The 50,307-nt window shown below is 72.1% G+C and carries 37 protein-coding genes and 2 pseudogenes; 22 read left to right on the top strand and 17 right to left on the bottom strand.

Annotated elements, in window-relative coordinates; genetic code table 11:
• A partial coding sequence (locus tag V7E46_RS12085; RefSeq protein WP_333768420.1) for a phosphodiester glycosidase family protein occupies positions 1–837 on the top strand: 837 nt, incomplete at its 5' end.
• 84 nt (positions 838–921) lie between these two features.
• On the opposite strand, the gene V7E46_RS12080 is transcribed toward V7E46_RS12085, so the two are convergent.
• The gene (locus V7E46_RS12080) at positions 922–2,466 is read right to left on the bottom strand and encodes an ATP-dependent DNA ligase (RefSeq protein WP_333768419.1); all 1,545 of its coding nucleotides are present in this window, start codon (positions 2,464–2,466) and stop codon (positions 922–924) included.
• 91 nt (positions 2,467–2,557) lie between these two features.
• On the opposite strand from V7E46_RS12080, the gene V7E46_RS12075 reads away from it, so the two are divergent.
• The 3 genes from V7E46_RS12075 to V7E46_RS12065 all read left to right on the top strand — a co-directional run bounded on the left by V7E46_RS12075 (position 2,558) and on the right by V7E46_RS12065 (position 4,897).
• On the top strand, positions 2,558–3,181 hold the full coding sequence (locus tag V7E46_RS12075; RefSeq protein ID WP_333768418.1) for an alpha-ketoglutarate-dependent dioxygenase AlkB: 624 nt from the start codon (positions 2,558–2,560) through the stop codon (positions 3,179–3,181).
• A 536-nt stretch (positions 3,182–3,717) separates the two neighbouring features.
• Positions 3,718–4,251, top strand: a complete 534-nt coding sequence (locus tag V7E46_RS12070; protein WP_333768417.1) for a DUF5709 domain-containing protein — start codon at positions 3,718–3,720, stop codon at positions 4,249–4,251.
• Positions 4,252–4,336: 85 nt separating this feature from the next.
• Positions 4,337–4,897 carry a hypothetical protein gene (locus tag V7E46_RS12065; protein ID WP_333768416.1) on the top strand — a complete coding sequence of 187 codons (561 nt, stop codon included), beginning with the start codon at positions 4,337–4,339 and terminating at the stop codon, positions 4,895–4,897.
• 92 nt (positions 4,898–4,989) lie between these two features.
• Here the strand turns inward: V7E46_RS12065 and V7E46_RS12060 are convergent, their stop codons facing one another.
• Positions 4,990–5,367, bottom strand: coding sequence for a hypothetical protein (locus V7E46_RS12060; RefSeq protein WP_333768415.1), 378 nt, complete (start codon positions 5,365–5,367; stop codon positions 4,990–4,992).
• A 422-nt stretch (positions 5,368–5,789) separates the two neighbouring features.
• Here V7E46_RS12060 and V7E46_RS12055 point away from each other — a divergent pair, with 422 nt between their 5' ends.
• The gene (locus tag V7E46_RS12055; protein WP_333768414.1) at positions 5,790–7,214 is read left to right on the top strand and encodes a GH12 family glycosyl hydrolase domain-containing protein; all 1,425 of its coding nucleotides are present in this window, start codon (positions 5,790–5,792) and stop codon (positions 7,212–7,214) included.
• Between the two features lie 76 nt (positions 7,215–7,290).
• Positions 7,291–7,618: pseudogene (locus V7E46_RS12050) on the top strand (SAM-dependent methyltransferase); the annotation flags it as partial.
• 256 nt (positions 7,619–7,874) lie between these two features.
• On the opposite strand, the gene V7E46_RS12045 reads toward V7E46_RS12050, so the two are convergent.
• The 7 genes from V7E46_RS12045 to V7E46_RS12015 form a co-directional block, all read right to left on the bottom strand.
• Positions 7,875–10,505 (bottom strand): discoidin domain-containing protein, encoded by a 2,631-nt coding sequence (locus V7E46_RS12045; protein WP_443054132.1) that lies wholly within the window; start codon positions 10,503–10,505, stop codon positions 7,875–7,877.
• A gap of 432 nt (positions 10,506–10,937) precedes the next feature.
• On the bottom strand, positions 10,938–11,633 hold the full coding sequence (locus V7E46_RS12040) for a maleylpyruvate isomerase family mycothiol-dependent enzyme (protein WP_333768413.1): 696 nt from the start codon (positions 11,631–11,633) through the stop codon (positions 10,938–10,940).
• A 162-nt stretch (positions 11,634–11,795) separates the two neighbouring features.
• Positions 11,796–13,754 (bottom strand): phospholipase C, encoded by a 1,959-nt coding sequence (locus V7E46_RS12035; RefSeq protein ID WP_333768412.1) that lies wholly within the window; start codon positions 13,752–13,754, stop codon positions 11,796–11,798.
• Positions 13,755–13,937: 183 nt separating this feature from the next.
• Positions 13,938–15,191, bottom strand: a complete 1,254-nt coding sequence (gene efeB, locus V7E46_RS12030) for an iron uptake transporter deferrochelatase/peroxidase subunit (RefSeq protein WP_333768411.1) — start codon at positions 15,189–15,191, stop codon at positions 13,938–13,940.
• Positions 15,188–16,438: an EfeM/EfeO family lipoprotein gene (locus V7E46_RS12025; protein ID WP_443054133.1), complete on the bottom strand. Its 1,251-nt coding sequence runs from the start codon at positions 16,436–16,438 to the stop codon at positions 15,188–15,190. The genes efeB and V7E46_RS12025 overlap by 4 nt, the downstream gene beginning before the upstream one ends.
• Before the next feature lie 716 nt (positions 16,439–17,154).
• Complete coding sequence (locus V7E46_RS12020; RefSeq protein WP_333768409.1) at positions 17,155–17,382, bottom strand: hypothetical protein; 228 nt, start codon at positions 17,380–17,382, stop codon at positions 17,155–17,157.
• A gap of 128 nt (positions 17,383–17,510) precedes the next feature.
• Positions 17,511–18,629, bottom strand: a complete 1,119-nt coding sequence (locus V7E46_RS12015; RefSeq protein ID WP_333768408.1) for an FAD-dependent oxidoreductase — start codon at positions 18,627–18,629, stop codon at positions 17,511–17,513.
• Between the two features lie 54 nt (positions 18,630–18,683).
• On the opposite strand from V7E46_RS12015, the gene V7E46_RS12010 reads away from it, so the two are divergent.
• Together V7E46_RS12010 and V7E46_RS12005 are read left to right on the top strand one after the other, a co-directional pair.
• Entirely contained in the window at positions 18,684–19,376 is a 693-nt protein-coding gene (locus V7E46_RS12010) for a TetR/AcrR family transcriptional regulator (RefSeq protein ID WP_333768407.1), read from the top strand.
• Between the two features lie 121 nt (positions 19,377–19,497).
• A pseudogene (locus tag V7E46_RS12005) lies at positions 19,498–19,644 on the top strand (helix-turn-helix domain-containing protein); the annotation flags it as partial.
• A 12-nt stretch (positions 19,645–19,656) separates the two neighbouring features.
• Here the strand turns inward: V7E46_RS12005 and V7E46_RS12000 are convergent.
• The gene (locus V7E46_RS12000; protein WP_333768406.1) at positions 19,657–21,021 is read right to left on the bottom strand and encodes a glycoside hydrolase family 3 N-terminal domain-containing protein; all 1,365 of its coding nucleotides are present in this window, start codon (positions 21,019–21,021) and stop codon (positions 19,657–19,659) included.
• A gap of 368 nt (positions 21,022–21,389) precedes the next feature.
• Between V7E46_RS12000 and V7E46_RS11995 the strand changes: the two genes are divergently transcribed.
• Entirely contained in the window at positions 21,390–24,050 is a 2,661-nt protein-coding gene (locus tag V7E46_RS11995; RefSeq protein WP_333768405.1) for a glycoside hydrolase family 9 protein, read from the top strand.
• Between the two features lie 345 nt (positions 24,051–24,395).
• Here the strand turns inward: V7E46_RS11995 and V7E46_RS11990 are convergent, their stop codons facing one another.
• Both V7E46_RS11990 and V7E46_RS11985 read right to left on the bottom strand, forming a co-directional pair.
• Positions 24,396–25,634: an RNA polymerase sigma factor gene (locus tag V7E46_RS11990; protein WP_333768404.1), complete on the bottom strand. Its 1,239-nt coding sequence runs from the start codon at positions 25,632–25,634 to the stop codon at positions 24,396–24,398.
• 7 nt (positions 25,635–25,641) lie between these two features.
• Positions 25,642–25,977, bottom strand: coding sequence for a YciI family protein (locus tag V7E46_RS11985; protein WP_333768403.1), 336 nt, complete (start codon positions 25,975–25,977; stop codon positions 25,642–25,644).
• Positions 25,978–26,266: 289 nt separating this feature from the next.
• On the opposite strand from V7E46_RS11985, the gene V7E46_RS11980 reads away from it, so the two are divergent.
• From V7E46_RS11980 to V7E46_RS11950, 7 genes are all read left to right on the top strand, one after another.
• The gene (locus V7E46_RS11980; protein ID WP_333768402.1) at positions 26,267–27,766 is read left to right on the top strand and encodes an MFS transporter; all 1,500 of its coding nucleotides are present in this window, start codon (positions 26,267–26,269) and stop codon (positions 27,764–27,766) included.
• A 274-nt stretch (positions 27,767–28,040) separates the two neighbouring features.
• The gene (locus V7E46_RS11975) at positions 28,041–29,084 is read left to right on the top strand and encodes a LacI family DNA-binding transcriptional regulator (RefSeq protein ID WP_333768401.1); all 1,044 of its coding nucleotides are present in this window, start codon (positions 28,041–28,043) and stop codon (positions 29,082–29,084) included.
• Positions 29,085–29,252: 168 nt separating this feature from the next.
• The gene (locus V7E46_RS11970) at positions 29,253–30,515 is read left to right on the top strand and encodes an ABC transporter substrate-binding protein (protein WP_333768400.1); all 1,263 of its coding nucleotides are present in this window, start codon (positions 29,253–29,255) and stop codon (positions 30,513–30,515) included.
• Positions 30,516–30,558: 43 nt separating this feature from the next.
• Positions 30,559–31,521, top strand: a complete 963-nt coding sequence (locus V7E46_RS11965) for a carbohydrate ABC transporter permease (protein WP_333768399.1) — start codon at positions 30,559–30,561, stop codon at positions 31,519–31,521.
• A gap of 104 nt (positions 31,522–31,625) precedes the next feature.
• A complete protein-coding gene (locus tag V7E46_RS11960) occupies positions 31,626–32,387 on the top strand; it encodes a carbohydrate ABC transporter permease (protein ID WP_333768422.1) in 762 nt (253 codons plus the stop codon).
• Positions 32,388–32,444: 57 nt separating this feature from the next.
• Positions 32,445–34,454, top strand: coding sequence for a glycoside hydrolase family 31 protein (locus V7E46_RS11955; protein ID WP_333768398.1), 2,010 nt, complete (start codon positions 32,445–32,447; stop codon positions 34,452–34,454).
• A complete protein-coding gene (locus V7E46_RS11950; RefSeq protein ID WP_333768397.1) occupies positions 34,451–36,271 on the top strand; it encodes a beta-xylosidase in 1,821 nt (606 codons plus the stop codon). Before V7E46_RS11955 ends, V7E46_RS11950 begins: the two co-directional genes overlap by 4 nt.
• A gap of 252 nt (positions 36,272–36,523) precedes the next feature.
• Here V7E46_RS11950 and V7E46_RS11945 read toward each other — a convergent pair whose 3' ends face one another.
• The 3 genes from V7E46_RS11945 to V7E46_RS11935 all read right to left on the bottom strand — a co-directional run bounded on the left by V7E46_RS11945 (position 36,524) and on the right by V7E46_RS11935 (position 39,452).
• Positions 36,524–37,396: a SigB/SigF/SigG family RNA polymerase sigma factor gene (locus V7E46_RS11945; RefSeq protein ID WP_329171878.1), complete on the bottom strand. Its 873-nt coding sequence runs from the start codon at positions 37,394–37,396 to the stop codon at positions 36,524–36,526.
• 101 nt (positions 37,397–37,497) lie between these two features.
• Complete coding sequence (locus V7E46_RS11940) at positions 37,498–38,493, bottom strand: acetylxylan esterase (RefSeq protein WP_333768396.1); 996 nt, start codon at positions 38,491–38,493, stop codon at positions 37,498–37,500.
• Between the two features lie 395 nt (positions 38,494–38,888).
• Complete coding sequence (locus tag V7E46_RS11935) at positions 38,889–39,452, bottom strand: GNAT family N-acetyltransferase (RefSeq protein ID WP_333768395.1); 564 nt, start codon at positions 39,450–39,452, stop codon at positions 38,889–38,891.
• Between the two features lie 248 nt (positions 39,453–39,700).
• Between V7E46_RS11935 and V7E46_RS11930 the strand changes: the two genes are divergently transcribed.
• The 3 genes from V7E46_RS11930 (at position 39,701) to glgC (ending at position 42,696) form a co-directional block, all read left to right on the top strand.
• On the top strand, positions 39,701–40,126 hold the full coding sequence (locus tag V7E46_RS11930; protein ID WP_333768394.1) for a nitroreductase family deazaflavin-dependent oxidoreductase: 426 nt from the start codon (positions 39,701–39,703) through the stop codon (positions 40,124–40,126).
• Positions 40,127–40,187: 61 nt separating this feature from the next.
• Positions 40,188–41,354, top strand: coding sequence for a glycogen synthase (glgA, locus tag V7E46_RS11925; protein ID WP_333768421.1), 1,167 nt, complete (start codon positions 40,188–40,190; stop codon positions 41,352–41,354).
• Positions 41,355–41,478: 124 nt separating this feature from the next.
• Positions 41,479–42,696, top strand: coding sequence for a glucose-1-phosphate adenylyltransferase (glgC, locus tag V7E46_RS11920; RefSeq protein ID WP_333768393.1), 1,218 nt, complete (start codon positions 41,479–41,481; stop codon positions 42,694–42,696).
• Between the two features lie 32 nt (positions 42,697–42,728).
• Here the strand turns inward: glgC and V7E46_RS11915 are convergent, their stop codons facing one another.
• Positions 42,729–45,815, bottom strand: coding sequence for a GH92 family glycosyl hydrolase (locus V7E46_RS11915; RefSeq protein ID WP_333768392.1), 3,087 nt, complete (start codon positions 45,813–45,815; stop codon positions 42,729–42,731).
• Between the two features lie 314 nt (positions 45,816–46,129).
• On the opposite strand from V7E46_RS11915, the gene V7E46_RS11910 reads away from it, so the two are divergent.
• Entirely contained in the window at positions 46,130–46,708 is a 579-nt protein-coding gene (locus V7E46_RS11910) for an ATP-binding cassette domain-containing protein (RefSeq protein WP_333768391.1), read from the top strand.
• Positions 46,709–46,834: 126 nt separating this feature from the next.
• Entirely contained in the window at positions 46,835–47,842 is a 1,008-nt protein-coding gene (locus V7E46_RS11905; RefSeq protein ID WP_333768390.1) for a LacI family DNA-binding transcriptional regulator, read from the top strand.
• Positions 47,843–47,924: 82 nt separating this feature from the next.
• Here V7E46_RS11905 and V7E46_RS11900 read toward each other — a convergent pair whose 3' ends face one another.
• Entirely contained in the window at positions 47,925–48,761 is an 837-nt protein-coding gene (locus tag V7E46_RS11900; protein WP_333768389.1) for an aldo/keto reductase, read from the bottom strand.
• A gap of 391 nt (positions 48,762–49,152) precedes the next feature.
• Here V7E46_RS11900 and V7E46_RS11895 point away from each other — a divergent pair, with 391 nt between their 5' ends.
• Positions 49,153–50,199 carry a LacI family DNA-binding transcriptional regulator gene (locus tag V7E46_RS11895; protein WP_329171859.1) on the top strand — a complete coding sequence of 349 codons (1,047 nt, stop codon included), beginning with the start codon at positions 49,153–49,155 and terminating at the stop codon, positions 50,197–50,199.
• Positions 50,200–50,307 lie beyond the last annotated feature (108 nt).

Raw genomic sequence — 50,307 nt, 5'->3', positions numbered from 1 at the left:
GCCCAGCCCCTGGTCGCGCTGCGCGCCCCGATGCGTCCCCTGGTCAGCCCGGCACTCCCCGGCGAGGGCGTCTACCGCACCCTGGCCGCCGCCCACGGCCAGCCGATCGTCCAGGGCACCTACGTACGCCCCGACGGCGAACACACCTCCTACGAGGCCGCGGTCGCCTGGATCAGCGGAAAGTACTCCCGCTTCCAGCTGCACCCCGGCTTCCGTGAGCCCGGCGGCACCTTCGACGTCCCGCCCACCATCCCCGAGGGGCAGCGGACCGGCCTGGTCGCCACCTGGAACGGCGGCTTCCGCATCACCGACGGCGGCTCCCGCGGCGGCTTCTACCTCGACGGCCGCACGGCGGGCGAGCTGCGCGACGGCGCCGCCTCCGAGGTCTTCTACCGCGACGGCTCGCTGCGCATCGGCGTCTGGGGCCGCGACGTCCGCATGACCCCCGACGTCACCGGTGTGCGCCAGTGCCTTGAGCTGATGGTCGACGGCGGCCGGGTCGTCCCCGACATCGGCGACGACTCCAAGTGGGGCGTCAGCGACCAGAGCCGGATGTTCGTCCCGCGCTCAGGTGTCGGCGTCACCGCCGAGGGCGACATCGTCATGGCCGTCGGCCAGGGGCTGTCCGCGCAGACCCTCGCGCAGCTCATGCAGCGGGCCGGCGCGGTACGGGCGATGCCGCTCGACATGAACCGCGCGTGGCCGTCCTTCATGTCCTACGACGGCGCCCGCACCCCGGCGAACCCGGCGCCCACGAACATCCTCGATTTCGAGGACCCCCCGGACCGCTACTACACCCGGGCCACCCGCGACTTCGTCGCCGTCTACGCCCGCTGAGCCCGGCTCCCGGGCGCGCCGTGGCGCGGGAGCCCGCCAGGCGGTCCCCGCGTCGCCGACGCCCGGCTCCCGGGCGTCCCGCGGTCAGGCGGGCGGGTGCGCCTCGCGCACCGCGTCCACCGTGTCGGCCTCGGCCGCGGACTTGTCCTCGCGGTAGCGGACGACGCGCGCGAAGCGCAGGGTGAGGCCGGCCGGATAGCGCGCCGAGGTCTGGACGCCGTCGTAGGCGATCTCGACCACCAGCTCGGGCCTGACGGTCACCACATGGCCGTCGTCCCGTACGGCGAGGGCGAGCAGCCGCTCCGTCTGCCACGCGAGGACCGCGTCGGTGAGCCCCTTGAAGGTCTTGCCGAGCATGACGAAGGCGCCGTCCTCGCCCCGCGCCCCCAGGTGCAGGTTGGAGAGCCTGCCGGTGCGCCGCCCGTGGCCCCACTCGGCGGCGAGCACCACCAGGTCCAGGGTGTGGACGGGCTTGACCTTGATCCAGGACGCCCCGCGCCGCCCGGCAGCGTAGCGGCCGTCCTCCGCCTTGACGACGACGCCCTCGTGCCCTCGCGCCAGCGCCGCCGCCATGAAGTCCTCTGCCGTACGCAGCGCCGTCGGGTCCCCGGGGCCGGCGACGACGGCCCGCAGCACCCGGGCCTCCGCCGGAACCAGCGCGTCGAGGGCCGCGTGCCGCTCCGCGTACGGCAGGTCGAGCAGGTCGCGGCCGTCGGCGGACAGCACGTCGAAGAAGACCGCGCGCACCGGCAGCGCGCGGGCCGCCGCGGCGACATCGACCCGGGAGCCGACCCGGCCCGCGGTCTCCTGGAAGGGCCGGGGGCGCCCGTCGGCGTCGAAGGCCAGCACCTCCCCGTCGAGTACGAACCGCCGCCCGTCCAGCGCGCGTACCGTCGCGACGATCTCCGGCAGCCGGTCGGTGACGTCGTCCAGGGTGCGGGTGAACAGCCGTACGCTGTCGCCGTCGCGGTGGGCCTGGATACGGATGCCGTCCAACTTCTCCTCGACCGCGCACGGCCCGCCGGCCTTGGCGACCGCCTCCGGCACGGACTTGGCGGCTGCCGCGAGCATCGGCAGCAGCGGCCGGCCCACGGTGAGCCGGAAGTCGGCGAGCGCGTCGGGGCCGCGCGCGAGCAGCGCCTCCGCCACGGGTTCGAGCGCGCCGGCCAGCATGACCGCCCGCCGCACCCCCGCGGGCTCGGCGCCGGTGGCCGCCGCCAGGCCCTCCGCGGCGGCGGCGTCGAGCGCGCCCTGCCGGACCTCGCCGGTGATCAGGCCGAGCAGATACTCCTGCTCGGTCGCGGTGGCCGCGGCCAGCAGATCCTGGACCAGGGCGCGCCGGCCCGCCTGCGAGCCCTGGCCGGTGACGGCGGCGACCGCGGTGAGCGCCGCGTCCACCTCGGCGACGGTGAGCGCTGCGCCCGGCGCCGGGTCCGCCCGGTCGCGCAGCGCGGCCCAGCCGACGCCGAGCCGGCCCTGCGGGAGCCGCCCGGCGAGGTACGCGATGGCGATCGGCGCGTCCTGCGGCCCGACGTCCCGGAAGAAGCCGGCGAGCAGGTCGGTCTTGCGGGACCGCGACGATGTGCCGGCGACCTCCCGCGAGACCCGGGCGACCTCGGCGAAGAGCATGTCTCCATCCTGCGACGGCCCGGGGCGAAGCGCACAGGTTCACTCGAACGGAGAATCGAAATTATGTACGAATAGGGGTTATGGTGGAGCCATGTCCCATCAGCAGACGTCACTCTTCGCCATCGGCGCCCCGGTCCTCGGCGGCCTGGACCGGCTGCGGCGCACCGTGCTCGGCCACGGCGCGTGGATCGACGTGCTGCCCGGCTGGCTGAGCGGTGCCGACGACCTCTTCGCCGAACTGGCCGCCCGGGTCCCGTGGCGCGAGGAGCGCCGCACCATGTACGACAACGTGGTCGCGGTGCCGCGCCTGCTCGCCAACTATGCGGAGGGCGAGCCGCTGCCCGACCCGGTGCTGACCGAGGCCCGCGACCGGCTCGGCGCGCATTACGCGGCGGAGCTGGGCGAGGCATTCGTCAGCGCGGGCCTGTGCTTCTACCGCGACGGCCGGGACAGCGTCGCCTGGCACGGCGACCGCTTCGGCCGCGGCGCCACACGCGACACGATGGTTGCGATCCTCTCGCTCGGCGCGCCCCGGCCGCTGCTGCTGCGCCCGCGCGGCGGCGGCGCCGCCGCCCCGAAGGTACCGCTGGGCCACGGCGACCTGATCGTGATGGGCGGCAGCTGCCAGCGCACCTGGGACCACGCGATACCCAAGACCCGGTCGGCGGTCGGCGGCCGGATCAGTGTGCAGTTCCGCCCGCGCGGCGTGGCCTGAGCGGTCCGCGGGCTGTGCGTGCACGGGTCGAGCGGCGTGCCTGAGCGCTTTGCGGGCCGCGGGCGCTGCGGTTGCCCAAGCGTGCGCGGGCTGTGCGGTGGGTCTGAGCGGTCCGGGGTCCGCGGCTCGCGGTCCGCGGTCGCTGCGGCGCGGGCCTGTGCGTGCAGGGACCCGTGCCGCACGGCCCGACCGCCCGCGGCCGGTGTGTCCGCGGCCTGTGCGGCGCGGCGCCACGGACCGCCCCGGGTCCCGCCGAGCGCTCGCCTGGTGCGCCCGCAGGCGCGGGACGTCCGGTTCGCGCGCATGATGGAGGGAGGCCGTCCGGCGTATCCGGCCGGCCCAGGCCGCGGCCGGTTTCCGCCGCGGACGGGCGGGCAGGCGCCTGGCGAGGCGTCGGGGCGGCGCAGGCGTCCACCCCGACCAGGAAGGACGTGGTCATCCGTGCGAACCGCATCTCCCGCAGCAGGCCCGGCCGCTGTCCGGCGGGCGGTGGCCGGCTGCCACTTTCCGCCCCCGGGCGAAGCAGGTGCGGCGACATGACCGAGCGCATCGACAGCGCCATGGGCGACGACGTGTACCAGCCGGACGGCAGTGAGATCCAGGAGGACACCGGGCCGCTGGAGCCCGAGGACACCCTGGACGACCGCGGGATCGCCGAGGTGCTCGACGAAGGGTATTCGCCGCCGGACTACCCGCGCGGCGTCGAGGACGTCGGCACCACAGCCGCCGAGCAGCGGGCGGGCGAGAGCCTGGACGAACGGCTGCCGCGCGAGCGCCCCGACATCCAGGCGCGCTCGGACGACGGCCTGGGCGACGCGTCCGACACCGATGGCGAGCTGATCGACCCGGAGGCGGGCGAGCCTCGTTCCGGCCGGCTGGTCGCCCCCGACGAGGGGGTGAGGAGCCGCCAGGACGGCATGGTCGGCGAGGACGTCGGCATCGACGGCGGCGCGGCCTCGGCGGAGGAGGCGGCCGTCCATGTCGTCGAGGACACGGACTGGCCGCTGGACGAGGACGAGGTCGTGGACGAGGTCGTGGACGTGGACGTGGACGTGGACGTGGAGACCTGACCGTGCGGGCCGCGGCGGCCGGACAAGAGCCGGCGGAGCGCGCGTGAAGGTGACGACACCGTAGCGAAGGCAAGGAGTCGGTGGCATGAGCGAACTGATGAAGCCCCAGGACACGGCCGGTGTGCCCGCCGGTCATGAACGCATCAGCGGCCCGGCGAGCATCCGCAGCGAGGCCGAGTTCTTCGACGCCCGCGCCCGCGCCGACGCGGACGCCGTCGCGAAGGCCCGCACGCACCACGAGGGCCTGTCAGCCGAGGTGGTGGCGTCGGGCACCGCCGTGCACGACCTGCTGGAGCGGCTGCGGCACCGCGGCACACCGTCCCGCGGTGAATTGCGCCCGCTGGCCGAGGCCTTCGCCAAGCACTGCCGGGCCACCGAGGCCACCGCCCGCCGGGCCCTGGACGACCGGCACGTGGCCGGTGACGCCGTGCGCGAGGACCGCACGGAGGGCGAGCGGCTGCTGCGGATGCTGACCGACCTGATGGCAGCGGAGCCGCCCGACGGCACTTACGCCCTGCTGGTGGGCGGCACACTGGCCGAGATCGACCAGTATGTGGCCCATGAGCAGCGCGACCTGGTCCCGGAGATCGACCGGGAGCTGTCGCCCACCGAAAGCGCCCGCCTGGCCAGGGCCTTCCCCGGCTGACCGGGCCGCGAGCAGGGCGCAAGGGGCGTGTGTCCGGGCTTGGGTGGCCGCCGCCATGAGCGGCGGCCACCATTGCGCCGCCGTCGCGGGTCTCAGAGGCCGATGAACTGATAGTCCGTCGCGACCCGCCCGTCCGGCCCGAGCAGCAGCACCTGGAGTCCGCCGTCCTGCGCCTCGCCGCCGTCCACCGGCGCCCATTCCCAGCTGGGCGTGACCAGGCCGTGCAGCCGCCGCACTTCGCCGTGGATCCGGAAACGCGCGGCGCCGGGCGCGACGCATTCCTCGTACGCCGTCCGCACCCGGAATTTGAGCGCGTCGTGGCCCCGCGCCTCAAGGGCGACGGTCCGCATCCCCACCCGCTCGGCCGCGTCCCGTATCTCCTGCGGCGGCTGGAGCACCTGGAGTGCGTCCTCGCCCCACAGCTCCTCGACGGCCTTGCGGGGCGCACCCGGGTCCGCCTCGTTCCACACCGCGGTGCAGGCGGTCGGCGAAGGCGCGGAGAGCGATATCGGGCATCGGTGGCCACCTCACTGGGATCGTCGTGCGCTGTGCGTTGTCGCACCTCCGACTGTGCTCCGTCCGGGCGGGCCGGACAATTGCCCGCCCGGGAATGGCCGGACCCGCCACGCCGCTCGGCGGTACGCCTTCAAGACGTGAAGGCATCACGGACTCTTGACGGGCGGCCGGGCCTGCTGGCTTGATGAGTTGCGGCCCGGACAGCCGGTTGACAGCGAGAGTCGACGCCTGGCGCCGTACCGGAGCCACCGTTGCGTAAACCCCTTGGACCCACAGGGACCGAGGGGCCGACAGACGACGAAATGGGAGCGCTCCCACAGATATTCGCTCCCGTGTCGTCGGCCATCCCCCCCACGAGCTGGTGAAGGGACTACCAGTGACACGCCTTCCCGTACCCGACCGCCTCCGGCGGCTGCTGCCGCGCGCACCGCGGCTGCGGCCCGCCGCCGCGGTGCTCACCGCGGTCGCCGCGCTGCTGCTGCCGCTGACCGCGGGCCAGTCCGCGCACGCCGCCTCCGTGCGGACCTGCGAGCCGCAGGGCACGATCGCGGCCGGCGACTACACCATCCAGGCCAACGAGTGGAATTCCACCGCCCAGCAGTGCGTCACCTACTCCGGCGGCACCGCCTGGTCGCTGGACACCGCGAACTTCAACCTCCCCACCAACGGCGCCCCCGCCACCTACCCGTCGATCTTCAAGGGCTGCCACTGGGGCGACTGCACTCCCGGCAGCGGGCTGCCGATCCAGGTGAGCAAGCTCGGCAGCGCCACCTCCTCGTGGAGCACCACCCAGCCCGCGGCCGGTGCCTACGACGTGGCGTACGACCTGTGGATCAATTCGACGCCGACCACCATCGGGCAGCCCGACGGCACCGAGATCATGATCTGGCTCAACAGCCGCGGCGGCGTCCAGCCCTTCGGCGGCAAGACCGGCACCTCGTCGGCAGCGGGCCACAACTGGGACGTGTGGACCGGCCAGCAGACCTCCTGGAAGATCATCTCCTATGTGCTGCAGGGCGGCGGCACGTCCTTCACGGGCCTCGACATCAAGGGCCTGATCGACGACGCGGTCGGCCGCGGCTCCGTCAACGCCTCGCACTACCTGATCGACGCCGAGGCCGGCTTCGAGGTCTGGCAGGGCGGCCAGGGCCTGGCCACCACCGGCTTCTCCTTCAGCGCGAGCACCGGCACCGGCGGCACCGGGGGCGACACCCAGGCGCCGACCGCGCCCGGCGGCCTCACCGGCACGGCGGCGACCGCGACCTCGGCCGCGCTCAGCTGGTCGGCGGCCACCGACAACGTCGGCGTCACGGCCTACGACGTCTACCGCAACGGCGCGCTGGCCGGTACGACGGCGGGCACGTCCTTCACCGACTCCGGCCTGACCGCGTCCACCGCCTACAGCTACACCGTCAAGGCCAGGGACGCGGCGGGCAACACCTCGCCCGCCTCCGCCCCGGTCACCGTCACCACCCCGGCCGGCCCCGGCGGCGGCACGGGCAGCGGCTGCTCGGCGGCGTACACGGTCAACGACTGGGGCGGCGGCTTCACCGCCGACGTCACCGTGACCAACACCGGCGGCGCCGCCACCCACGGCTGGACGGTGGGCTGGACCTACGGCGGCAACCAGAGGATCACCAGCTCCTGGAACGCCACCGTCGCCCAGTCCGGCGCGGCGGTGACGGCCGCCAGCATGAGCTACAACGGCCAGCTGGCGCCCGCCGCCTCGACGCACTTCGGCGTCCAGGGCACCTACAGCGGCGGCAACACCGCCCCGACGCTCACCTGCACCGCGAGCTGAACCCGGCCGGGCCGGTGCCGCGGGGCGGCGGCGAAATCCGCTGGCCCCGGCGCCGGCCCGCGGCCATGCTGTGATCATGGCGCGCGATTTCGATGACCTGGTGGCCGAGGCCGGCGCGGTGTCCGCCGGCGGCTGGGACTTCATGGCTCGACGGGCGGGCCGTCGAGCAGCGCCCGTCGTGGGGCTATCAGCGGGCGATGGGGGAGCGGCTGGCCGGCGCCGCGGCCGCACCGGACATCCAGACCGGCGGCGGCGAGGTGCTGGCCGGGGTGCCGCGGCTGCCGCCGCTGACGGCCGCGACCGAGTCCTGGCCGCCGGACGCCGCCAGGGCCACCGCGCTGCTGTACCCGCGCGGCGCCGTGGTGGTCGCCGACGCGGACGAACCGCCGCTGCCCTTCGCCGACGACCGCTGCCGGGACCGGCTGCGCGCCCTGTACGAGCGCATCACGGCCGAGGGGCCGCTCGCCGCCCGCTCCTCCCGCATGCTGGTCGAGGCCCGCAAACCGGCGGCGTAAAGGACCGGCACGGACCGGACGGCCCGCGTCGGCACCGGGGCGTACAGGGAAGCGCGGGCGTACGGAAAGGGGCCGCCGTCCTGTAGCAGGACGACGGCCCCTCGGTTCACCGCATCGGATCAGCCGTCAGACGCACGGCCGGCCGCTACGGGTACGACGTCACCGTCGAGGGCGTCGTGCCGGTGCCGGACGTTCCCGGACCGGTGTTGTTGATGACATGGGCGTATTGGCCCATGCCGCCGAGCGACACCACCAACAGGTCGTGGAACTTGACCCCTGCTGTGGTCGGGGCCTCGAACCCGTGATCCTGGATGATCGTCGGGTCCGCGGTGTAGTTGCAGTAGCTGCCCAGGCCCCAGCCCTCGTGCGTGGTGACGTTGTCGTCCACCTTGTACGCGGCGAAGCCTCTGATACTGCCGTTCTGCACCGCCGCCTGGTTCGGGGCGTCGTACGCCTTCTCGTTCTGGAAGAAGATCGTCCTGCCGTTCTGGCCGTGCCACTCCACGTCGTACTTCTTGAAGTGCTCCACGAACAGACCGGTGGCCAGCACGTTGTTGCCGTTCACCTTCAGGCCGATGTCGGCCGGGTTGACCGTCCAGCCTGTTGGCGCACTGCCGTGGTCGGCCCGCCAGATCCAGGTGTGGTCGATGACCACGTCATTGCTGTTGACCTCGAACGCGGTCTGGGCCTGCGCCGCACGCGCGCCGCCGACCCGGGCGAAGACGTCCTGGATCGTGGTCGGGTTGGACGCGTGGCTCGCGGTGGAGCCCTGCGGACCGACCTGCAGCAGCTGCGCCGAGTTGCCCGCACCCGCGTCGATCAGGAAGCCGGCCAGCTTGACGCCGTCGACGTCCGCGACCTTCACCGCGTCCACCCCGTTGTCCGGGATGATCGTGGCGTAACCGAGCCCGAGCACCACGGTGTTGGCGCGGGTCACGTTGATCGCCTGGTCCACGTGGTAGATACCCGGCGTGAAGACCAGGTTCAGGCCCTGGGCCAGCGCCGCGTTGATGGTCGCCGCGGACACGCCCGGCTTCGCCACGTAGAACTGGCTCAGCGGGATGGACGTACCCGGGGTGTTCGGCCACGACACGCCACTGGCGTTGGTGCGCAGGTTCGGCACGAACACCGCGTAGTTGCCGCTGCCGTCCAGGTACATGTAGGGCTTGTCACGCGACTCGGGGGTGGAGCCGAGCGTCGTGTAGACCGGGTTCGGGAAGCCCTGCGCCGGAGCGCCCTGGACACCCGAGAACACCATGTTCCACACGCCGTTGGTCCAGCCGCCGATGGAGCTGTCGCGGGTGTACCACTGCTGCTGCGAGTACGGGCCGACGGTGCCGTCGATCTTGCTGTCGGCGATGTAGCCGCCGGACGCCCAGCCGTAGCCGTTGGGCGCCAGGTTCAGGCCGCCCTGGACGTGGATACGGCGGAAGGGGGCCGCCTGCGCGACCGCCCACCGGTCGTTTCCGCTGACCGGCTTGATGGCCAGGTTCTCCACCGAACGCCAGAAGTTCTGCGTGGCGTTGCCGTTGAACCAGCCCGCGTCCACGGTGATGTCACCGTTGATCTGGACGTCGTCCGGGTTCTTGCCCAGGCCCGAGACCGAGGTGTAGAAGCCGACCTGGTCGTTGAGCCCGTTGTAGGTGCCCGGCTTGAAGAACACCTGGTAGCGGGCGTCGCCGAACTGGTTGCTCTCCTGCTGCTGGAAGATCTGGTCCAGCTGACCCTGGATGTTCGGGGTCGAGGGGTCGAAGACCTTGACGTTGGAGCCGAGATCGCCGCCGCCCTGGATCGGGCCGCCGGGGTCGGTGGGCGGGGGAGTGGTGGTGCCGCCGCCCGCGGTGCCGAAGACCTGGAACTCCCACAGCGAGTAGCCGTAGCCGGTGGCACGGGTGGTGCCGTAGACCCGGACGTAGCGGCCGGAGCCGGTGACGTTCAGCGTCTGGACGCCGCCGGTGCCCGTGGTGGTGGAGTAGACGTCGGTCCAGTTCGAACCGTCGGCCGAGGTCTGGATCTTGAAGGCCTTGCCGTACGCGGACTCCCAGTTGAGGGTGACCGAGCTGATGGTGGCAGTGGCGCCGAGGTCGACCTGGAGCCACTGCGGGTCGGCCGCCGCGCTGGACCAGCGGGTGCCGGTGTTGCCGTCGACGGCCGCGGACGCCGGGGTGCCGGCGTTCTCGGTCGAGGAAGCGGTGGCGGTCTTGCCCTGCGACAGCAGGGTGCCCGCGGTCGGCGGAGTGCTGCCGCCGCCCGTGGAGCCGTAGACCTGGAACTCCCACAGCGAGTAGCCGTAGCCGGTGGCACGGGCGGTCCCGTACAACCGGACATAGCGCCCGGAACCGTTTACGGCGAGCGTCTGAATGCCGCCGGTGCCCGTGGTGGTGGAGTAGACGTCGGTCCAGTTCGAACCGTCCGCCGAGGTCTGGATCTTGAAGGCCTTGCCGTAAGCCGCCTCCCAGTTGAGGGTGACGGACGAGATGGTGTCCGTGGCGCCGAGGTCGACCTGCAGCCACTGCGGGTCGGAGGCGGCGCTGGACCAGCGGGTGCCGGTGTTGCCGTCCACCGCCGCGGACGCCGGGGTGCCGGCGTTCTCGGTCGACGAGGCGGTGACGGTCTTCCCCTGCGACAGCAGGGTGTCGGCGGCATGCGCGGAGCGCATGGGCACGAAGAGCAGCAGCGAGGCGATCAGCGCTGTGATGACCGCCGCGGCCGTCTTGCGCCGGTTCGACAACACCGAGGTTCTCAGTGCGGTCGTACCGGTGGGGGGAGCGAGCATGGGCAACTCTCCTGGTTCCACGGGTGGGGGAGCAGTGGGGTGCGCGCCCGGCCGTCCCGCGGCCGGGCGATGAAACAGCTGTCGTACACGTCCCGGTGAGCGCTCTCCGGCGGGAAGTCCGGTAGAAATGAGAGCGCTCTCCCGGCACACACGGCGATGTTTCTCCCTGTGTTTCATCCATGTCAAGAGTTGTGCACAAAGCCGAGTCGGCGAAAAGGTGAAGCGCCCACAAGTCCGGCATATGGCCCGTAACTTGCGACAGGGCTTGAACTTGACGCGGTGACCAGCGCGTATCGCAGAGGGTGTTCGAAACGACGCCGGGCTGTCACTCTTGTCGCACCTCGGTCGGGCAAGGGGTGCGCGCGGAAGGGACCCTGACGTGCCTTCAGTTCGTGAACGCGGAAGCGGTGGGTCCTGTTCTGCCGGTCCGGGTCAGGCGACCAGCGGCCCGCGCAGCACCGCGCACCCGGCGTCCCTGTCGCCCTTCCAGGCCAGCCCCTGATGGCCGGCCGGCAGCCGTCCCCACAGCATGAGCAGCAGTTCGCCGGCCGTCCCGGTGACCGCGGCGGCCGGCGCGCCCGGCCCGTACGTCCAGGAACTGCCGGTGTCGGTCGCCTCGACCAGCACCGCCCGCCGCGGCGCGGCGGCCCTGCCGACCGCGATCTGCCGGGGTGCGAAGGTGTCGAAGACCTCGGCGATCCCGTCGGCGGCCAGTTCGGGATCGAAGGCGCCGGGGACCCCGCCCAGCGCGTGCTGCGCGTCCCAGCGGTGCACCAGCGTCTCCAGGCAGCGCCGCCGCTGCCAGAAACCCACCGTGTGCGGCGGGTGGAAGGTCCAGGCGGGCGCGGCCGGGTCGGTGTCCAGCGCCTCGAACAGGGCTGCCGCGTGCCGGTCGAACCAGCGCAGCAGCGCGGCCGGTTCACGCGGCGCTGCGGGGAAGCGGTTCCCCGGGTGGCGGGCGGTGACCGCGGTGACGGCCCGCTGGTTGCCGGCGCCCAGGTGTCCGGCCAGGTCGTGCAGTGTCCAGCTGCCGCAGTGCGCCACCGGCGCCGTCAGGTCGCCGAGCAGACAGCCGCGGAAGGCGTCGGTCTCGCGGCGCAGCGCGGGGAGATATCCGGCGGTTTCCATGCACAGACCCTAAACCCGGCGTGTCGCACCGCCCCGCTGCGACGCGGCCGGGCCACCCGGCCGGCACGAAGGCCGCCCCGGGGGTGCCGGGGCGGCCTCGGTGAACCGGCGTCAGGGGGCCGGTCCGACCGCGCGGTGCCGCGCGGCGCCTTGGTGTTGTCGTCAGGCCGGGGTGCCGGTCCGCCGACGGTGCCTGCGGGCATAGGAGAGCGCGCCGCCGCCGGCCAGCAGGGCGGCGGCGGTGATGCCCAGCGGCAGGACCGGCGAGGAGCCGCCGGTCGCCGCCAGGGTCTGGGGGGAGGCGCCGTTGCCCTGGCCGCCGGTCGCGGAGCCGTGGCCGCCGGTGGACCCGCCGTTGCCGGTGCTGCCGCCGTTGCCGTGCTGGCCGCCGTTCCCGCCGCCGGTGGAGCCGCCGTTGCCGCGGGTGTCGATCGGCTTGACCGACTTGACCGAGCCGTCGGTGTTGAGCAGCACCTGCTTGTCGTTCGGGTGCGTGAAGTCGAACGCCCCGTCCAGCGAGTTGGCCCGGGTGTCGAAGGCCGTGTCACCGATACGGCCGGTGTGCCAGTTGTCCTCGATGAACTTGGTGATGGAGGTCTGCTCGGTGCGGGTGTGGTCCACCGAGTTGACCTTGCTGAAGGGCGAGATCACCAGCAGCGGCTGCCGGGTGCCCGGGCCGCAGCGGTCCGCGTAGCCGCCGGCCGGCGCCGGACCTGCCTGGCAGGCCGGACTGTCGATCGCCTTGCCGTTGGAGCCGGCCGCGGTGTTCTTCGAGCCGTTCCGCGGCGTGGCGTACGCGTGGTCGTACCAGCCGTCGGAGTCGTCGTAGGCGACGACGACCGCGGTGTCCTTCCACGCGGGCGACTGCTGGAGCTGGTTGATCTCCTTGATCAGGAAGTTCTGCTCGTCGATCGGGTCGGAGTACGCTCCGTGGCCGTCCTGGAACTCCGCCGCCTTGAGGAAGCTGACGGCCGGCAGGTTGCCCGCCTCGACCGCCGAGTCGAAGTCGGTCAGGTCGTAGTTGTGGTTCGCCCGGCCGTTGTGGCCGATCTCGGCGGTGTTCTTCGGGGCGAGGTGGTGCGGGTTCGCCGTGGACCTGTAGTACTGGAACGGCTCGTGGTGCGCGCTGTAGTCCACCGAGGAGGCGCCGCCCACGTTGGGGTGGGTGCTGCCCTGGCAGTTGGCGTACGTACCCTGCTTGCCGTCCCACGGGGTGGAGGGACGGAAGCCGCCCTGGAACCAGCCCCACGTCACGCCCTGCTTGTTGAGCAGGTCGCCGACGTTCCTGCCCTGCATCACGGCCAGCGCGTTGCTGCTGGTGTGGCTGGCGTCCGAGCAGTCGTCGAAGGCCGGGTCGGGGTCGTTGACGACCGTGCCGACGCCCTTGGCGTCCGGCGACAGGACCGCGTACGGGTCGGGCGTCGCGGTCTGCTTGGGCTTCTCGGTGCCCGACGCGGGATCGACCGAGATCACCCCGTGCGTCTGGCCGGAGATCAGGTTGAGCGCGCCCGGGGTCGAGGGGCCGTAGGTGGTGCTGAACGAATTGTCGCCGAGCGAGTAGTGCTGGGCGTAATTCCACAGGCCCGAGACGGTGTTGCCGTCGTAGTAGTCCATCACCAGGCCGGGCTCGCCGAACAGGCCGCCCGAGCAGGTGCTGGTCTCGGTGTTCTGCACGTACTGGTCGGCCTTGCCGCCGTCGGCGGCGTACTGCTCGGGGCCGTAGTTGTGGTTCTGGTCGCAGGTCACGGCCTGGTCCGGGCCGAGCCGCTTGGGGGCGTACTGGTTGGGGTTCTTCTTGAGCAGCCCCGCGTGGCTGAGGGTGTCGATGTCCTTCGGCGTGTCCTTGGCCGCGGTGAACTTCGTACCGTCGGTGTTGGCCGCGACCGGGTAGCTGCCGAAGTAGTGGTCGAACGAGATGTTCTCGTCGAAGATGACGACCAGGTGCTTGACCGGGGTCGCGGTGCTGCCGCTGCCGCCGTAATGGCCGTGCGTGTCGGCGTAGGCCGGTGCGGTGCCGCCCAGCAGGACGAGCGCCGCGGCTCCGGCGAACGCCCCCCAGCGCGCCGGGCGCCCGCGCGAGCCCGCCTGCCTTCTCCTGCTGGTACCGCCTGTGGTGCTCATGCTTTCTCAGCCTCCGCTAAGTGGCGCTTCACGCGTGCCGCCGTGTATTCGTGCACGTCGTCGAACGCGATCGTCCGGTCGGTCCGCGACATGACAACGGCCCCTCGATGGCGCCCGGGTGAACAGCGGGTCAGTAAATCCAGGTGAATTCTTGACCCGCCCTTTGCCCACCGCGTGCCGCATTCACGAGAGCAGGGCACGCCCCAGCCAGTCGGAACGGTCGCGCACCCCCGGCAGCGCGAAGAAATAGCCGCCGCCGAAGGGCGAGATGTAGTCCACCAGAGGTTCCCCGGCGAGCCGCCGCTGCACGGCCGCGAACTGCCGCTCCAGGTCCTGCTGATAACAGACGAAGATGAGCCCCATATCGAGGTTCCCATTGCTGTCCATTCCCCGGTCGTAGTTGTAACCCCGGCGCAGCAGACGGGAGTTGTCGGTCTTCGCGGTACGCGGATTGGCCAGCCTGATATGGCTGTCCAGCGGGATGACGTCACCGGTCGGATCCTGCGAGAACTTCGGCGTGTCGAACTCGTGCGAGCCGTCCAGCGGCGCGCCGGTGTCCCGGTTGCGGCCGAACATCCGTTCCTGCTCGGTGATCGAGACCCGGTCCCAGAACTCGACCAGCATCCGGATCAGTCGGACCACCTGGTACGACCCGCCCGCCGTCCAGGCCGGCTCGGCCCCGGCGCCGACCCACACCAGCTGCTCGGCGACCGCCGGGTCGGCGACGTCCGGGTTGGCCGTGCCGTCCTTGAAGCCCATGTGGTTGCGCGGTGTGCCGCTGGGCCGCGGCGGGCTGGTGAAACCGTCCATCCGCCAGCGCACCTGCATCCCGCCCCTGGTGTGCCGGGCGATGTCCCGCAGCGCGTGCAGCACGGTGTCCGCGTGCGGCGCGCTGAGCTGGAGGTTCAGATCGCCGTGACACCAGGCCTGATCGAGGTCGTCGTCGTCGAACGCGGGCATCTGCGCCAGCCGCAGCGGTCTGCGGCCGGCGAGGCCGAACCGCCCGTCGAAGAGCGACGCGCCCACTCCCGCGGTCACCGCCAGCCCGTCGCCCGGAACGCGCGGGCCCAGCGTGCCGCTGTCCGACGGCGAGTCGGTGATGCCGAGCGCGGCGGGCGTGCCGCCCGACGTGAGGAAGCGCGCGCGGTCGGTCACCGTGTGCAGCAGCTCGGTCAGCTCCCGCCGGTCGGCGGCGGTGACGTCGAAGGACAGGAAGGCGGTGGACAGCTGGACGTCCTCGGTGATGCCCGCCTGGTGCACCCCGTGGAAGCCGGCCCCGCACGGGGCCGGAGCGGCGGACGGGACCGCCGCCGACGCGGCCGAGCCGGTCAGGGCGGTGGCGCCGCCGGCCGCCGCGCCGACCGCCCCCACGCCCAGGGCCGCGCCGCGCAAAAAGCCGCGCCTGCGCAGGTCGCCGCCGTGCCGGGTGCCGGTCATGCCGTCCTCCGCACTTCGAAGATCGCCGCCACCGGGGCGAGTTGTTCGAGCAGATCGCCGAAGTCGGCGTTGATCCGCTGGCGCTGGGCGTGCGGGAGCCGGGCCACCGGAGTCCAGGCGCCGCCGCGCTGCTGGGCGTCGAGCGCGGCCTGCGCGCGGTCCAGCGCGGCGTCGAGCCGCGCGAGCCCGGCGTCCCGGGGCGCCAGCAGGCCGCGCAGCTCGTCGAGGATCGCCCGGCTGCCGTCGAGGTCGGCGCGGGCGGTGGCCAGGTTCGTGCCGCTGCCGTAGTCGGTACGGGCGGTCAGCTCGAACTGCTCGGCGTTCTCGACGATCTCGTGGGCGCGCAGGCCCATCGCCGCCGGGTCCATCCGCTGCTCCGGCCAGCCGTCCCGCAGGGTGCGCACCGCGCTGTCCAGCGCGGCGGCCGGTTTACGCAGCGAGGCCGCCGCCTCGCCGTGCCACAGCCCGTACTCGATCCGGTGGAATCCCGCGAAGCCGGGATCCCCGACCGCGCCGGGGGCACGGGCCGCGGTGCCGTTGATCGCGGCGTCCGCGTCGCCGAAGGTGTCGTAGGCCGCGCCCATCCGCTCGTAGACCAGATGCGCGGTCAGCCAGTCGCGGCGGGCCGCGGCCAGGTCGCCGCGGTCGATGTCCGCCTTCAGCGTCCCCGTCCCGGCCGCCAGTTCGCCGATCCGCTGCCCCACCCACTTCTGGTACGCCAGCGTCGGCGGGATCAGGTCGTGCTGGTCGACCGGCGCGGCGGCGGGACCCTGCGGCCGCGCGCCGGCCACCACGACGGTCGGTCCCGTCACGGCGTCGGCGTCGTCCTGGAGGCACTTGAAGGCGTAGCTGCCGCTGCCGAGGTCGACGGTCATCGGCCGGGTGGTGCCCGGCGCCAGTCCCTCCACCTCGCCGTAGATCCTGCCGGTGCGCGGGTCGGTGAGGTCCACTTCCGAGGCCGTGCTCGACGCGTTGTGCAGGTCGAAGACCTGCGTGCCGGCCTGCGGCCGGCTCCAGCCCCGGCCGCAGGTGCCGGTCGAGACCTCGACCGCGGTGTGGCGCAGCCCGTCGGCCGCGCCGTTTGTGTCCTTGGCGTCGCCGGCGCTGGCCAGGGAGGAGCCGCTCCCCGATCCTGCGACGATCACGGTGGCCGTGACCGCGGTTGCGACGGTGAGCACCGCTGCCGCGGCCAGCACCCTGCGGGAGGGGCGGATCCGGCGGGGCGAGGGCGGGTGCGGCGGGTTCATGCCGTCAGGTTCGGCGGACACACCGGGCCTCCAGTGTCGGTGCAGTGGATCGGAACGCGGCTCATGCTAAGCACTGCGTGGCTGGGCCATGGGGTTTGGTGGCGCGGGGAATCCACAATTCCTGCGCAGTTCACCCGTCAGCCACCTGCGGTCACCCCCAACCGGGGTTTCCCCGGCCCCGCGCTGTTCCCCGCGCCCCGAGGAGTTGCCGCGTCCGGTGGCGGTTCGCCTATCCGCGCGGCGGTGGCTTGTCGCGCAGTTTCCCGCACCCCTGGAGGGTGCCGCGTCCTTTTGCGTTCACAGTGCCGCTGCATTGCGACTGGCCGCGCAGTTCCCCGCGCCCCGGGGTGATCGCCACGTGGCGGGGCGGTGCGCCTGATCCGCCGTTTCGGCTTGGCGCGCAGTTGCCCGCGCCCCTGAATGGCTTGCCCTCTTCTGCAAAGGGTGCGCGTTTTTCGGGGGCGTGGGGGACTGCGCGGGCAACCGCGGCCGGGGGGAAGAAGCGGCGGCACCGCCACTGGCACTCGCCCGGGGGCGTGCGGCACCGCGATACGCGGGGAGGGTCAGCGGGGGTCAGGGCCAGGGCGAGGCGGCGCCACGCGTCCCGCGCCGCGCCCGAGCGGTAGGTGTCACGCCCGTCCGCGAGGAACCCGTGCGGGGTGCCGGGTAGACCACGACCTCGTGCGGCACCCCCGCGGCGGTGAGCCGCTGCGCGGTCAGCCGGGTCTGATCCGCCGTGACCACATGATCGTCCGCGCCGACCAGAACCAGCACCCGGCGCCTCTGCTCGGCGATCCCCGGGCGAGGTCGAGCAGCGGATCCGGCGTGCTCAGCGCGGTGCCGGCGACGTCCAGCCAGCCCGGGTAGACCACCGCGGCAACGGACAGCGGCACCTGGCTCGCCGCGTAGAAAGCCAGGTGGCCGCCGAGGCTGAACCCGCCCATGCCGGGCCGCCCCGACGTGTCCTCGCTGCCCCGCCCGGCGGCCGGGAAAGAACAGGCGGGACCGCGGGGTTGGCGGACTCCCAGCCGCGGCGGACTGCCGGTGGTGCCGGTGCTCTCGCGCCGGGCGGTCAGGACGGCTGGACCTGGTCGAAGAGCGCGAGGGCTTGGGCGGGGTCCGGGCTCACAAGGCGTTCCAGACCGGCCGTCGTCATCTCCGCCCACCTGCCGGCCCGTGCCCACATCTGTTCCTCGAAAGCGCGGACGGCCTCGTCCAGGTCTGCGGGGCCGGTGGCGATGGACTCGGCGAGTTCGGCGCCCTCCAGCATCGCGAGGTTCGCGCCGGCCCCCAACGGAGGCATCAGATGGGCGGCGTCGCCCAGGAGCGTCACCCCGGGGACATGGGTCCAGGTGTGGGACACGGGCAGGACGTGGAGGGGGCGGTGGACGAAAGCGGTGCCGCGGCGGAGGAGGTCGAGGGCGGGAGCGGTCCAGCCGTCGAACAGAGCCAGCAGGTGCGATCGCACGGCCTCGGCGTCGGCCAGGTCCAGGTTCGTGTGCCAGTCCAGCGGCGCGCGGAACTGGGCGTACACCTTGACGTGGCCGCCGCTGTTGCGCTGGGCGACGAGAGCCCGGTTCACGCCGTACACAGCCACGGAACCGTCGCCGATCAAAGCTGCGAGGCCGGGGTGGCGGGTGTCGACGTCGTCGAGGGAGGTCTCGACATAGGTGATGCCGGTGTAGTGCGGCGTCACCGGTGAGACCGCTGGGCGCACCCGGGACCAGGCGCCGTCCGCGCCGACCACGAGGTCGAACGCCTCCTGCCGCCCGTCGGCGAAATGGACCACTACGCCGTCCCGGGTCTCCGGCACCACCCGCGTCACGCCCCGACCCCACTGGACGGCGAGAGGGCCGAGCAGGAGGTCACGGAGTTGGCCGCGGTCGATCTCGGGATTGGCCCGGTCATCCGGACGGGGCCGCCAGTCGCGCAGGACGCTGCCGTCCGTGTCCAGGATGCGCATGGCCTGCCCCTCGGGGCGGGCCAGCGCCTTGAACTCCGCCAGCAGCCCCGCCTTGTCCAGCGCGAGCTGGCCCAGCCCCTCGTGCAGGTCCAGCGTGCCGCCCGGGGGACGGGCGTCGGGGGCGGGGTCGCGTTCGAGGACGGCGACAGGGCAGCCGTGGCGGTGCAGGACGCGGGCGAAGGCAAGGCCGGCAGGGCCGCCTCCGACCACGGCGATACGGTGTCTCATGGCGATACACTGTATTTCCCCATCGCAATGCATCGCAACAGAACGGTGTGACACATGACTGTGTGGGACCGGCCGGAGCCGCCGGCTCGCCCCGTGCCGCTCGATCAGGAGCGGATCGTCGCCGCCGCCATCGCGCTGGCCGACCAGGGCGGTCTGGAGGCGGTGTCGCTGCGCAAGGTCGCCGCCCGGCTGAACGCCGGCCCGATGCGGCTGTACGGATACATCTCCACCAAACAGGAGCTGTTCGACCTCATGGTGGACGAGGTTCAGGCCGAGATCCTCCCCGAGGAGCGGCCCGGCGACTGGCGGGAGGCGCTGCGCGTCCTCGCCCTCCGCACCAGGCAGGCCGCCCTCCGCCACGAATGGCTGGCCGACCTGCTCGGCGGGCGCCCGGCCCTGGGCCCCAACAGCCTCGCCGTGGCCGAGGCCACGCTGGCCGCCCTCGAAGGCCTCGCCGACATCGACACCGCCATGCGCGCTGTGGAGACGGTCAGCGCCTACTTCACCGGCGCGATCAGGCGCGAGATCGCGAACGTGCGGGCCGAGCGCGCCACGGGCCTGTCCAAGCACGACTGGCAGCGCGCCTCCGGCCCGCATGTGACGAGGATGCTGGCCACCGGCCGGTTCCCTGCACTGGCCAAGGCCGTGTACGACGGTACGGACGTGGACGCCGAGGCATCCTTCGCGACCGGCCTGGACTGGGTCCTCGACGCCGTGGCAGCCAAACTCACCCGGCCGCCGGCCTGACGCTCAGCTCTGCCGAAGGTGACCGGGGCCGGGGCCGGGGCCGATCGCCCGACGGCCACGGCGAATACGCGACTCCTGAACCCGCGAGCCACCCGTCCCGACCCCCGATACGGTGGCCGCAATGGATCTCGACCTGCGCAAGCTGCGCTGCTTCGTCGCCGTCGCGGAACACCTGCGCTTCAGCCGCGCCGCCGAGGACCTGCTCATCGCCCAGCCCGCGCTGAGCCGGCAGATCCGCGCCCTGGAGAAGGAGTTGCGGACCGAACTGACTGAGCCCGGCTCAGCAGGTCAGCAGCCCCGCGTTGTGCTTGGCGGTCAGCACCCGCCGCAGGCTGTCGGTCACCGCGCTGCGCAGGGCCGCGTCCTGGGGCATCCGGCTGAGTACCGCGGCGGTCATCGGCGCGATGTCGCTCGGCTTGACGGTGAGCACCACATTGCCGCCCGCCTTGAGGAAGTCCACCGCCCGCTGGGCGGGCGTGTGGTCGCTGACCGCTGCCGCCGCGCCGAGGTCGTCGGAGATGATCGCGCCCTTGAAGCCGAGCGAGTTGCGCAGCAGGTCGCGCATCACCGCGGAGGAGAAGGCCGCCTGGGTGCCGGGGTCGATCCGGGAGTAGATCGCGGAGGACACCATCACAAAGGGTGTTCCCGCCTTGATCGCGCTGCGGAACGGCTCCAGATACGGGTCGGTACGGGTGGTCGTGGAGTCGGTGACACCGGCGCTGAAGTCGGTGTTGCCGGTCACCCGGCCGAGGCCGGGGAAGTGCTTGGCGGTGGGGATGACGCCGGCCTGGAGCATGCCGCGCAGGAAGGCGGTGCTGTGGGTGGCCACCGTCGAGGGGCTGGTGCCGTACTCCCGCTGCAATTTGCCGATGGGGGCGTTGACGTTCACCAGGCTCGGCGGGACGGTGTCGGCGACCGGCGCGAGGTTCATCGTCACGCCTGCGGCCTTCAGCTGCTGTCCCCAGGTCTTCGCGTCCTTCTGCAGGGTGCCCGCGGACAAACGCCCCTGCTGGACCGCCGTCGGGATGGTGCTGAAGCCGGGACCGCCGAGCACCTGGACCTGGCCGCCCTCCTGGTCGGTGGAGATCAGCATCCTGACCGTGGCGCCCTTCACCGAGGGCGCCAGCTTCCTCACCTGGTCGGTGACCCTCTTGATCGCGGCGGTGCCCGCGGTCGAATGGCCCATCAGGAAGACCGAGCCCACCCGGCCGCCGGTGATCGCGGCGGACTGGGCGCCCGTCATGCCGGAGGTGCTGACCGCGCTCATGAACAGCTGGCCGACCCGCTGGGCCTGGCTCATTCCGGCAGCCGCCCGGTCCACGCAGCTGGCCGGCGTGGCGCTGGCCGGCTTGGTGGCCGGCGGCGCGGCCGTCGCGTGCGAGGCGGTGGGGGAGGCCGACGCGGTGGTGCCGGTGGGCGTACCGGGGGTGGTCGCGGCGGAGGAGCGGGGGGCGACCGCGGAGCTGCTGCTGCCCGAGGACGTCGAGCTGTCGTCACCGCACGCGGTCAGGCCCGCGGTGGCGGTCGCCAGCAGGCCGAGCACGAGCCCGGCGCCGCGGACGCCGCGGGGGCCACCGCGCGATCCGGTACGGGACTGCGCGCGATACGGTCGCGGGGCGGCGGGGGAACGGGTCGGCTGGCGCACGGCGGGACCTCACACCTCATCGGTCGTCCGGGAAGGGCCGGAAACAGCGGTTGTGTCTCTCTTTCTTCCTGCCACCCGAGACACCAGTCATCTCATGTGAAGAAAAGAAACCCTCGTGAGTGCATCAGGATGCCCCCTGTCGGCCCTGTCGCGCACCTCGGAGCCGGCCCGCGCGTGAGCCGGTACGTGACGCGTGCGCGAGCCGTACCCACCGCCCTACGCACGGTGCTTGACGCTGCGCATGGCCTGGGGTGAGCATGTGGGAGCGCTCCCATGGGCGGGCGGGCGGACACCGGGTCCCGGTGGGCCGACCGTCCGCCTGCGGGCGCGGTCCCCCCACCACGACCATCGCCCTCCCAGGAGGACGCGTGCCCATATTCCGAACACCGCCCGCGCGGGCCGTCCGCCGCGTCCGGGCCGCGGCGGTGACCGCGGTCGCCGCCCTGCTGCCCCTGGTGATGGCGGCCACCGCGGGCGCCCCCGCGGCCCGCGCCGCCACCCCGGCCGCCGCACCCGCCGCGGCCGGCGGCTACAACTACGCCGAGGCGCTCCAGGACTCGATGCTCTTCTACGAGTCGCAGCGCTCCGGCAAGCTGCCGGCCGACAACCGCGTCTCCTGGCGCGGCGACTCCGACCTCACCGACGGCGCCGACGCCGGGATCGACCTGACCGGCGGCTACCACGACGCCGGGGACGAGGTGAAGTTCGGCTTCCCGATGGCCTTCTCGATGACGATGCTCGGCTGGGGCGGCATCGACGAGGCCGCCGGCTACACCAAGAGCGGCCAGAGCAGCTATCTGCTGCGGAATCTGCGCTGGGGCGACGACTGGCTCCTCAAGGCGCACCCGTCCGCCAACGTGCTCTACGGCCAGGTGGGTGACGGCGGCAGCGACCACTCCTTCTGGGGTCCGCCCGAGGCCAACCCGGAACCGCGGCCCTCCTTCAAGATCGACGCCTCCTGCCCGGGCTCCGACCTGGCGGGTGAGGCCGCCGCGGCACTCGCCTCCTCGTCCATGGTCTTCAAGGCGAGCGACCCCGCGTACTCCGCCACCCTGCTGACCAACGCCAAGCAGCTCTACACCTTCGCCGACACCTACCGCGGCACGTACGACAAGTGCATCACCGCAGCCCAGGGCTACTACAACTCGTGGAGCGGCTACTGGGACGAGCTGGTGTGGGGCGCGCTGTGGCTCTACCGCGCCACCGGCGACAGCACGTATCTGGCCAAGGCGGAGACGTACTACACCCAGCTGCCCAAGATGCAGCAGACCACGACGCCCGAGTACAACTGGACGCTCGCCTGGGACGACAAGTCCTACGGCGACTACGTGCTGCTCGCCGAACTCACCGGCAAGCAGACCTACGTCGGCGACGCCGAGCGCTGGCTCGACTGGTGGACCACCGGGGTGAACGGCCAGAAGGTGGCCTACTCGCCCGGCGGCGAGGCCTTCCTCGACACCTGGGGCTCCCTGCGCTACTCGTCCAACACCGCGTACGTGGCATTGCAGTTCGCCGACTGGCTGGGCTCGCAGGGCAAGGACGCCGCCAAGGCGCAGACCTACCACGACTTCGGCGCGCGGCAGATCGACTACGTCCTCGGCGACAACCCGGCCAAGGAGAGCTACGAGATCGGCTTCACCAACTCGGGCAAGAACACCAAGTGGCCCCAGAATCCGCACAGCAGGGCCGCGCACGGCTCCTGGTCGCAGTCGATGACCGAGCCCGCCGCGACCCGGCACCTCGACTACGGCCTGCTGGTCGGCGGCCCCGGCTCCGCGGACGACGGCTTCTCCGACGAGCGCTCCAACTACGGTGAGACCGAAGGCGCGCTGGACTACAACGCGGGCTTCTCCGGCGCGCTCGCCGCCCTCACCGACGACTACGGCGGCACACCGCTGGCGAACTTCCCGCCGAAGGAGACCCCGGACGGCCCCGAGGAATTCCTCCAGGCCTCGGTCAACGCGGCGGGCACGAACTTCTACGAGATCAAGGCGCAGGTGGTCAACAAGTCGGGCTGGCCGGCCCGTCACCTCACCCACGGCAGCTTCCGCTACTACTTCACCCTCGACGCCGGCACCAGCCCCTCGCAGGTCACCGTGACCTCGGCCTACAACCAGTGCCTGGCACCGACCGGTCCGACGCTGCTGTCCGGCAACGTCTACTACGTGACGGTCAGTTGCGAGGGCCAGGACATCGCCCCCGCCGGGCAGTCGCAGTTCCACCGCGAGGTGCAGTTCCGGCTGACCTTCCCCGGGCCGCACGACCCGACCCGGGACTGGTCCTACCAGGGCGTGTCCACGGTGCCGGGCTCCACCCCGGTCACCGTCAACGACATGGTCCTCTACGACGGCTCCGGCGCGGTGTGGGGCACCGCGCCCAGCGGCTCGGGCACCACCGACCCGCCGGCGACCCCGCCGGGCGCTCCCGGCACCCCCACGGCGTCGGCGGTCACCGGCACCTCGGTCACCCTGACCTGGCCGGCCGCCACGCCTGGCAGCCTGCCGCTGGCCGGCTACCAGGTGTACGCGAACCGGGGCACGGGACCCGTACTCGCCGGGACCACCACCGCCACCAGCCTCGTCGTGAGCGGGCTGACGGCGGGCACGGCGTACGCCTTCACCGTGAAGGCGGTCGACACGGCGGGCAGCGTGTCCGCGGCGTCGGCCGCGGTCTCGGTGATCACGACGACCGGCACGACGCCGCCAGGCGGCGGTGCCGCCTGCACGGCCGTCTACAAGGTGACCAACGCCTGGTCGGGCGGCTTCCAGGCGGACGTCCTGGTCACGAACACCGGCAGTGCGGCGCTCAACGGCTGGACGCTGACCTTCACTTTCGGCGGCGACCAGAAGGTCGGCAGCGGCTGGAACGGGACGTTCGCCCAGAGCGGTCAGAAGGTCACGGTGACCAATCCGTCGTACGCCCCGACGATCGCGCCGGGCGGCACGGTGGATCCCGGCTTCACGGGCACGTACACCGCGAGCAACGCGGCGCCGAGCGGCTTCGCCGTCAACGGGGTCCCCTGCACATAGCGGCTCCGCCGCGGTTGGCGGTTTGACGGCGCGCCATGGCCCGGCGCGCCGTTCTCCGCGGCCTCATGGGGCTGCCCCTTGCGGTGGCGGTTCGCACGTGCGGCGCGTCGTGGCTGGCCGCGCCGTTCCCGGCGCCCCACGGGGTTGCCCCTTGCGGTGGCGATGCGGCCTCACCTCCGTCGTGGGTGGCCGCGCCGTTCCCCGCGCCCCTGATGGCTTGCCCTCCGCGGAAGCCGGCACCGCCAAGGGGCGCGGGGAACGGCGCGCTCAGCCGAAACGCACCGCAGGCGTGAACGGCGCCGCAGGTGGCACCCATCCCCCCCGGGGGCGCCGGACCCGCGAGGGTCAGGGGTGGGAGACCTCGGCCAGGCGGCGAGCCAGGTAGCGGCGCTCCGCCTCGGTCGGCGCCAGGGACAGGGCCTCGCGGTAGGCGGACTCCGCTTCCCGGGGGCGGTCGAGGCGCCGCAGCAGGTCGGCCCGGGTGGCGGGGAGCAGGTGGTAGCCGGACAGCTCGCCGGCCTCGGCGAGCGCGTCGACCAGGGCGAGCCCGGTCCGCGGGCCTTCCGCCATCGCGACCGCCACCGCCCGGTTCAGCTCCACCACAGGACCCGGCGCCATGCGTGCCAACTCGCCGTACAGCAGCGCGATCTGCGGCCAGTCGGTGTCCGCCGCGTCGGCGGCCTGCGTGTGGCAGGCCGCGATCGCGGCCTGCACCTGGTAAGGGCCGGGGCGCCGGGCGGTGAGCGCCGCCTCCAGGACGGCGGTGCCCTCGGCGATACCGCGCCGGTCCCAGCGGCTGCGGTCCTGCGCCTCCAGCGGCACCAGATCGCCGGCCGCGTCGGTCCTGGCCGCGTACCGCGCGTCGTGCAGCAGCATCAGCGCCAGCAGCCCGGCCGCCTCCGGCTCGCCGGGCAGCAACTCCGCCAGCAGCCGGGCCAGCCGGATCGCCTCCGCGGTGACCCGGCGCTGGTCGGGGCCCGCGGCCCCCGGCGCGTAACCGGCGTTGAAGAGCAGGTAGAGGACGGCGAGCACCGCCGTGGTGCGCTCGGGCAGCAGTTCGGGCGGCGGCACCCGGAAGGGGATGCCGGCGTTCCCGATCTTGTTCTTGGCCCGGGTCAGCCGCTGCGCCATCGTGCCCTCGGCCACCAGGAAGGCGCGGGCGATCTCGGCGGTGCTCAGCCCGGTCAGGGTGCGCAGCGTCAGCGCGACCTGCGCGGGCAGCGGGAGCGCCGGGTGGCAGCAGGTGAAGATCAGCCGCAGCCGGTCATCGGGCAGCACCTCGTCCGGCGGCGCGGCGTCCGGCGGCTCGGGGGCGAGCCGGGCCGCCTCGCGCAGCTTGACGCTCTCGTTGGCGGCCCTGCGCAGCCGGTCGAGCGCCCGGTTGCGTGCCGTGGTGGTCAGCCAGGCGCCGGGGCGGCGCGGCACGCCGTCCCGCGGCCAGCGTTCGAGTGCCCGCTCGAAGGCGTCCTGCGCGCACTCCTCTGCCAGGTCCCAGTCCCCGGTCTGCCGGATCACCGCCGCCACGACCCGGCCCCACTCCTGGGACCAGGCCGTGGCGACGGCTTCCTTCACCGCGTCGCGCACCGGCGGCTCACTCCGTCCAGAACGGCCGCACCTCGACCATGCCGAACTTCGCGACCGGGTGCTTGGCCGCGATCTCGACGGCCTCGTCCAGGTCGGCGCAGTCGATGATGTCGAAGCCGGCCATCTGCTCCTTGGTCTCGGCGTACGGCCCGTCGGTGAGCAGCTGGGCCCCGTTCCTGACCCGTACGGTCGTGGCGTCCTCCGCCGGACGGGTCCTGCTGCCGTCCAGCCGTACGCCCCTGCGGGTCATCTCCTCGACCCACGGCTCGGCGTCCAGGTCCCCGGGCGCGGCGTCGGGGAAGCCGTCGGCGGTCTCACTGCAGATCAGCAGCAGGTACTTCATGGCGCGTCTCCTCGTCTGTGTCCTTGCCGGGTTTTCCCCGGTCACCCCTACGACGATCGGGAAGCACCCGGATGTACACCGCGCGGCAGATTCTCCGGAGTTCTCCCGCGGGGCGCGGGGCTGCACATGGACGGCTCCCGGTGGGCGTACCCACGGGCGTACGGGACATACGTACCCGCCGAGGGACGGCGGGTCTGACGCACCATCGTGCCCGGCAGGACATGCCGGGCGTGGCAGCCGCGCGGGAAGCGCCGACCGATGTGACACTGCGAGATGGAGGTGATCTTCGATGGCCGGATCCGCGGCCGGACCCGCTGCGGCGGCCGGCGACACCATCACCACTGATGTGCCCGCACGCCTGGACCGACTGCCATGGTCGAGATGGCACTGGATGATCGTGATCGGGCTCGGCACGGTGTGGATCCTCGACGGTCTGGAAGTGACGACCGTCGGCAACATCGCCGGGCGGATCGCCGAGGACGGCAGCGGCCTGGCCGTCACCGCCGCCCAGATCACCGGTATCGCCGCCGCGCTCTACGTGGCGGGCGCCTGCACGGGCGCGCTGTTCTTCGGCTGGCTGACCGACCGCTACGGCCGCAAGAAGCTCTTCATGATCACCCTCGCGGTGTACCTGAGCGCCACCGCGATGACCGCGCTGTCCTTCCAGCCCTGGTGGTTCTTCACCTTCCGCTTCCTGACCGGCTTCGGTATCGGCGGTGAATACGCGGCCATCAACTCCGCCATCGACGAGCTGATCCCGTCCCGCTTCCGCGGCCGCGTCGACCTGATCATCAACGGCAGCTACTGGCTGGGCGCGATCGGCGGCTCGCTGCTCTCGATCGTGGCGCTCAATACCAGTATCTTCCCCCAGGACGTCGGCTGGCGGCTCACCTTCGCCCTCGGCGTGGTGCTCGGCCTGGTGATCATGCTGGTCCGCCGCCATGTGCCGGAGAGCCCGCGCTGGCAGTTCATCCACGGCCACGGCGACGAGGCGAACGAGCTGGTCGGCTCGGTGGAGAAGGAGATCGAGGAGGAGAAGCAGGAGAAGCTGCCCAGCCCGAAGACGAAGATCACCATTCACCAGCGGGCCAGTGTCGGCTTCGGCCTCATCGCCAGAACGGTCTTCACGCGCTATCCCCGGCGTGCGGTGCTGAGCCTGTCGCTCTTCATCGGCCAGGCGTTCCTCTACAACGCCATCACCTTCGGCTTCGGCAACATCCTGACCACGTTCTTCGACGTGTCGACCGGGAAGACCGGCTATTACTTCGCGGTGATCGCGGCGGGCAACTTCATGGGCCCGCTGCTGCTCGGCAGGCTCTTCGACACTGTGGGCCGGCGCATCATGATCTCGTCCACCTATCTGCTGTCGGGCCTGCTGCTCTTCGGCACCGCGTGGCTGTTCAACCGCGGTTCGCTGGACGCCACGACGATGACGGCCTGCTGGTGCGCGGTGCTGTTCTTCGCCTCCGCCGGAGCGAGCAGCGCGTATCTGACCGTCTCGGAGATCTTCCCGATGGAGACCCGGGCGATGGCCATCGCGTTCTTCTACGCCATAGGAACCGCCGCGGGCGGCATCAGCGGCCCGCTGGTCTTCGCGGACCTGACCAAGTCGGGCGTGGTCGGCGACACCGTGACCGCCTTCGTGATCGGCGCGTCGCTGATGTGCGCGGCCGGTATCGTCGCGGCCTTCCTCGCGGTCAAGGCGGCGGGCAGGTCGTTGGAGGACATCGCGACCCCGCTGTCGCAGACCGCGCCTCCCGAGTCGACCTCGGCCACCAGCGGCGCCTGACCCCCGGCAGCGGTGGTGCACCAGGACCGGCGGCGGAATACCGCCGGTCCTGGCTGTTGTGCGCGATCCCTTGTGGGCGCCCTGCGGGCGTGTTAGTTTCACGGCCATTCGAGCCCGTCGAATCAGTTCGACAGTGCGATGTCCGGCGGTCCGGCGGCCCAACACCTCAGCGAGGCGAGGCGGGGCGGGGCAGTCGGCGGTCCGGCAGCCCGGCGGCTCGGTGCTACAACAGCTCCACAGCTCGGCGGTTCAACGGTGACGACGGGGTCGGTCAATGACGGTGACGATTGCGGATGTCGCGCGGCACGCGGGTGTGTCGCGCAGCACGGTGTCGTATGTGCTCAGCGGCAACCGCACCATCTCGCCGGAGACCATCAAGCGGGTCGAGGGCAGCATCGCGGCCCTCGGCTTCCGGCCGCACGCCGGGGCGCGGTCGATCCGTACCCGCCGCACCGGAGTGATCGCCATGGCGCTGCCGATGGTGCACGGCCCGCACAACCAGGTGCAGATGCCGTACGTCTGGGCGGCCCTGACCGCCGCCCAGGACAGCGGCCTGAAGGTGCTGATGCTCACCGACGACGACGGGGAGGCGGCGATCAGGGACGCGGTCGCCAGCGCCCTGGTCGACGGGGTGATGCTGATGGAGGTGCAGCGGCACGATCCGCGGATTCCGCTGCTCACCCGGCTCAAGTGCCCCGCGGTGCTGGTCGGCACCCCCGATGAGCCGCACGGGCTGCCCCGGGTGGACTTCGACTTCGCGCTGGCCGCCAGGGCGTGCGCGGACCACCTGCACGACTCGGGCCACACCGAGGTCGGCTACCTCGGGCAGCCGCCCGAGGCGTTCGGCCGGGACGTCGCCTACGCCGTGCACGCCAGGGAATCCGTACTGGCCGCGCTGGAGTCCCGCGGTCAGCGCACCGTGTGGGCGGCCTGCGACCCGACGCCCGCCGGGGTGGTCAGCGCGCTGGACGACCTGCTGGCCAGGCAGCCGGGACTGACCGCGCTGATCGTCTACAACGAGCGGGTCCTGCCGCTGGTCAGGGACCGGCTGGCCGGGCTCGGCCACCGGGTGCCCGACGACATCTCGCTCATCGCGATCTGCCCCGACGACGAGGCCGAGCGGTGCGATCCGCCGCTGACCTCGGTGTCGCTGCCCGCGGAAGAACTGGCCAGGGCCGCGGTCCGCAGCCTCGCCCGGCGGATCGAGGGGGAGGAGCTGCCGGCCGAGACGCTGCTGGCGCCGACCCTGAAGATCCGGGCGAGCACCGGGCCGCGGCGCGGCTTCGCCGGCGACGGCCCCCGGCGGGGCCGTACCTGAACGGGCGTCGGGCGGGCCCGGTCCACGGCGCGAGCCGGGCCGCTCCGTCGCCACTGTCGAATTGATTCGAATGCCCGGCGGCGCAACTGTCACCGCAGCTCCTCAGTACCCGCCGCCGCCGGGCTCCTTGACCACAGCTCAGTACCGAACCGTGAAAGGCACGTCATCATGAGCCGCTTGCTTCGTACGTCCCGCCTGCTCCGCCCGGCCGCAAGACCCGGCACGCTGGCCGCACTCGCCGCCGCCGGGGCGCTCACGCTGGCCGCCTGCGGCACCGGCTCGGGCTCCGGCGGTTCCGCCGGCGCGCCGGACACCCTCACCGAGATCGACTACTACGACGCGGCGCCGCAGAACACCCAGCTGCCGCAGATCCTCGGCGAGTGCGCCGCCAGGACCGGGGTGAAGATCAAGCACCAGCAGGTGCCGCGCGCCCAGTTCATGCCGAAGCTGCTCCAGCAGGCGTCCGCCCGCACCCTGCCCGACCTGGCCCTGATCGACAACCCCGACCTGCAGCAGCTCGCTGCCACCGGCGGCCTGGTGTCGCTGTCCAAGGCCGGGCTGAGCACCGACGGCCTCTACCCGTCGATCGTGCAGGCCGGGCAGTACCAGGGCCAGACGTACGGCATAGCGCCCGGCGTCAACGGCCTGGCGCTCTACTACAACACCGACCTGTTCACCCAGGCGGGCCTCAAGCCGCCCACCACCTGGGACGAGCTGACCGCTGACGCCAGGAAGCTGACCCACGGCTCCCGCCACGGCGTGGCCTTCAGCGCGGTCGGCACCGAGGAGGGCACCTTCCAGTTCGAGCCGTTCTTCTGGACCGCGGGCGCGAGCCTGAAAGCGCTGGACTCCCCGCAGGCGGTACAGGCGCTCACCTTGTGGAAGGACCTGGTCGGCTCGGGTTCCGCGTCCAAGTCCGTGGTGACCTGGACCCAGGCCGACGTCAACGACCAGTTCATGGCGGGGAACGCCGCGATGATGGTCAACGGCCCCTGGCAGCTGCCGACCCTGAACGCCGACAAGAAGCTGCACTTCGGCGTCGTCCCCATCCCGATCCCCGGCCCCGGCGCCAAGCCCGTCACCCCGCTGGGCGGCGAGGTCTGGACCGTCGGGCACAGCAATGCCGCCCGCGAGGCCAAGGCCGTCACCGTGGTCAAGTGCCTGCTCGGCCACGACGAGAGCGCCACATGGTCCAAGGACGCCGGCTACATCCCGAGCAATCAGCGGGCCGCCGCGCAACTGGCCGCCAGTGACCGGCAGCTGGACGCCTTCGTGCAGGAGGTCGGCACCGCGAAGGCCAGGACCAGCGAGCTGGGCACCGGCTACCCCAAGGTCAGCCAGGCCCTCGCCGACGCCATCCAGGCGGCACTGGCCGGCGGCACCAGCCCCGAGAAGGCGCTGTCCCAGGCCCAGAGCGCGGCGCGGAACTGACCGCGGCCCCGACCCCGATCACGTACCAGACGGGAAGCGCACCATGTCCACCACCGTTCAGGGCAGGCCGGCCGCGGTGACCGCGGCCGCCGCCGCACCCGGCGGGCGCAGCCGCGGACCCGCGCGAGCCCGCTGGGCGGCCGTCGCCTTCGTGGCCCCCGCGTGGCTCTACGTCGCCGGCTTCTACCTCTACCCCCTGGCCAGCAGCATCCGCATGGGCTTCCAGGACTACACCGTCTCGTCGTTCTACACCGGTGTGGCGCCCTACGTCGGCTGGGACAACTACAGCAAGGTCTTCCACGACAGCCACTTCGGCCGCACGGTGCTCAACACCGTTGTCTTCACCGCCGGTTCGCTGGTCTTCCAGTTCGCCCTCGGGCTGGCGCTCGCGGTGTTCTTCAACCGGAGGTTCCCGCTCGGCGGCCCGCTGCGCTCGCTGCTGCTGGTGCCGTGGCTGCTGCCCCTGGTGGTGTCGGGCACCGCCTGGCGGTGGATCCTCGACACCGACTCGGGAGTGCTCAACCACGCCCTGCTGCAACTCCACCTGATCGGCCGCCCGGTGCCCTGGCTGGCCAGCACCCATGACGCGCTGACCGCCGTGACGCTGGTCAACATCTGGGTCGGCATCCCGTTCAACATGGTCATCCTCTACGGCGGTCTGCAGAGCATCCCCGGCGAGCTGTACGAGGCCGCGGCGCTGGACGGCGCGGGCGGATGGCAGCGCTTCCGGCACATCACCCTGCCGCTGCTGCGGCCGGTCACCGCCGTGGTGCTCACCCTCGGCCTGATCTACACCCTCAAGGTCTTCGACGTGATCATGATCCTCACCCAGGGCGGTCCCGCGGGCTCCTCGCAGACGCTGACCACCTTCGCGTACAACCTGTCCTTCCAGCAGCTGGAGTTCGGCCGCGGTGCGGCCGTGGGCAATCTGCTCATCGTGGTCGCGGTGGTCTTCGCCGTGGTCTATCTGCGTGCCACCCGCGAGCAGCGGCAGGCCGGCCGATGAGGGCCGCGGCGAACCGGCGGACCGGCCGGACCACCGCCCCGCGCGGCGGCGGGCGAGGAGCCGGGGGAGCGTACACCGCGGTCGCGCTGCTGATCCTCGCGGTGATGCTCTTCCCGCTGTACTGGATGCTGGACGCCTCGCTGCTGCCGTCCGCCGACCTGGTCAAGAGCTCGCCGACCTGGATCCCGCTGCACGGCACCCTCCAGGGCTACCGCAGGGCGCTGTCCAGCCAGGGCAGCCACCTGCTGGTCAGCCTCGGCGTGTCGGCCGGCACCGTCGTACTGGTGCTGCTGATCGCGGTGCCCGCCGCCTACGGGCTGGCCCAGCTGCGGGCTCCCGGCGGGCGGCTGCTGACCTTCGCCTTCCTGATCGCCCAGATGATCCCCGGCGTGGTGATGGCCAACTCCTTCTACACCGCGGCCGGCAAGCTGCACCTGCTCGACTCGCCGCTGGCCCTGATCCTCGCCGACTCGACGCTGTGCGTGCCGTTCGCGGTGCTGGTCCTCCAGGCGGCGATGCGCGGGGTGCCGGCCGAGCTGAGCGAGGCCGCGGTGCTCGACGGGGCGTCGAGGCTGCACACCCTGCTGTCGGTGATCCTGCCGGTCAGCCGGAACGCCGTGGTCACCGCGAGCCTGTTCTCGTTCCTCTTCGCCTGGGCCGACTTCCTCTTCGCGGTCACCCTGACCACCAGGGACGACCGGGCGCCGGTCACCGTCGGCATCTACCGCTTCATCGGCGCGCACCTGAGCGACTGGAACAGCGTGATGGCCACCGGGATCATCGCGTCCCTGCCCGCGGCCGTGCTGCTCGTCGTCGCACAGCGCTACGTCGCCGCCGGTGTCACCAGCGGCGCGGTCAAGGACTGACCGGCCACCGCCGGCCGCGCGCCCGTACGTCCGTACCACGAACCGAGGAGAAAGACCTTGCCGTCCGCCTTCACCCAGCTCCCGAACCTCCTGCGGTGGCGACACGGCCACCACGTGCTGGAGATCCAGCCGTGGGGTCCCGACAGCGTCCGGGTGCGGGCCGGCGTCCACCGGGTCGCCGTCGGCCTGCCCGGCGCGCTCGACCCCGGGGCCGCGACAGCCGCGGACGCCGCCGTGGAGATCCACGACACCCACGCCGCCCTCACCAACGGGCTGCTGCGGATCACCGTCGGCGCCGCCGACGGTCTGGTCACCGCGACCCGCACCGACACCGGCGAGGAACTGCTGCGCGAGGAGCCGCCGCACTTCTGGTGGCCCGGCGCCCGGCACTTCGAGTCGGCCGGCGGCGGCCTGCACCGTATCGAGCAGCGCTTCGCCGCCTACGACGGCGAGCGCATCCACGGCCTGGGCCAGCACGGCCACGGCCGCTTCGACCAGAAGGGCACGGTGCTCGAACTCCAGCAGCGCAACGGGGAGGTGTCCATCCCCTTCGCGGTCTCCAGCCGCGGCTACGGCTTCCTGTGGAACAGCCCCGCCGTCGGCCGGGTGGAATTCGCCGTGAACGGCACCCGCTGGGTCGCCGACCGGGCCAGGCAGCTCGACTACTGGCTCACCGCCGGCCGCACCCCCGCCGACATCCTCGGCCACTACGCCGACGCCACAGGCCACGCCCCGGCCTTCCCGCGCTGGGCCTCGGGCCTGTGGCAGAGCAAGCTGCGCTACCGCAACCAGGCCGAAGTCCTCGACGTGGCCCACGAGTACGCCCGACGCGGCCTGCCGCTGTCGGTGATCGTCATCGACTACCTGCACTGGCGCAACCTCGGCGACTGGGACTTCGACCGCCGCGACTGGCCCGACCCGCGCGGCATGGTCGGCGAACTGCGCGCGCTGGGCGTCGAGGTGGCGGTCTCGGTCTGGCCCTCGGTGAGCCCGCTGTCCGAGGGCTACGCCGCGCTCCGCGACGCCGGACAGCTGGTGGCCACCTACAGCGGGGCGACCGTGCACGCCGACTGGCCCGACACCGAGGAGGCGCCCGAGGGCATCGGCGTCGCCTTCTACGACGCCACCGACCCGGCGGCCAGGGCCGCCCTGTGGGACCGCCTCCAGGAGAACTACTACAAACTGGGCATCCGCGCCTTCTGGCTGGACGCCTGCGAGCCCGAGATGCGCCCGGGACACCCGCACAACCTCGACTACGCGGCGGGCAGCGGCTCCGAGGTCGCCAACCTCTACCCGCGCGAGCACGCCCGCGGCATCCACGAACACCTCACCGCGCAGGGCGAGACCGAGGTGCTGTCGCTGGTCAGATCTGCCTGGGCCGGATCGCAGCGCTACGGCGCCGCCCTGTGGTCGGGCGACATCCCCGCGACCTTCGACGCGCTCGCCGACTCGATACGCGCCGGCCTCAACGTCGCCCTGAGCGGCATCCCGTGGTGGACCACCGACATCGGCGGCTTCCACGGCGGCGACCCGGACGACGATCACTACCGCGAACTGATGGTCCGCTGGTTCCAGTTCGCCGCCTTCTGCCCGCTGCTGCGGCTGCACGGCCACCGCGAACCGCGGGTCTTCCACGGCCCGATCGGCGTCGGCGGCGGCCCCAACGAGATCTGGTCGTACGGCGAGCGGGCGCAGGCCGCCATGACCGCCGCCCTGCACCTGCGCGAACGCCTGCGCCCGTACCTGCACGAGCAGCTCGCGGCCGGCCGCGCCGACGGGCTGCCGCTGATCCGCCCGCTGCTGCTGGAATTCCCCGCCGACGCGGCCGGCTGGGACATCGACGACCAGTTCCTGTGCGGCCGGGACCTGCTGGTGGCCCCGGTCCTGCGGCCGGGCGCCACCGAGCGCCGGGTCTACCTGCCGGCCGGCGCCGAATGGAAGGACCTCGCCGCCGGCACCGTCCACCGGGGCGGGCGGTGGGTGACCGCCGCCGCCCCGCTGGACACCGTCCCGCTCTTCCTCCGCGACCACGCCGATCCCTTCACCCCCCTCAGGGAGACACGATGAAACGCACCACGACAGGGAAGTCCGCCGCACGCCACGGACGGCGCCCCCGGACGCTGCCCGTGCTCGCCGCGCTCGGCGCCGCCGCCCTGGCCGCGGCGGCCCTCAGCCCGGTGCCCGCGGCAGCCGCGGACTCCGAGGTCACCATCGACCTGGCAACCCAGGGCGCAGCCCCCACCGCGGTCGGCTCCGGCTTCCTCTACGGCCTCAGCCAGGACGGCTCCGCGCCCGCCGACAGCCTGCTCCAGCCGCTCAAGCCCGCGCTCTTCCGCGGCGGCGGCGCCCGGATCGCCGGCGGCGGCTGGCTCGGCGACGGCTACACCGCGGGATCCGGCTACCGGATACGGATCAACTCGGCGCTGTCCCAGGCCCGCCGGGTCACCGCGGCGCCCTACCACGCGACCTACCACCTGCTGGTCTCCGACGTCTGGGGTGCCGACACCACCCAGCCGGCGAACACCGTCTACCCCTGCGACAACGGCGACTGCTCCAACTGGACCGCCTTCATCGACAAGCTGGTCGCCGACGTGCAGGCGTCCGGCGTACCGGTCGCGTACGACATATGGAACGAGCCGGACGGTACCGGCTTCTGGCAGCGCGGCGTCAACAGCGCCCAGTACTACCGGATGTGGGACACCGCGGTCCGGGAGATCCGCCGCCTGGTGCCGTCCGCGCAGATCGCCGGCCCCTCCTACAGCGGCTACAACCACGGCTGGCTCGACTCCTGGCTCGGGCAGGCCAAGGCCGACAACACCCTGCCGAACGTGCTCAACTGGCACTTCGGCGACGACCCGGCCGCCGACGCCGCCGACGCGCGGGCCCTGGAGTCCGCGCACGGCATCGCCCCGCTGCCGCTGACCATCAACGAGTACCTCTTCTCGCAGCAGCAGAACTCCGCCTACACCGCGTGGTTCCTCGACCGGCTCTCCGCCTCAGGCGTCACCGCCGCCGCCCACGCGATCTGGTCGGACTGCTGCGGCGCGGGCACCCTGGACTCGCTGCTCGTCGGCGGGCAGCGCACCGGTCAGTGGTGGGTCTACCAGGCGTACGCGCGGCTCAGCGGCCGGCTGCTCGGCACCACCGGCAGCGGCGGTGCCGCCGTCGCCGCGGGCTCCGACCCGGCCGCCCACCAGGTGCTGGCGCTGCTCGGCAACAACTCGGGCCAGGGCGGCACCACCACCGTCACCGTGCGGAACCTGTCGGCGGCCTCCTGGCTGATCAACAACAACGCGGTGCACGCCACCGTCCAGCGCATCCCCGACCAGAGCCCGCTCGACGCGCCCGTCACCGTCTTCGACGGCGACGTGACCCCGTCCGGCGGCGCCCTGCACGTGCCGGTCACCCGCACCAGCGGCTCCGACGCCTACACCGTCACCCTCACCCCGGGCAACGGCAGCAGCGGCCCGGTCGACCCGACCGTGGTGGTGGACGGCACCGATACCGATACCGCCGACCTGGACCACTTCGGCTACGGCGCGAACTGGGGCGTCACGAACGGCGTCAGCGACATGTACCAGCAGACCGCGAACTGGTCCTTCACCGGCGGCGCGGTGGCGACCTTCACCTTCCGCGGCACCCGGGTCGCCCTGCACGCGGTGCGCGACACCGACCAGGGGATCATGTCCCTGTCCGTGGACGGCGGCGCGCCGGTCGCCGTCGACAACTACGCGGCGAGCCGCAACGCCTCGGGCGTGGTGTGGACCAGCCCGCAGCTGACCGCGGGGCCGCACACCCTGACGATCACCAACACCGGACAGCGCAACGGCGCCAGCGGCGGTACCAACATCGCCCTGGACCGGGCCGACGTCACACCGTCCTGACCCGTACGTCCCCGTCCTCCCACGCACGAAGCGGGGGGGGGGGGGGGGGGGGGGGGGGGGGGGGGGGGGGGGGGGGGGGGGGGGGGGGGGGGGGGGGGGGGGGGGGGGGGGGGGGGGGGGGGGGGGGGGGGGNCCCCCCCCCCCCCCCCCCCCCCCCCCCCCCCCCCCCCCCCCCCCCCCCCCCCCCCCCCCCCCCCCCCCCCCCCCCCCCCCCCCCCCCCCCCCCCCCCCCGCGGGCGGTGACGGCCGCGGTCAGTCCTCGGTCATCAGTCCCGAGCGCAGCTTGGTGACGATACGGCTGAGCAGCCGCGACACGTGCATCTGCGAGCAGCCCAGCTGCTCACCGATCTGCGCCTGGGTGAGCTCCTCGCCGAACCGCAGCCGCAGCAGCAGCCGGTCGCGCTCGGGCAGCTTCTCGATCAGCGGGGCCAGGGTGTGGAAGTCCTCGAAAAGGTCGAGCGCCGGGTCGCACTCGCCGACGGTCTCGCCGAGGGAGCGGCCCTCGCCGTCGCCGTCGCCGTCGCTGTAGGGGATGTCGATGGAGCCCGCGGTGTAGCCGTTGGCGGCCACCAGACCCTCGATGACCTCCTGCTCGGACAGCTCCAGGTGCGCGGCCAGCTCCGCCACCGTCGGGTCGCGGTCCAGCTCAAGCGCGAGCGTCTCCTTGGCCTTGCTCAGCTCCACCCGCAGCTCCTGCAGGCGGCGCGGCACATGCACCGCCCAGCTGGTGTCGCGGAAGAAGCGCTTCATCTCCCCGACGATGTACGGCACCGCGAAAGTGGTGAACTCCGTCTCACGGGAGAGGTCGAACCGGTCGATCGCCTTGATCAGGCCGATCGTGCCGACCTGCACGATCTCCTCGAGGTCGGTCGCCGGCCGGTTGCGGTAGCGCCCGGCGGCGAAGCGCACCAGCGACAGGTTCATCTCGATCAACGTGTTGCGTGCGTAGCTGTAGGCCGCGGTGCCCTCCTCCATTTCCTGGAGGCGGTCGAAGAACATCTTCGACAGGGTCCGCGCGTCCTGCGGCGCCACGGCCGTCGCATCGTCGATCAACGGCAGCCCGCCGGTTGTGGCTTCCGGTCCGCTCGGCCACCGTGCGTCCTGCGGCACCACGCGCGTCGCCATCGCCGACCTGCCCGTGCATTCCGTCTGCTCAACTGTTGGGGTCACGTCATCGCCTCGCACTCGTACGACTGGTGCCGACCGTCTTCCCCGGCTTTCGCATCCTATGCATTTTTGTTTCGGGTTTTGTTCTGGGCGAGCTTTCCCGGCAGCCACCGCAGCTGCTCGACCTGCTGGTGCGGGCCGCCGCCCTCGTGGCCGTTGAAGTCGTAGACCTCGATCTGCTTGTCCTCGCCCGCGTAGGCGTTGAAGGCGGCGAAGACGGTGGAGGGCGGGCAGGTCTCGTCCTCCAGCGCGGTGGAGAACAGCGCGGGCGCCCGGCCGCGGGCGGCGAAGTGGACGCCGTCGAAGTACGCCAGGGTGTCCAGCACCCGGACCTTGCGGTCGCGGTGGACCGACAGGTATTTGCCCACCTCGCGGTAGGGGAGGGCGTCGGTGAGGGTGATGGCCCGCGGGAAGTCGCACAAGAAAGGTACATCGGGGGCAATTGCTGCCAAGTCGGACACCAGGCCGCCGACCGCCACCGTGATGCCGCCGCCCTGGCTGATGCCCGCGGCCACGGTACGGGCCGGGTCGGCCAGCGGGTGGGAGCGGGCGGCCTCCACCGCGCGCACGGCGTCGGTGAAGACCCTGCGGTAGTAGAAGTCGTACGGGTCGTCGATGCCGCGGGTCAGGAAACCGGGGGAGGCGGGGCTGCTGCCCACCGGGTCCTCGGTGTCGCCGGTCGACCACCCGCTGCCCTGGCCGCGGGTGTCCATCACGAAGTGCGCGTAACCCGCCGACGCCCACAACAGGTGGGTGTGCGCCAGGCCGCGGCCGCCGCCGTAGCCGATGAATTCCACCACGACCGGCAGCGGCTCGCTCGTGCCCGCCGGTACGGTGAACCAGCCCTTGACCGGGTGGCCGCCGAAGCCCGCGAAGGTCACGTCATAGGAATCCACCGTCGTAAGGCCGGTCGATACCCTCTCGAATCGGGCGTCGAGCTCGTACTGCCGTGCCTGGCCGAGTGTGTCGGTCCAGAACTGGTCGAAGTCGGCCGGCTCGACGGAACCGCTGCGACGGGCGCGGAGCTGGTCGAGCGGCAGGTCGAAGAGGGCCATCGGTAGTCCTTCGCGGCTGGGCGGTGGTCGATCACCCATACCGTACGTCCTGCGGGAGCCGCGCAGAAGCCCCCGCTTAACCGGTTGAGCGAGGGCTTCGTGCCGGCGGACGGCCGGACGGGTCCCGTGGGCTGCGCCACCGCGACCGCCCGGCGGTCCAAGTCGTGCCGGATCGTGACGAATTCATGCGAGTTGATGAGATTCGAGCTGGTTCGTGCTGACTCGTGCCCAAAAACGAGGAATGTGGGGGGATGGCTTGTGATCAGCGCTTCGCGTCACCGTTGCCGGCGGGCCGGCCTCGGCCCGGGTCGGTCGTGCAGCCGCCCTTGCGGCAGTTCACGTCGGGGCAGGACATGGTGGTCACCTCTTCTCTGCGAGGTCGTCACTTCTCTTTGTCATGTCGTCGGGTCTGCGAGGTCGTCCGGCATGCAGTCGAACAGCAGTTTGTCGACCCGCCGGCCGTGCCACAGTGCGGCACTGCGCAACCGCCCGGCCGCCCGGAACCCGGCCTTGAGGTACGCGTTCACCGCGGGGGTGTGGGGCGCCGGCACTTCGAGCCACACCGAGTTGAGCGAGGCGATCGTGAACGCCCATTCGAGGGTCAGCGCGGTGGCCTCCGCCGCATAGCCGCGGCCGCGCTGCTCGGGGGCGATCACCAGGGTGAACTCGGCGCTGTTGACGGACATGTCGACGCTGAGGGCGGTGGTACCCACCGGGATTGCGTCCGGTGTGGTGATCACCTCGAAGAGTTGGTAGTGAGCCGATGTGTGGCTGGTGCGGAAGCGGTCCCGGAAGACCTCCCAGGACACCGGCCAGCGGGCGCCGAAGCCGACGACGGTCGCCGGGTCGGTCTCCCACCGGTGGTATTCCTGCATCATTTCTTCCCTCGCCAGTGCCAACGCCACCCGCGCCCCGGCGCGCAGCGGGACGGGTGCGGTCGGTGGGGTGTTGGTCCTCACGGTCTTGTCTCTCCTGTGTGTGCCCGGGCTCCGACCCTCGCAGCCGTCCATAAAGCGTCAATCCACCGGCGGTCCGACTGGGGCAGATCCGCCGAATTGCCGCCGTAGCGGCGGCCGTGTGCTTCATCGGGCCGCCGCGCCGGTCGCTCACGGCGACCGGTGGTCGCCGCGGGTGAGCCCGGCGGGTCCCAGCAGTCGCTTCGATAGGCTGACACCACATCAGCCATCACGGACTAAGGGAGCAGTACATGAGTGAGGCCGAGGACTTCAACGCGCGGATTGTGGCCGAATTCCGTGCCAACCACGGGAAGGTCGGCGGAAATTTCGAGGGAGCCCCGCTGCTTCTTCTGCACAACACGGGAGCCCGCAGCGGACGGAAGATCGTCAAACCGATGATGTACCTGCGCGACGGCGACCGTTATCTGGTGTTCGCCTCCAAGGGCGGCGCCCCGGAGAATCCCGCCTGGTACCACAACCTCGTCGCGCACCCCGACGTCGAGATCGAGGTCGGCGACGAGACGATCCCGGTCCGCGCCGAGGTGCTGACCGGTGAGGAGCGGGACCGCAAATACGCCGAGCAGGCGGCGCTCTACCCCGGTTTCGCCGACTACCAGGAGAAGACCGACCGGATCATCCCGGTAGTGGCCCTGGTTCCGAGCGTTTCCGCGCGGTAGCCGGCCGCTGATCGGGGAAGGCAACAGGCACGCGAGTGTTCGAAGGCGGGAGAGGGTGCTGGTGAAGGTCGGGCTGCTGACTCGGGAGTATCCGCCGGATGTGTACGGCGGAGCCGGGGTCCACGTGGAATTCCTGGCGCGGGAGTTGCGCGCGCTGGTCGATGTCGAGGTGCACTGCTGGGGCGACGCCGCAGCCGAGGACGGCGTGGTCAGGCACCGCGCGCCGACGTCCCTCGACGGCGCCAACGACGCGCTGCGCACCTTCTCCGTCGATCTGGCGATGGCCGCCGCCCTCCAGGGCCGCGACCTGGTGCACTCCCACACCTGGTACGCCAATCTGGCCGGGCACATCAGCAAGCTGCTCTACGGCGTCCCGCACATCCTCACCGCCCACTCCCTGGAACCGCTGCGGCCCTGGAAGGCCGAACAGCTCGGCGGCGGCTACGCACTGTCGAGCTGGGCGGAGCAGACGGCGATGGAGTCCGCCGACGCGGTGGTCGCGGTCTCCGACGGGATGCGCCGCGACATCCTGTCCTGCTATCCCGCGCTCACCCCCGAGCGCGTCCACGTCATACGCAACGGCATCGACACCGCCACCTACCGCCCCGACGAGCGCACCGATGTGCTGCGCAGGATCGGCATCGACCCCGACCGCCCCTATGTGCTCTTCGTCGGCCGCATCACCCGGCAGAAGGGCGTACCGCACCTGCTGCGGGCGGCCAGGGAGCTCGACCCGGCGGCGCAGCTGGTGCTGTGCGCCGGCGCCCCCGACACCCCTGCGCTGGACCGCGAATTCCGCGCGCTGTTCGACGAGCTGAACGCGGTGCGCGACGGTGTGCACTGGATCCCGGCGATGCTGCCGCGCCCCGCCGTCGTCCAGCTGCTCACCCATGCCGCGGTCTTCGCCTGTCCCTCGGTCTACGAACCGCTGGGCATCGTCAACCTGGAGGCGATGGCCTGCGGCACCGCCGTGGTCGCCTCCGCAGTCGGCGGTATCCCCGAGGTCGTCGAGGACGGCGACACCGGACTTCTGGTGCCCTACGACGAGCAGCGCCCGGCGGACTTCGAGGCCGGACTCGCCGCCGCGCTCAACCGGCTGATCGCCGACCCGGCGCAGGCCGCCGCCCTCGGCGCGGCCGGGCGGGAACGCGCAGTGCGGGAATTCGGTTGGGACACCGTCGCCCGCCGTACGGTCGAGCTTTACGAAAAAGTGCTCGCCGCCGGGTAGCGGAGGCAGGAAAAGAAAAATCCGGGGCAGGACGCGGTAGAGATGCGCCGCCGCCGTGGGACAGTTCGGCAGTTCGGGCAAGGCAGCAGGCGGCAGGGCGGAACACGACACAAGGGGGACGTCGATGCGCGGTGGACCTACAGTGCTGGGCATAGTGCTGGCGGGCGGAGCGGGTAAACGGCTGATGCCGCTCACCACCGACCGGGCGAAACCAGCAGTGACCTTCGGCGGCACGTACCGCCTGGTGGACTTCGTGCTGTCCAACCTGGTCAACGGCGGCATGATGCGGATCTGTGTGCTGACCCAGTACAAATCGCACTCCCTGGACCGGCATGTGACCACGACCTGGCGGATGTCCAGCGTGCTGGGCAACTACGTCACCCCGGTGCCCGCCCAGCAGCGGCTCGGCCCGCGCTGGTATCTGGGCAGCGCCGACGCGATCCTGCAGTCGCTCAACCTGGTGTACGACGAGCAGCCCGACTACGTCGCGGTCTTCGGCGCGGACCACGTCTACCGGATGGACCCGCGGCAGATGCTCGAACAGCACGTCGAGCACGGAGCCGGCGTCACCGTCGCGGGCATCAAGGTGCCGCGCACCGAGGCCTCGGGCTTCGGGGTGATCTCGCCGGCCGCGGACGGCATCTCGGTGGAGCGCTTCCTGGAGAAGCCCGCGGACCCGCCGGGCCTGCCGGGCGACCCCTCGCAGGTGTTCGCCTCGATGGGCAACTACCTCTTCACCACCAAGACGCTGATCGACGCGCTGCACGAGGACGCCGAGGACCCGCAGTCGGTGCACGACATGGGCGGCAGCATCCTGCCGCGGCTCACCGCGGCGGGTGTCGCGCAGGTCTACGACTTCGACACCAACCATGTGCCGGGCGAGACCGCCCGCGACCACGGCTACTGGCGGGACGTCGGCACCCTGGACGCGTACTACGACGCGCACATGGACCTGATCTCCGACCAGCCCGCCTTCAGCCTCTACAACCGGCGCTGGCCGATCTACACCCACCCTGGCCAGCTGCCGCCGGCCAAGATCGCGGCCGGCGGCATCGTGGGGGAGTCGGTGATCAGCCCCGGCTGCGTGATCCGCGGCCAGGTCACCCGCTCGGTGCTGTCGCCCGGCGTGGTGGTCGACGCGGGCGCGGTGGTGCAGGGTTCCGTGCTGCACGACAACGTACGGGTCGGGCGCGGCGCGATCGTCCGCGGCGCGGTGCTCGACAAGAACGTGGACGTGCCGCCGGGCGCCACCATCGGGGTGAACCCCGACCGCGACCGTGAGCTGTACACGGTGTCCGCGGCCGGGGTCATCGCCCTGGGCAAGGCCCAGCTGGTGCAGTGAGGGCGCGGCCCCCGCTCACCGGCCGGCGGGGGTCAGCTCACCGACCACTGCTGGTTGGTGCCGCCGTTGCAGGTCCAGACGTCCAGCTGGGTGCCGCTGGCGGAGTTCGAACCCGGTACGTCCAGGCACTTGTTGGCCGCGGCGTTGATCAACTGCTTGCCGCTGACCGTCCACTTCTGCGCAGTGCTGCCGTTGCAGTCCCACAGCTGGACCAGGGTGCCGTCCGCGGTGCCGCTGTTGGAGTCGTCCAGGCACTTGCCGAGGGCGCCCACCGTACCGTCGGTGCCGACGGTCCACTGCTGGGCGCCCGAGCCGTTGCAGTCCCACAGCTGCACATGGGTGCCGTTGGCGGTGCCGGAGTTGGCGATGTCCACGCACTTGCCGGCCAGGCCCGTGATGGCGTGCGCGCTCGCGCCGGTGGACTGGCCGTAGACCTCCAGTTCGTAGATACGGGCCGCGGTGTCGCCGCCGGTGTTGGTGGGCGCGGAGATCGCCAGCCGGACGTAGCGTGCCTGCCGCGGGGTGATGGTGTGGTAGGTGCGGCTGGAGCGTGATCCGGTGACCGATACCGCGGAGGACCAGGTGCTGTTGTCGGTGCTGGTCTGGATCTGGAAGGCGCCGGTGTTCCAGCTGGTGTCCTCGCCGCCGAGACCGGCGTGCTTGACCACGAAGGACCCCACGGTCTGCGCCGACCCGAGGTCGACGGTCAGCGTCGGGTTCGCCGCCTTGGAGCACCACTTGCTGTTGTTCTTGAGCGAGTTGTCGACAGCCTTGTCACCGGACTCCGCCGTACCGCACGGGGTGGAAGCGGTGACCGCCTTGCCCTGCGCCAGGTTGGTGCCCAGGCTCGGCGCGGCCGGCACCGCGGTGGCCCCGTCCTGGAAGGACGGCGGCACGTCCGAGGCGCCGGTGCCCCAACTGCTGCTCGGCGCCGCGCCCATGGTGTAGTCGAGGGTGCCGCCGGCGGCCAGGTCCGGGTAGCGCAGGTAGTTGTGGCTGGTGGCGGCGCCGTTGACCTTCAGGCCCTGCACGTAGCCGCCGCTGCCGGAGGCGTTGATGGTGATGTTGCCGCCGGGCCGCTGGAGCAGCACCGAGGGGAACTGCGGGCCGTTGACGGCCAGGGTGTCCGCGCCGGGGGTGGCCGGGTACATCCCGAGCGCCGCCCACACGTACCACGCGGAGGTCGCCCCGAGGTCGTCGTTGCCGGGCAGGCCGCCGGCGCCGGTGGTGAAGGACTCGGTCATCACCTTGCGGACCGCGTCCGCGGTGCCCGCGGGGTCTCGGGCGAAGTTGTACGCCCACGGCACACCGTGCTCCGGCTCGTTGCCGATGTAGTAGTACGGCAGGCTCTGACCGGCGTTGACCTGGGTGAAGTGGTGGTCGAGCCGCTGCGCCGCGGTCGTGGGACCGCCCATGTCGTTGATCAGGTCGGCGAAGTCGTACGGCACCATCCAGGTGTACTGCGCCGCGTTGCCCTCGGTGAAGTTGCTCGGGCTCGCCGGGTTCAGCGGCCACGACCAGCTGCCGTCGGAGTTGCGCGGCTGCACATAGCCCGACTCGGTGCTGTAGGTGTTGCGCCACCACTGGGCGCGGGTCATGTGCGTGGTGTAACTGGCGGTGTTGCCCAGCGCCTTGGCGAACTGCGCCACCGCGAAGTCCGACGCGCTGTACTCGAGCGAGTCCGAGGGCTCGCTCAGGAAGTGCTGGCTGGTGTATGCGCCCTGATTGCCGCGGATCGGCGAGCCCTGCGCCGTACCGCCGTTGGAGGCCTTCTCCATCAGCGACAGCGCGGCGGCGGTGTCGAAGTCCCGCACCCCGAAGGCGTACATGCTGCTGACGATGATCGGCCCGGGGTCGCCGGTCATCACGAAGTCCTCGGCCGTCTGCTGCGACCACTTGGGCAGCAGTCCGCCCTGCTGGCCGTCCAGCACCATCGACTTGGCGATGTCGGCCGCCTCGGTCGGTGCGATCAGCGCGACCAGCGCCGCCCACGAGCGGTAGATGTCCCAGCCGGAGTAGTTCTGGTAGACCGGCCGGGTCGAGTTGTGCACCGCTCCGTCGAAGCCGCGGTAGTCGCCGTTGACGTCGCTGGAGATGTTGGGGCTCTGGAAGACGTGGTAGAGCGAGGTGTAGAACTTCTTGAGGTCCGCGGCCGCGCCACCGGTGACCTGGGCGCGGTTGAGCATGGAATTCCAGGACGTGTCGGCCGCGGTGCGGGTCGCGTTGAAGTCCCAGCCGTTGTTCTCGGCCGTCAGGTTGGCCTGGGCGCCCGCCACGCTCACGTACGACAGGCCGATCTTGGTCTGCACGGTCTGGCTGCCGGTGGTGTCGAAGGTGACGTAGGCGCCGGTGTTGGTGCCCGAGGTGCTGGCCGAGCCGGCCGAGACCGTCCCGCCGCTCCAGGTGCCGAAGGCCGAGGGGGCGCGGTCGAAGCGGATGTCGAAGTAGATCTGGTAGGTCTTCGACGAGCCGCAGAAGCCGCCGGCGGTCACGCTGCCGGTCACCTCCGAGCCGCTGACCTTCACCGAGCCGCTGCGGTTGCCGGTCGCGCTGCGGCCGGTGTTGATCAGCAGGCTCGCGCTGGTGGTCGAGGGGTACGTCAGCCTCGCCATGCCGGTGCGGGTGGTGGCCGTCAGCTCCACGCCGGTGCCGTACTTGTCCAGCCGGTTCTTGTAGTAGCCGGGCACGGCCGTCTCGTTGGCCTTGGTGTACGCCGACGCGTAGCCCGTCCAGTTGCTGCCGGGGGAGGTGCTGATCGCGCCGGTGACCGGCATCAGCGGCAGGTCCTCGTTGTTGGGACAGCCCGCACCGTCGAAGTGGGTGAGGCTGAAGTCCTCGATCGACCCGTCGGAGTAGCGGTAGCCCGACGGCGAGGCGGTCGGCGTGTCGGGGCTGAACTGCACGCCGCCGAAGGGCGTCACGGCCCCCGGGTAGGTGCTGCCGCCCGCGCCGCCGCCGACCGGGTTGGGGGCGTTGCTGTCGTCGGAGCCGACGAACGGGTCGACGTACTGCGTGAGGTTGGCGTTGGCGGCATGGGCGGGGGCCGAACTGAGGCCGCCGACGCCGAGGGCGGCCAGCAACAGGGCGCTCAGGGCGCCCGCGGTTTTGCTTCTGAGCACGGGAGGGAGCACGGAGGACCACCTTCTCGTGGAGGCGGCGGGCCGCGGATGACGCACGGCGAGCGCCTCGGGGCATGGGGGGATGCTCATAGGGGGATGTGAACGTTACCAAGCGAATCAGCATTTTGATGTGTACCTGATGTGATGTCAAGGGTCCGCACGGTGACCGGGAAGCCGGGTCAGCTGCCGTCGCCGTCGGCTCAAGGCGACCTCTGGCGCGACGTATTGACACGCTGTCAGCCCGCCCGCACAATCCCGGAACGTTTGCGAACGTTACCAAGGCACCGCGTGACCACGACGCTGGGAGACAGCCGATGGCACAACCACTCCTGGAAGCCCGAGGCCTGACCAAGCGGTTCGGCCACGTCAGGGCGCTCCAGGACGCCGACTTCACCGCCTACCCGGGCGAGGCCGCCGCCCTGGTCGGTGACAGCGGCGCCGGCAAGAGCAGCCTCGTCAAAACCCTGCCAGGCGCCATCCGACCCGACGGCGGCCAGATCCTGGTCGACGGCGGCCCCGTCGAGCTGGCCGGCCCGCTCGACGCCAGGCGGTACGGCATCGAGACCGTCTGCCAGGACCTGGCCCTCGCCCCCGGCCTCGACGCCGCGGCCGACCTGCACCTGGGCCGGGAGCTCTTCCGCGGCGGCCTGCTCGGCCGGCCCGGGGTCCTCGACCGCGCCGCCGTGCGCCGCTCCGCCGTCGCCGCCTTCGCCGAACGGGGCGCCGACCTCCAGGACGTCGGCGCCCTCGGCCGGCAGGGGGTCGACCAGGCGCTCGCCGCGATCGACAAGAAGAAGGTCACCACCAGGATCGGCACCGACATGGTCGCCATCACCAAGGCGAACACGGACCAGCCCGGCATCAGGAAGTTCTTCTGCCAAGCCGCCTTATGAACCGGGGAGCCCGGTCACCCGCCCGGAGCCCCGCCTGCCATCATCGACGCACGAGCCGGCCGGCCGCCGGTCACCGGTATCCGCCGGTCACCGGCCCGGCCGGCCTGCACAGCGACGAGGAGGCCCGTGAAACGCCCGACGATGAAGGACGTGGCCCGCGCAGCCGGGGTCAGTCCCATGACGGTCTCCCGGGTCGTCGCGGGCGAAGCGGGGGTCGCCCCCGAGACGGCCGCCCGGGTCGGCCAGGCGGTGCGCAGACTCGGCTACCAGCGCAACGACAACGCCCGCAGCCTGCGCCAGAAGAACCTCGGCACCTCCACCATCGGCCTGGTCGTGGACGATCTGGCCAACCCCTTCTACGCCCTGATGGCCCGTTCGGTGGAGGACGAGGCCCACCGCCGCGGCCATGTGGTGCTGGTCGGCAGCACCAACGACGAGCCGCAGCGCGAACGCGAGGTGATCGCCGCCTTCACCGCCCGCCAGGTGGACGGCCTGATCATCGTCCCCACCATCGGCAGCCACGGCTTCCTCAAACGCCCCATGGACGGCGGTACGCAGGTGGTCTGTGTCGACCGCCCCGCCAAGGGCCTCGCCGTCGACACCGTCACCGTCGACAACCGGGCCGCCGCCGGACGGGCCGTCACCCACCTGCTCGGCCACGGCCACACCCGGATCGCCTACCTCGGCGACCGCTTCGACATCTGGACGCAGGCCGAGCGCTACGCCGGCTACCTCGACGCGCTCGCCGCCCACGGCATAGCCGAGGACCCCGCGCTCGTCCGGCACGAACTGCGCTCCCACCCGCAGGCCAGGGACGCACTCGCCGTGCTGCGCACACTGCCCGACCCGCCGACCGCGCTGTTCACCAGCAACGACCTGATCACTCTCGGCGTCCTCGACGGCCTGGACCATCCCGCGCCGCTCGCCCTGGTCGGCTTCGACGACCTGCCGCTCGGCGAACGGCTCACCCCGCCGCTGACCGTGGTCAGCCAGGACCCGGTGGCGCTCGGCGGTACCGCCGCCAACCTGCTCTTCTCCCGTATCGCGGGCGACCGCTCGGCGCCGCGCTCGGTGGTGCTGCTCACCCGCTTCGTGGTCCGCGGCTCCGGCGAATTCCGCACGGCGGCCGGCTGAGGCGGGGATTCCGGGGGCGCATCCACGGGGGCGCGTGTGCGCCGGCGTGCGCATGGCGCGCGCCGGCGCACGGACGGCCGGATCAGCCCGGTACGTAGTTGAAGGTGTCCGGGTCCGGGCCGGTGCGCTCGCCGCGGTCCAGCGCGCTGATCGCGTCGACGTCGTCCTGGGTGAGGTCGAAGTCGAAGAGCCGGAAATTCTCCGCCACCCGGGCGGGCGTCACGGACTTGGGGAAGACGATGTCCCCGCGCTGCAGATGCCAGCGCAGCGTTACCTGCGCGGGAGTGCGGTCGAGCCGCTCGGCGATCGCCGTGATCACCGGGTCGTCCAGCACCTTGCCCTGGGCGATCGGCGACCACGCCTCGGTCGCGATGCCGTGGGCGGTGTCGAAGGCGCGGACGTCGTCCTGGGTGAGATACGGATGGACCTCGATCTGGTTGACCGCGGGGACGGTGCCGGTCTCCTCCAGCAGCCGCTCCACGTGGTGCGGCTGGAAGTTGGACACCCCGATGGCCTTGACCCTGCCCGAGCGCAGGATCTCCTCCAGCGCCTTCCAGGTCTCGACGTAGTCGCCCACCTCGGGCAGCGGCCAGTGGATGAGGAAGAGGTCGAGGTATTCGAGCCCGAGGTCGTCCAGGGTGCGGGCGAATGCGGAGAGCGCGTCCCCGTAGGCGTGGTGGCCGTTGTTGAGCTTGCTGGTGACGAAGACCTCGCCGCGAGGCAGGCCCGAGTCCCTGACGGCCTGGCCGACCTCCTTCTCGTTGCCGTACATCTGCGCGGTGTCGATGTGCCGGTAACCGATGTCCAGTGCGGTGCGCACCGCCTCCCGGGTGTCCTGCGGCTCGATCTGGTAGGTCCCGAAGCCCAGTTGCGGTATCGCGATGCCGTTGTTGAGCGTGAGACCGGGGATGTGGGTCATGGGTGCTTCCCTTGCTCGCCTTGGCTGTCCTTGATGCTTCCGGCGGTCCCGCGGCGCCACCGCCGGCCACGGCCCGGCGACCGGAGCGCGGCCCCTCACCCACCGTAACGGCGGACCGCGGGATCGTCCTCCCGGCGGCTTCCCGCGCAGGTCCCCGGCAACCCCCCGACCTGGCTCCCCGGCTGCCCGCGACGGCCGTGCCCGGCTCTCCCGCGGTGTCCGAGCGGGCGGCAGCCTCTTTCGGAGAGCGCTCTCACGGCGGGCGGCGAGCCGATACGCTGTGGCTGGCCACCGCCTGTGCACCGCCCGTCACGGGGCCCGCGCTTCCCGTGGGTGCTCATGCCGTTCCGCGTTCCGTCCCGCGTTCCGCCGCGCGAAGGAGGACTCCCCGTTGTCCGCTCCGTCCCCCGTCTCCCGCCCCACGCTCGAAGCCGTCGCGGCGCGGGCCGGGGTGTCGCGAGCCACCGTGTCGCGGGTGGTCAACGGGGGAGCGGGGGTGCGCGGACCGCTGGCGGAAAGAGTGCGCGCGGCGGTCGACGAACTCGGGTACGTGCCCAACCAGGCGGCCCGCACCCTGGTCACCCGGCGCAACGGCGCCATCGCCGTGGTCGTCGCGGAACCCGAGTCCCGGTTCTTCACCGACCCCTTCTTCGCCCAGCAGGTGCGCGGCATCAGCAGGGAGCTGGCCGCGCACGACAACCAGCTGGTGCTGCTGCTCACCGGGGGCGCCGCGGACCACGAGCGGGTCGGCCGCTATCTGACCGGCGGGCATGTGGACGGCGCGCTGATCTTCTCGCTGCACGCCGACGACTCGCTGCCGGTCATCGCCCGCAAGGCGGGCGTGCCCACGGTGATCGGCGGCCGTCCCACCTGGCCCGACCCGGACACCCGGCGCCGCACCCTCTACGTCGACTGCGACAACCGCGGCGGCGCGCGGGACGCGGTACGCCGCCTGCTGGCGCTCGGCCGCCGCCGGATCGTGCACATAGCGGGACCGCTGGACCAGCCCGCCTCTGTCGACCGGCTCGACGGCTTCCGCGACGTGCTGCCCGGTATCGGCACCGCGATGATCGCCGAGGGCGACTTCACGCCCGAGGGGGGCGCCCGGGCCATGGAGCGGCTGCTGGAGCGCTCTCCTGACCTCGACGGGGTCTTCGCCGCCTCCGACGTGATGGCCTCGGGCGCGCTGCGGGTGCTGCGGGCCCGCGGCCGGCGGGTGCCGGACGACGTGGCGGTGGTCGGCTTCGACGACATGGTGTCGGTGGCGGAGTGGACCGACCCGCCGCTGACCACGATCAGGCAGGACATCGAGGAGATGGGCCGGCTGATGGCGCAGCTGCTGCTGCACGCCCTGGAGCCGTCGACCGACCCGGACGGCGTGCCCGCGGTGTCCTCGATCATCACCCCGACCCGGCTGGTGGTGCGCGCCTCCGCCTGAGGCGTACCGCGGGCTCGTACCGGGTGCCCCGGGAGGCCTGGGGCCGGGGAGAGCGCTCTCCCGCGATTCATGGCGAAAGCAGCCCCACGCCCCGCCCGCCCCCCGAGG

The sequence above is a fragment of the Streptomyces sp. IBSBF 2435 genome, assembly GCF_036815005.1.
Lineage (GTDB): Bacteria > Actinomycetota > Actinomycetes > Streptomycetales > Streptomycetaceae > Actinacidiphila.
This window is presented reverse-complemented; position numbering and strand designations above follow the sequence as displayed.

Excerpts from the sequence above, each read along its gene's own strand:
- V7E46_RS12020 (WP_333768409.1), bottom strand. The coding sequence starts at position 17,382 with ATGGGCGGGTTCAGCCTCGGCGGCCACCTGGCTTTCTACGCGGCGAGC.
- V7E46_RS12040 (WP_333768413.1), bottom strand. The coding sequence starts at position 11,633 with ATGGAAACCGCCGGATATCTCCCCGCGCTGCGCCGCGAGACCGACGCC.
- V7E46_RS12035 (WP_333768412.1), bottom strand. The coding sequence starts at position 13,754 with ATGAGCACCACAGGCGGTACCAGCAGGAGAAGGCAGGCGGGCTCGCGC.
- V7E46_RS11910 (WP_333768391.1), top strand. The coding sequence starts at position 46,130 with ATGGCACAACCACTCCTGGAAGCCCGAGGCCTGACCAAGCGGTTCGGC.
- V7E46_RS12015 (WP_333768408.1), bottom strand. The coding sequence starts at position 18,629 with ATGAGACACCGTATCGCCGTGGTCGGAGGCGGCCCTGCCGGCCTTGCC.
- V7E46_RS11900 (WP_333768389.1), bottom strand. The coding sequence starts at position 48,761 with ATGACCCACATCCCCGGTCTCACGCTCAACAACGGCATCGCGATACCG.
- V7E46_RS12070 (WP_333768417.1), top strand. The coding sequence starts at position 3,718 with ATGACCGAGCGCATCGACAGCGCCATGGGCGACGACGTGTACCAGCCG.
- glgC (WP_333768393.1), top strand. The coding sequence starts at position 41,479 with ATGCGCGGTGGACCTACAGTGCTGGGCATAGTGCTGGCGGGCGGAGCG.
- V7E46_RS12065 (WP_333768416.1), top strand. The coding sequence starts at position 4,337 with ATGAGCGAACTGATGAAGCCCCAGGACACGGCCGGTGTGCCCGCCGGT.
- V7E46_RS11930 (WP_333768394.1), top strand. The coding sequence starts at position 39,701 with ATGAGTGAGGCCGAGGACTTCAACGCGCGGATTGTGGCCGAATTCCGT.
- V7E46_RS12080 (WP_333768419.1), bottom strand. The coding sequence starts at position 2,466 with ATGCTCTTCGCCGAGGTCGCCCGGGTCTCGCGGGAGGTCGCCGGCACA.
- V7E46_RS11985 (WP_333768403.1), bottom strand. The coding sequence starts at position 25,977 with ATGAAGTACCTGCTGCTGATCTGCAGTGAGACCGCCGACGGCTTCCCC.
- V7E46_RS11975 (WP_333768401.1), top strand. The coding sequence starts at position 28,041 with ATGACGGTGACGATTGCGGATGTCGCGCGGCACGCGGGTGTGTCGCGC.
- V7E46_RS11940 (WP_333768396.1), bottom strand. The coding sequence starts at position 38,493 with ATGGCCCTCTTCGACCTGCCGCTCGACCAGCTCCGCGCCCGTCGCAGC.
- V7E46_RS11980 (WP_333768402.1), top strand. The coding sequence starts at position 26,267 with ATGGCCGGATCCGCGGCCGGACCCGCTGCGGCGGCCGGCGACACCATC.
- V7E46_RS12045 (WP_443054132.1), bottom strand. The coding sequence starts at position 10,505 with ATGCTCGCTCCCCCCACCGGTACGACCGCACTGAGAACCTCGGTGTTG.
- V7E46_RS12025 (WP_443054133.1), bottom strand. The coding sequence starts at position 16,438 with ATGAACCCGCCGCACCCGCCCTCGCCCCGCCGGATCCGCCCCTCCCGC.
- efeB (WP_333768411.1), bottom strand. The coding sequence starts at position 15,191 with ATGACCGGCACCCGGCACGGCGGCGACCTGCGCAGGCGCGGCTTTTTG.
- V7E46_RS12075 (WP_333768418.1), top strand. The coding sequence starts at position 2,558 with ATGTCCCATCAGCAGACGTCACTCTTCGCCATCGGCGCCCCGGTCCTC.
- V7E46_RS11970 (WP_333768400.1), top strand. The coding sequence starts at position 29,253 with ATGAGCCGCTTGCTTCGTACGTCCCGCCTGCTCCGCCCGGCCGCAAGA.
- V7E46_RS11950 (WP_333768397.1), top strand. The coding sequence starts at position 34,451 with ATGAAACGCACCACGACAGGGAAGTCCGCCGCACGCCACGGACGGCGC.
- V7E46_RS11945 (WP_329171878.1), bottom strand. The coding sequence starts at position 37,396 with ATGGCGACGCGCGTGGTGCCGCAGGACGCACGGTGGCCGAGCGGACCG.
- V7E46_RS11965 (WP_333768399.1), top strand. The coding sequence starts at position 30,559 with ATGTCCACCACCGTTCAGGGCAGGCCGGCCGCGGTGACCGCGGCCGCC.
- V7E46_RS12010 (WP_333768407.1), top strand. The coding sequence starts at position 18,684 with ATGACTGTGTGGGACCGGCCGGAGCCGCCGGCTCGCCCCGTGCCGCTC.
- V7E46_RS11960 (WP_333768422.1), top strand. The coding sequence starts at position 31,626 with ATGCTCTTCCCGCTGTACTGGATGCTGGACGCCTCGCTGCTGCCGTCC.